We start from the raw sequence: 55,327 nt of genomic DNA on the forward strand, positions 1-55,327 counted from the left end.
CTGCACCCGGCGCCTGGGTCAGGACCTGGTCCTGCGTGCCACCCACACCAGCACGTACCCGGTGCTGGGTGACGCGTGGGCGGCCGGTCGGATCGAGGCGCGCAAGATCGACGTGATCCTGGCCGAGATCCACACCGGGGGCGCCGGTCTGGGCCGTGAGGTCCTGGACGAGGTGGTCGCGGATGCGGTGGTGCGGGCCGGGGACCTGACCGCCCCTCAGCTCACTCGGCACGTGCGCGCGATGCTGCTGGCCGCCAACCCGGACGTGCCGGAGAAGCGGCGCCGGGCCGAACGCGAACGGCGCGGAGTGTTCCTCGAGCTCGCCCCGGACGCGATGGCCCGCCTGATCGCCTACCTGCCCGCCGCCGAGGCCACCGCGGCGTTCACCGCGATCGACGCCCTGGCCGGCAACGCCGCCGTGGACGGTGACCAGCGGAGCGTGGATCAGCGGCGCGCGGACGCATTCAGTGACATCTTCACCGGGATCCTGGACCGGCAGGCCACCCCCGACGGCACCCCACTACCCACCCGGCACGGGCAACGGGCCGCCTTGCAGGTCTCTGTGGCCGCGTCCACCCTGCTGGGTCTGGACGACCAGCCCGGGGTTCCTGGGGTCCTACGGGCCGATCCCCGCCCAGGTCGCCCGCGAGCTCGCCCAGGACGCGACCTGGCGCCGGGTGCTGACCGACCCGGCCACCGGGCAGGTCTGCTCCGTGGGCACCCAGTCCTACCGGCCCGGGGCGGACCTGACCCGCACCGTCCAGGCGCGCGATGTCACCTGCACGTTCCCCGGGTGCCGGCAACCGGCCACCCGGTGCGAGCTCGACCACCGCATCCCGTTCGACCACGACCGCACCGGCACCACCCGTACAACCACCGGCACGCGCAGTGGCGCGGGCACGGGCGCGGGTGGTGGCGCGGGCACGGGCAGTGGCGCGAGCACGGGCAGTGGCGCGAGCACGGGCAGTGGCGCGGGCGCCGGGAACGGTCACGACGTGCAAACGTGCGAGGCGAACCTGCACGCGCTGTGCAAGCACCACCACCAAGCCAAGACGAAGGGCTGGTGGCAGGTCACCTACGACCCGACCACCGGGGTGTCCACCTGGACCGACCGGCACGGGCTGACGTACGCGCGCAGCCCGGTCCTGGTCCTGGTCCCACCCGACGCACTCATCCACCGGCCACCACCGCCGGACCTCGGAGACCCACCCTTCTGACGCCGCACGACGGAGCATCTGGCGGGCATGCCCTGATCCGTCATGCTTCGACCGCCCACTCCGCGACCGTCTCGCTCGGTCCGTGCTGGTCGCTCTCGCTCCGTCAGGCTCGCTCCGTCCGCCGGGCTCGGTCCCTGATGGCTCGGTTCGTCGGCTGACCGGCCCGTCGTGCTCAGGTGCTCGGCCCCGGCCCATCGTCGGTCCTGTCGGCTCCCGACGCTGGTGCGTCGCTCGCGGTGCCGGCGGCGCGGGCGTGGGAGCTCATCGCTAGCGTGCGGGAATGATCAGCGAAGGAACATTCACGGTCAGCGGGTTCACCCCGGTCCCGATCGAGACGGAGAACCCGGTCACCACGGCTCTCGGCGTCGGTGTGGCCACGATGGTCAAGGAGTATGTGGGCGGCGTCGAGGGGCGGTCGACCACCTTGTTCACCTCGGCGTTCGACCCGGAACGCGGCGTCGGTACCTACGTCGCCATGGAGTCGTTCGAGGGCAGCCTCAACGGTCGTGCCGGGGCGTTCAACTACGCGCACGTCGCGTCGACCCACGGGTCCGACCGGTTCGACGAGTACGCGGTGATCGTGCCGTCGAGCGGCACGGGCGAGCTCACGGGCATCCGCGGCACTGCCGTTATGGCGGTCGACGAGGACGGCACGCATCGCATCCGGTTCGACTACACGCTCGGCGACGCCTGAGCCCGAGCCCGGCTACGCAGCGGAGCGGGCGTCGTACTCCGCCTCGGCCAGGCTCGCGAACGTGCGGAGCTGCTTGCGCATCATGACCAGGTCGCCCCACGCGAGCAGGGCCGCTCGCAGCGCACCGAGTCGGGTGGGCGGCTGTTCCACGCGGAGGACGGCCACGAGTCGCGTGCGCGCCGGAGCCGTGGCGGACAGGGCGTAGGTGAGGGCGACGTCGCCGAACAGCCGGGTGCCGGCGCCGGGCGTCATGCGGACGGTCAGGTGCTCGTCGGTGACGAACGAGTCGAGGGTGAAGATCCGGGAGAACGTCTGCCCGACCTCGAGCTCCCAGCACCACGGCAGCGGCGTCCGTGGGCTCCGGCGGCCGCCGTTGTCGATCCAGTCGTAGCTGTACGGCGCGACGCGGAACTGGCAGAGCCAGCGGTACACGACGTCGGGCGGCGCGAGGACGTCGACGCCGCGCAGGAGCCGACCCGCCAGGGCCGGCATGAGCGCGTCGCACGGGTACTCCCGCCGCTGCTCCTCGGCCGTCACGCCCCAGGTGGTCGCGATGCTCATGAGTCCCCCGTCGCCGGACTCCGACGCTAGGCCGGACTGTGCTGCCCGGCCATGGTCCCTCAGCGGGTCCTCAGCGCGACGAGGCAGGGGCTCCGCGACGAGGCGTCGAGACGGGACGCGTGTGCGGGTTCACCGGTGACCAGGTCGGCGCACCCAAGGCTCGCCCCCTGCGTGCGCTGGCCGCCGGTGGTGCAGTGGGCGGTCGTTGTCAGGGGCGAGTCGCGCGGACGGTGTTGTTGCGGGCGTCGTGCGTGAGTTCGACGAGCCCGAGGGCCTCGAGCAGCGGCGGCAGGTACATCCCGAATCGACCGCGGTAACCCTTGCGGAGCCCGTACCACCCGCCGACGGGGTTGCCTTCGTCCCGACCCCACGCCTCGACGCTCCCGGCGGCGGCCGGCTTCTGCTCGTCGGCGGCGCCCAGCGGAACCCAGTCGCCCTGCGCGACCAGCCACGCGTGCAGGTCGTCGATCGCGCTGAGGTGGTACTTCAGGGTGGTCGACCCGACCTGGCAGACGAGCGCGGGAGGGTCGGCGGACTCGTCCCGGTACATCGTGTACGCCGACGAGCCGGGCGCGGTCGTCAGCTGCCACGGGTCGTCCTTGGTACCGCTGCCTGCCATCGGGCTCTCCTTCGAGCATCGCGCCGGACTGCAGGTCCACTATCGCCCCGCCCACAGCCCGACCGACAGTCCCGCCGCAACAGGGCGGCGGACGCACTCGGGGGGACGGGACACCGCATGTCTGTCGCGGCCCGATTGACCGGTAGGAATTCCCCTACGTATAGTGCCGGAGGTCGGCAGGAGGAGCCCTGGCCGCGTGACGCTGCTGCGAGGAGGGGCCAGCCGTGCCGAGACGACTGAAGGAGTCGCCGCTCGACCGTCTGCTCTCTGCCCTGGCCAACCCGACCCGCCGGGACATCCTCGACGCGCTGCTGTCCGGGGAGAAGAGCGTGGGCGAGCTCGCGGCGACGTTCGACATGGCGCGACCGAGCGTCTCCGAGCACCTGGCGGCGCTCCGCGCCAACGGTCTCGTGACCGAGCGGGCCGACGGCCGCCACCGGTACTACTCCGTGACGGCGGCTCCACTGGCGGACCTCGCCAGCTGGATGACCCCGTACGAGCGGTTCTGGCGCGGTCGGCTCACCGCACTCGGCGGTGTGCTGGACCGGCTGGAGCACGACGAACGACCCGAGACGAGAGGGAGCCACGAATGACTGACCCCGGGACGGCGAGCTGGGAGCTGCCGGCCGACGACGAGACCACCGACCCGACGACGATCCGTGTGGACCAGTACCTCCCGCACCCGCCCGAGCGCGTGTGGCGGGCGCTCTCCACGCCCGAGCTGGTGTCGCAGTGGCTCATGACCGACGACTTCCTGCCCGAGGTGGGCCACCGGTTCACGATGGCCGGCCGTCGGGTCGAGGCGACCGGCTTCTCCGGGACCGTCGCGAGCACGGTCCTCGCGCTCGAGCCGGAGCGCATGCTCAAGGTCACCTGGACGGACGCCGCCAAGCCTGACCTCGTGCCGACCACCGTGACGTGGACGCTCGAGCCCGAGGGGCGCGGCACCCGGATCTTCCTCGAGCACGCCGGCTTCGACCCCGACGACCCGATCGCCCAGCTGTCCCGCCGGATCATGGGCGGCGGCTGGCGCAGCAGCGTGTTCCGACGCCTGTCCGAGGTGCTCTCCCGGGTCGAGTGACCCGGGGCCCCGTCGGACCCTCCCGCTACGCTCGCGACCGGCATCGACGAAGGGTGTGGGATGACGGTGACCTCAGGTCTGGTGAGCGTGCTGGGCACCGCGGTGTCCGACGAGCCCTGGTACGTGGTCGTCGCCACGCTGGGACCCCTGCTGGCAGCGTTCGGAGCGATCGGCGCGCTCATCGTCGGCATCCTGACCGTCCGGCAGCGTGCCGCGGCCGACGCGCGGGCGCAGTGGTGGGCCCGCGTGCAGTGGGCGGTCGACCTGGCGTTCGACGACGACGACACCAAGCGCTCGGTCGGGCTCGACGCGCTCGCGCTGCTGGCCTCGTCGCCGCTGGCGAGTGCCGACGACGACGCGTTCCTCGCGGGCCTCTCGCTCGACGTGATCCGCGCGCTCGAGGACCGGGGCGCCAACGACGGTGCCGACTTCGTGCACGCGGACCAGGAGCCGGGGCAGGTTCGGCCGTCCACGGCCAGGCCAGTCGTCAGGGTGACGCGCGCCGAGGTCGCGGCGGCGCGGCTGCGCGTCGTGACCGACCGCGGTCGCGGGCGCGAGACCCCCACGTGGATCGAGAGGCTCGCCGCGATCGAGCCCGCGCGCGGCTGACGCGGGCTAACGGGACCGCGCGAACACTTACAGAACTGTCAGGGTTGACACGAGTCACCAGACCTGTACCTTTTGTCCTGGCCGGCAACAAAAAGTCCGGTGCACGGCGCCAACGACGGTGCCTCCTCGTGCGCGAGGGCCCGTCCTGGACGTGCCCTGTGTGCGGAGAAAGGTCCCAACCCCCATGCTCCTTCGTAGGCGTCAGCATGCTCGGAACCGACGAGCGACAGCGGCTCCCCACCGCGGGAGGACGACGGCGGTGCTCGTCGCAGCCCTGAGCCTCGCGCTCGTGCCGCTGCTCGCGGCGCCGGCACAGGCGTCGGCACCCGTCGACCTCGGCCCCAACGTCATCGTGTTCGACCCCAGCCAGCCGATCGCGGAGATCCAGGCGAAGGTCGACGCGATCGCGGCCCAGCAGGTCCCGGCGCAGTTCGGCGACGGCCGCTACGCGCTGCTGTTCAAGCCCGGCACGTACGGCACCGCGGAGCAGCCGCTGCGCTTCCAGGTGGGCTACTTCACCGAGGTCGCCGGCCTGGGGCAGAACCCCGGCGACGTCGTCATCAACGGCGCGATCGAGGTCTACAACCAGTGCTTCCCGACGGCGCCCGGCGCCCCGACGGACTGCACCGCGCTGGTCAACTTCTGGCGCTCGCTGTCCAACCTGAGCATCCACTACCAGGTGGGCAGCGCCGACGGCTGCCGCGGCTCGGCCAACTTCTGGGCGGTCTCGCAGGCCGCGCCGATGCGCCGCGTGAGCGTCACCGGGGCCAACGTCAGCCTCATGGACTACTGCACGGCCGGCCCGCAGTACGCGTCGGGCGGCTTCATCGCCGACTCGGCCCTGCCGTTCGTCGTGAGCGGGAGCCAGCAGCAGTTCCTGGTCCGCAACGGCTCGGTGGGCGGGTGGAGCAACAGCGTCTGGAACCAGGTGTTCGCCGGCGTCCAGGGCGCTCCCGCCACGGACTTCGTGACGAACAAGTACACGACGCTGGACACCAACCCGGCCTCGCGCGAGAAGCCGTACCTCTACGTCGACGCCAAGGGGCGGTACAACGTCTTCGTCCCGTCGGCCGCGACCAACAGCACCGGGACCACCTGGGCCGCCGGCAGCACGCCGGGCAGGTCGCTGCCGCTGAGCAGCTTCTTCGTCGCCAAGCCCGGTGACAGCGCGTCGAGGATCAACGCGGCGCTCGCCGTCGGCAAGAACGTCCTGTTCGCGCCCGGCGTCTACCACGTCAACAGGACGCTCAACGTGCTGTGGCCGAACGCGGTCGTGCTCGGTCTCGGCCTCGCGACGATCGTCCCCGACAACGGCGTCGTCGCCATGCAGACCCTCGACGTCCCCGGCATCGACATCGCCGGGATCATGTTCGACGCGGGCCCGGTGAGCTCGCCTGCTCTGCTCCAGCTGGGCACCAAGATCTCGGCGCTGGACGGCAAGCTCAAGAAGCCGCTGCTGAGCTCCGCGAGCAACCCGACCGCCGTGCAGGACGTGTTCTTCCGGATCGGTGGCGAGCACGTCGGCAAGGCGACCCAGAGCCTGGTGGTCAACACCAACCAGACGATCATCGACCACACGTGGGCCTGGCGGGCCGACCACGGCACCGGCGTCGGCTGGACCGTGAACACGGCGGACACGGGCGTGCTGGTCAACGGCAACGACGTCACCGCGACGGGCCTGTTCTCCGAGCACTACCAGAAGTACAACGTCGTCTGGAACGGCGAGCGGGGCAAGACGATCATGTTCCAGAACGAGCTGCCGTACGACGCTCCCGACCAGGCCTCCTGGCAGCACGACGGGGTCGACGGGTGGGCCGCCTACAAGGTGGGCGACAAGGTCACGACCCACGAGGCGTGGGGCATGGGCAGCTACATCTACACCAACGTGAACCCGACCCTGCACGCCACCCGGGCGTACGAGGTGCCGGTCACGCCGGGCGTGCGGCTGCACGACATCCTGACGGTCTCGCTGAACGCGGCGGGCACCATCGACCACGTGGTCAACGACACGGGCGACCCCGTGACGCCGACCATCCAGGGCCCGAGCGTGGTGCTGGAGTTCCCGGCACCGTGATCTGACCGGACAGACAGACGAGGGCCCGGCCGACGGTCGGGCCCTCGTCGCGTCTCAGACCCGCGCGACCAGCGCGTAGCGCTCGTCGTGGACCGGCCCGCCCCACAGGGCCTCGTCGTCGCCGAGCTGCTCGACCCGCAGTCCCGAGACGAGCGGGCGGACGGCGTCGACCAGGTCAGCGGCGGTGACCCCGCCGTCCCAGGGCAGCGGCGGGGCATCGGGGGTGTACGGGGTCCCGCCGGCGGTCGACCAGCGTCCCTCGACCAGGACCAGCGTGCCGCCAGGGCGGACCAGCGAGACCCAGCGGGCGAGCGCGGCCGGCGGGTCGGGCAGGGTCCAGAGCAGGTGGCGGGCGAGCACGACGTCGACCTCGGCACCCTGGGGCCGGGCGGCGTCGCCGACGACGAACGACGCGGCCACGCCTGCTGCCGCGGCCTTGGCTCTGGCCGCGTCGATCATCTGCGGCGCGACGTCCACGCCGGTGACCCGGTGCCCCGCCTCCGCCAGCAGCACGGCGAGCGACCCCGTGCCGCAGCCGAGGTCGAGCACGTCCCACGGCCCGGCGGGGATCCAGCCGGTGAGCCGGGCGGACCACGCCGCGCGGGTGCGCGGGTCGCGCAGACCGTGGTCGGGCTCGTCGTCGAAGCCCGCCGCCGCGTCGTCCCAGAACCGGGCGATACCGGAGAGATCCTCTGGTGCGGTCATCCGGCCACCGTAGGACGGCACCGCGAAACTCGTCGTGGAGCCGTGTCGAAAACGACCGGTGCCCGTTCGACGACCTGGTGAAGGCCCCGGCTCGGCACTAGCGTCGGGCGGGCACCCGAGTCGAAGGAGACAGCCATGAAGGTCCTGGTCATGATCAAGGGGGACGGCGCGGACGAGGGCAAGGTCGCACCCACCGACGAGATGTTCCGCGTCATGAACGCCTACAACGAGCAGCTGGTCAACGCCGGGATCATGCTCGGCGGCGAGGGCCTGCAGCCCAGCGCGGCCGGCGCGAAGGTGGTCTGGGAGCCGTCCGGCGAGACCTCGGTGGTCGACGGTCCGTTCGCCGAGGCCAAGGAGATCGTCGCCGGCTACTGGATCTGGCAGGTGAGCTCCCTCGACGAGGCCATCGAGTGGGCCAAGCGCTGCCCGTCGACGCCAGAGCTGCGCTCGGTGCTCGAGATCCGCCCGTTCTTCGAGATGGAGGACTTCGCGAAGATGGTCTCGCCCGAGGTGCTCGAGAAGGAGCAGGCGATCGTCGACCGCCTGAAGGCGCAGGAGGCCTGAGGAGGAGCGGGGCGATGGCCGACGCGCGACGCACCGTCGAGGTCATCTGGCGGATCGAGTCGCCGCGGCTCATCGCCTCGCTCACCCGACTGGTCCGGGACGTCGGCCTGGCCGAGGAGCTCGCGCAGGACGCGTTCGTCGCGGCGCTCGAGCAGTGGCCCGCGACGGGTGTCCCGGACCAGCCCGGCGCGTGGCTGATGGTGACCGCGCGGCACCGCGCGATCGACATGATCCGGCGCGAGCAGAACCGAAGCACCAAGTACGCCGTCCTGGCCGGCTCGCTCGCCGACGAGGAGGCGGCGGACCGGGTGGTCGACGAGCCCATCGGCGACGACCTGCTCTCGCTCGTCTTCCTCACCTGCCACCCGGTGCTCCCGCGGGAGTCGCGGATCGCCCTGACGCTGCGGCTCTTCTGCGGCCTCACCACGGACGAGATCGCGCGGGCGTACCTGGTTCCGTCGCCCACGATCGGCCAGCGGATCTCGCGCGCCAAGCGGACGCTGGCGGAGGCGCAGGTGCCGTTCGAGGTGCCGCAGGCCGACCAGATGGCGGCGCGGCTGGGCTCGGTGCTCGAGGTGATCTACCTGATCTTCACCGAGGGGCACTCCGCGACGTCGGGCACCCGGTGGGTCCGCCGGGACCTGGCCGACGAGGCGATGCGCCTGGGCCGCGTGCTCGCCGCGCTGCTGCCGCGCGAGCCCGAGGTGCACGGCCTGGTCGCGCTCATGGAGCTGCAGGCCTCCCGGTTCGACGCCCGCGGCGACGGCGTGCTGCTCCAGGACCAGGACCGCAAGCGGTGGGACAGCGCGCTCATCGAGCACGGGCTCCGGTCGCTCGAGCGCGCCACGACCCTGGGCCGACCGCTCGGGCCGTACACCGTGCAGGCGGCCATCGCGGCGTGCCACAGCCGGGCCCGGACCTTCCAGGACACCGACTGGGAGGCGATCGTCGCGCTCTACGACGCCCTGGCCCAGCTGGCGCCGTCGCCCGTCGTCGAGCTCAACCGCGCCGTCGCGGTCCTGCACGCCGACGGCCCGGAGGCGGCCCTGGCGGCCCTCGAGCTGATCCGCCACGACCCGCGCCTCGCCCGGTACCACCTGCTCGGCGCCGTGCGCGCGGACGTCCTGGTCTGGCTCGGGCGTGCCGACGAGGCCGCCGTCGAGCTCGAGCGTGCGGCCGCCCTGGCCCCCACACAACGGGAACGGAACCTGCTCATGGCGCGTTCGGCAGCCGTCGCGGAATCTCCCGTGCGGGGTGTCGGAGGGGGCTGACAGCATGGCGGACGTGACGGAGCCGACGGAGACCGAGGTCGAGACGCCCGCGCCCGCGCGGCCCGGCTGGCGTCGCGACGTCACGATCTTCCTGTCCGGGCAGACCATCTCGCTGTTCGGCTCGATGCTCGTGCAGTACGCCGTGATGTGGCACCTGACGCTCGAGACCAAGTCCGGCGGCGTCATGGCCCTGTACGCGGTGTTCGGGTTCCTGCCGCAGGCGGTGATCTCGATCTTCGGCGGCGTCTGGGCGGACCGGCTCGACCGCAAGAAGCTCATCATCGGGGCCGACGCCACCATCGCGGTCGTCACGCTGGCCCTGGCGATGTTCATGATGGCGGGCGCCACCGACCTCTGGCTGATCTTCGTCGCGATCGCCATCCGGTCCGCGGGCGCGGGAATCCAGATGCCTGCGGTCGCCGCGCTGCTGCCGCAGATCGTGCCGGGCGACAAGCTCATGCGGGTCAACGGCATCAACGGCACGATCCAGTCGGCCATGATGCTGATCGCGCCCGCGGCCGCCGCCGGGGTCTACGCGAGCATGTCGATCGTCGCGGTGTTCTACATCGACGTCGTCACCGCGGTCATCGGCATCGGGCTGCTCCTGCTGGTCACGGTGCCGCGGCTCGTGCGCTCCGACGCCGGACAGGTGGGCTACTTCGACGACCTCGTCGGCGGGGTGAAGTACGTGGTGACCCACGCGTTCGTGCGCTGGATCCTCGTGCTCTACGCGGTGGTGTTCCTGCTCATCGTGGCGCCCTCGTTCCTGACCCCGCTGATGATCGTGCGGACGTTCGGCGAGGAGGTCTGGAAGCTCACCGCCAACGAGCTCGCGTTCAGCATCGGCATGGTGCTCGGCGGCGCGGCCGTGGCGGCGTGGGCCGGGAAGTGGAACCGGGTCCGCATGATCCTGGGCTCCACGCTGGTCTTCGGTGGCCTCTCCGTCGGGCTCGGGCTGTCGACCAACCTCTGGGTCTTCTTCTCGTTCATGTTCCTGCTCGGCCTGTCGGTGCCGGCCTTCTCGACGCCGTCGTTCACGGTGCTGCAGGAGACCGTGGAGCCGGAGATGCAGGGGCGGGTGTTCGGCTTCGTCGGCATCGTCATGGCCCTGTCGATGCCGATCGGGATGGCGATCTTCGGGCCGCTGGCCGACCGGTTCTCGGTCGAGTCGCTGCTGATCTGGGCGGGGGTGGCGCTGCTGCTGGTCGTCGCTCTGGCGCTCGCCGTCCCGGGTGGTCGGCGGGCGATGCGCGCCGCGAACGAGCACGCCACCGCCTGACGGACGTCAGGCGAGGTGCGCGCCGGACCCCACGGCCGCCGCCTCCCGGACCCAGCCGGCGAACGTCTCGTCGAGGTCCGCGAGCGAGCGGATCCGGAAGCGGTTGACGTGCAGGTTCCGCTGGTACGGGGACGACCGGAGGATCCGGGGGTCCCCGTCCAGCGGTCGCAGCGTGTCGAGGTAGCCCTCGACGCCCTGCCGGGTCGGGCGGGCGCCGGCGAACCCGCGCCGGGGACCCTTGAACGTGATCGTCGTCTTCGCCACGGCGTAGGTCACCGGCCCCGTCGACTCCACCAGGGCGGCGAACGCCCGCCACAGCTCGACGTGCGCCGGGTCGGCGTCGCGCAGGTGGTCGTCCACGGTCCAGACTCGGTCGTCCATGGCCCCCATGCTGCGCCAGGATGACCGCATGATCGAGCCCTTCACGCTCACCGGCCGGCACGTCCGGCTGGAACCACTGGACCCGTCGCACGTGCCAGGGCTCGCCGCGGCCGCCGCCGAGGAGCGCGGGAGCTACGGGTACACCTGGGTGCCCGACGGGCCGGTCGACACGGCCGCCTACGTCGACGCCGCCCTCGAGCACGCGGCATCCGGCCGGGCGGTGCCGTTCGCGGTGCGGCGGCTGGCCGACGACGCGATCGTCGGCAGCACCCGGTTCCTCGACCTCGAGGTGTTCGAGAACCCGGCGACGTGGCCGCCCGGCAGCCTCGGTCCGGCGCCGAGCGACGAGCACCCGCCGTCCGTCGCCGAGATCGGCAGCACCTGGTACGCGGCGTCGGCCCAGCGGACGGCGATCAACACCGAGGCCAAGCTGCTGCTGCTCACGCACGCGTTCGAGACGTGGCGGACCCTGCGGGTGACCCTCAAGACCGACGCCCGCAACGCCGCGTCGCGCAGGGCGATCGAGCGGATCGGCGGCCGGTTCGAGGGGGTGCGCCGCGTGCACACCGTCGCCACGGACGGCGGCCTGCGCGACACGGCCTACTTCTCGATCGTCGCGGCCGAGTGGTTCACCGTGCGGGCGGGGCTGGTGGCGCGCCTGGGGTGACGGCGTCGCGGCTGCGCTGCAAGAACGCGCGTTCGGCGTCGTGGGGCGTGAGGGCGAGCGCCTGGTCGTACGCGGCGGCGGCGTCCGAGGGTCGATGGAGCCGCCTCAAGAGGTCGGCGCGGACCGCGTGGAAGAGGTAGAAGCGCTCGAGCGGCAGGCCGTCCACCAGCGCGAGCCCCGCGGCCGGTCCCTCGAGCTCCGCGACAGCGACCGCGCGGTTCAGCTCGACGACCGGGCTGGGCGCGATCGACATGAGCTGGTCGTACAGGATCACGATCTGCCGCCAGTCCGTCCCGGCCGGCTCGCTGTGCACCGCCTGCATCGCGGCCTGCAGCTGGTACGGACCGAGGTGGTCCCGACGAAGACAGCGGCGCACCAGGGCGCGACCCTCGTCGAGCTCGCGCTCGTCCCATCGCGACCGGTCCTGGTTCCGCAGCAGGACGAGCGACCCGTCGGCGGAGACCCGGGCGTCCCGCCGGGCGTCCGTGAGCAGCATGAGCGCGAGCAGCCCGAGCGCCTCGGGCTCGTCCGGCATCAGCTCGACCAGCACGCGGCCCAGCCGGACGGCCTCGGCGCACAGGTCCTCGCGCACGAGCGCGGCCGAGCCCGTGGTGAACACGAGGTAGACCACGGCGAGGACGGCGCGCAGGCGGTCGGGCAGGTCGGCGTCGCGCGGGATCCGGTAGGGGATCCGGGCGTCGCGGATCTTGCCCTTGGCGCGCACCAGCCGCTGCGCCATCGTCGGCTCCGGCACCAGGAACGCGCGCGCGATCTCGTCGGTGGTCAGGCCGCCGAGCAGCCGGAGAGTGAGCGCCACCTGCGCCTCGACCGACAGCGCCGGGTGGCAGCACGTGAACACGAGCCGGAGCCGGTCGTCACGCACGGGCCCCACCTCCACGGGTTCCTCGCGCTCGTGCAGGAGAGCGGCCTGAGCGTGCCGGTCGTCGCGCGAGGCCTCCCGCCGCAGCCGGTCGATGGCCTTGCGCTTGGCCGTGGTGATGATCCAGCCGGCGGGGCTCGGCGGGAGCCCGTCGACGGGCCAGCGCTGCACGGCCGCGACGAACGCCTCCTGCACGGCCTCCTCGGCGATGTCGAGGTCGCCGAAGGTCCGGGTCAGGACGGCGACGGCGCGGCCGTGCTCGGCGCGGAAGACCCGCGCGACCGCGTCGTCGGCGGCCGTCGTCACTGGTGGTCCGTCGTCACTGGTAGCGGAACGGCCGCACCTCGATGGGCAGGGTCGTGGCGACGGCCAGCTGGCCGCCCCAGTCGAGGGCCGCGTCGAGGTCGTCGACGTCGACGATCGTGAAGCCGCCCAGGTGCTCCTTGGCCTCGACGAACGGGCCGTCGGTGGTCACGACGTCGCCGTCCTGGGCGCGCAGCACGGTCGCCGTGCTCGGGTCGTGCAGGCCGCCCGCGTAGACCCAGATGCCGGCGTCCTTCATCGCCTGGTCGACCTTGCCGACGGCGTTCATGATCGGTTCCAGGAACTCGGGGTCGGGCATCGGCCCGGCGGGCTCCATCACGCTCAGCAGGTAGTGGCTCATCACGTCCTCCTCGGTGGGTGCGGCGCCGGCGTCGGGCCGGCTGCTCACCGTCTGTACGAACGGGGAGCAGCCGGATCGACAGCCCAACCGCAAAACTACCGAGGCACGTAGTCGAACGTGTCCGGGTTCGGGCCGGTGCGCTCGTCGCGGTTGAGCCCGGAGATGTCCGCGAGGTCGACGTCGCTCAGCTCGAAGTCGAAGAGCGCGAAGTTCTCCTCGATGCGGCTGCGGGTCACCGACTTGGGGAACACGATGTCGCCGCGCTGGAGGTGCCACCGCAGCGTGACCTGCGCGGGCGTCCTGCCCAGCGACTCCGCGATCCGCACGATCGTGGGGTCGTCCAGCACCTTGCCCTGCGCGATCGGGCTCCACGCCTCGGTCGCGATGCCGTGCTCGGCGTCGAACGCGCGCACCTCCTCCTGCGTGAGGTACGGGTGCACCTCGACCTGGTTCACCGCGGGCGTGATCGTGGTCTCGGCGTTCAGGCGTCGCAGGTGGTGCGGCTGGAAGTTGGAGACGCCGATCGCCTTCGCGCGGCCGGACCGGTAGAAGTCCTCCATCGCCTTCCAGGTCTCGACGAAGTCGCTCACCATCGCCAGCGGCCAGTGGACGAGGAAGAGGTCGACGTGGTCGAGCCCGAGGGTGTCGAGCGTCAGGTCGAACGCGATCGCCGCGTCCTCGGGGTCGTGCGCGTCGTTGTTCAGCTTGCTGGTGATGAAGACCTCGTCGCGGGCGAGCCCGGACTCCGCGAACGCCTCGCCGACGCCCTTCTCGTTCTTGTACATCTGCGCCGTGTCGATGTGCCGGTAGCCCACCTCGAAGGCCTGCAGGACCGCGTCCTTGGTCTCCGCCGGGTCGATCTGGAAGACGCCGAAGCCCAGCTGGGGGATCTCGACGCCGTTGTTCAGGGTGATGTTCGGGACGGTGCTCATGCGTCCTATTCGACCCTGTTGCGGCGGCGGCTGCCTCTTGACCGAGCGCGGCGCAGGTGACAGAGTCCCAACTAACTAGTTGGTTTCTCGTCGGCAAGGAGCCCCGCATGTACAACGTCCCCGACCAGACCGGTCGCACGGTCGTCGTCACCGGCGCCAACAGCGGCACGGGACGGGAGGCGGCGGAGCGCCTGGCCGCGGCCGGTGCCCACGTGGTGCTGGCGGTCCGCAACCCCGAGAAGGGCGAGAAGGCGCTCGCGGAGATCCGGGCCGCGCACCCCGCCGCCTCCGCCGAGGTGCGGCTGGTCGACCTCGCGTCCCTCGCGTCGGTGCGGGCGTTCGCCGACGCCCTGGAGCGCGACCTCCCGCACCTCGACACCCTGATCAACAACGCCGGGGTCATGGCGCCGCCGACGCGGTTCGAGACCGAGGACGGCTTCGAGCTGCAGCTGGGCACCAACTACCTCGGCCCGTTCGCGCTGACCAACCGGCTCCTGCCGCTGCTGCTCGCGGCGCCGGCGGGGCGGGTCACCACCATGAGCAGCGGCATGGCGAACGTGGGCCGGATCCGGTTCGACGACCTGCAGTGGACCCGGCGCCGGTACAGCCCGAGCCGGACGTACGCGCAGTCCAAGCTCGCGGACCTGCTCCTCGCCCGCCGGCTGGCCCGCGTCTCGATGCAGCGCGGCTGGGACCTGCGGAGCAACGCGGCCCACCCCGGCTTCACCGAGACGAACCTGCAGACCGCCGGGGCGTCGCTCGGTCGCGAGCGGACCCACCGCTCGCCCATCGCCAGCATGCCCTTCGTCCCGTCGCAGCTCCCGCCGGAGGGCGCCGAGCCGATGCTGTTCGCGGCGGCCGACCCGCTCGCGGCCGAGGGCGGGTACTACGGCCCGTCGGGGCGGTTCGGCCTCGTCGGCCCGACCGGTCCGGCCCGGCTCAACCGGCGGATGCGCGACGACGGCACGGCGGCGCGGCTGTGGGCCGTCGCCCAGGACCTCACGGGGACGGCCCTGCCCGCATGATGGCCGCCGACACCCCGCGCCGGATCCTCGACGCGGCCGCCGACGAGTTCGCCGAGCGCGGTCTGGCCGGCGCGCGAGTGGACCGGATCGCCGAGCGGGCCGAGGCGAACAAGCAGCGGATCTACGCGTACTTCGGCAGCAAGGACCAGCTGTTCGACGCGGTGATCGAGGACCGCATCGAGCAGCTCCTCGACGCCGTCCCGTTCGACGCCGCGGACCTGCCCGCCTACGCCGTGCGGCTGCTCGACTTCAACGCGGCGCACCCGTCGCTGGTCCGGCTGCTGCTGTGGCACAACCTCGAGCGCCCGGGGGTGCTGGCGCAGCTCCCGCAGTCGGTGTCGTCGCACGCCCGGAAGGTGGCCGCCCTGCGCGCCGTCCGCGGCGACGGCGGCTGGGCCGCGGACCGGCTGCTCGGGCAGGTGCTCGGGCTGGTGCACGGCGTGACGCTCGCCCCGCTGGCCGAGCCGGAGCACGTCCGTGCGGACCTGCACCGGGCGGTCAGCCTGCTGGTCGGCTGATCTCCTCGACACCCGCGCTCGCTTGTCAGTGGTGAGTGGAAAGGTCGTGCTGCGGCGGGCGCCCTCGTGGCAGCCTGCACTGACCCCGATCCGCAAGGAGCTGTCGGCATGTCCCATCCCCTCGCTTCCCGAGTCACCGGTCCCGTCCTGCTCCCGGACGACGACGGCTTCGCCGACGAGGTCGCCGCGCACAACCGCGCGGTGGTCCACAGCCCGGACGTGGCGGTCGGGGCGTCGAGCGCGCAGGACGTCGTCGAGACGGTCCGCTGGGCTGCCGAGAGCGGCGTCCCGGTCACGGTGCTCGCCACCGGTCACGGGGCCAGGACGCCCGTCACCTCCGGGGTCGTGCTCACCACGCACCGGCTCGGCGGAGTCACGGTGGACCCCGCGACCGGGATCGCGACGATCGGCGCCGGCTCCCACTGGACCGACGTCGTGACGGTCGCCGATGCCCACGGGCTCACGCCGATCGCCGGCTCGTCCACGCACGTCGGCGTGATCGGGTACCTGCTCGGCGGCGGCCTCGGTCCGTTCGCGCGCAGCCACGGGTTCAGCTCCGACCGGCTCGAGTCGCTCACGGTCGTCACCGGGGCGGGCGAGCTGGTGGAGGCGTCGGCCGACCGGCACCCGGACCTGTTCTGGGCGCTCCGCGGCGGACAGCACGGGCTCGGCGTGGTGACGGAGGTCCGGCTGCGGCTCGCCGCGGTGCCGTCGCTCTACGCCGGCTCCCTGTTCTTCGACTCCGAGCACATCGAGACCGCGCTGCGCGGCTGGCTGGCGTGGACGGCCTCGGCGGACCCCGACACGACCACCAGCGCGGCGATCATCGGCTTCCCGCCGTTCGACGCCGTGCCCCCGTTCCTGCGCGGGAAGACCGTGCTGGTGCTCCGGTTCGCCCGGCCCGGCGACGAGGCCGCCGGTGAGGCGGTCGCCGCGCCCCTGCGCGCCCTTGCGCCGACGCTCGCGGACACGGTCGGTCTGCTGCCCGTGGCCCGCGCCGCCGAGATCCACAACGATCCCGTCGACCCCGGTCCCAGCTGGGTCCGCGGCCTCCTGCTCAGCCACGCCGACGACGAGCTCGCGACGGCCTGGCTCGGACTCGTCGGGCCCGGCGCCGAGCACCCGTTCGTGGCCGCCGAGCTGCGGCACGTCGAGGGCGCGACAGCCGTGGACGTCCCAGGCGGCTCCGCCGTCTCCGGACGCGGGGCGGCGTTCACGCTCGGGCTGATCGGCGTCGACCCGGGGCAGTTCCGGACGACCATGCCCTCCGCGGCCTCGGCCGTCGCGGAGGCTGTCGCGCCCTGGACGGCAGCCGAGGTCAACCCCAACTTCGCCGGTACGGCGACCCCGGTGTGGGCGCCTGCGACGGCCGAGAGGTTGGCCCGGGTCCGCCAGACGTATGACCCCGCCGGCGTGTTCGCCTGAGGCAACTGGGGAGGATCGGTGAAGGCTGCGTCGTTCGCCCACGCGGCGGCACCGGGTGATGACACGCTCTCGGAGCGTTGGTCGAGCAGAGGGCGGCGCGGTTGCCGCACGACGAGGGGACAGCATGACGTTCGCGGGTGAACGGACGGTGGCGTGGCGCCGCCTGGCAGGCGGAGGGATCGCGCTGCTGCTGGTGGCGGCCGGGCTCACGGCGTGCTCGGCCGAGCCGCCCGGACCCGAGGCGGCCACGAAGGCCCTCGCGGCGGCGCTCACGTCCGGCGACTTCTCCAAGGCTCCCTTCGAGGGCGGGAACGTCGACGTCACCGCGGCGACCGCTCTGCGCGAGGCCGCGTACGAGGGGCTCGCGCCGTGGCAGCCCACGGTCGCGGTCGTGTCGACCACCGTGGACGAGAAGGACAAGGACGTCGCGACGGCGACCCTCGGGTACACGTGGGACGTCGACGAGAGCGACGCCGACTGGACGTACGAGACGCACGCCCGTCTGACCCGCGACGACGAGGACGTCTGGCACGTCGCCTGGGCACCGACCCTCCTGGCGCCGGACCTCGCGGCCGGCGAGGTGCTCACCGTGCACCGCACGCGCGCGGACCGCGCGAACGTGCTGGGCGCGAACGGCGCCGTGATCGTCGAGCCGCGCACGGTGCACCGGCTCGGCATCGACAAGACGCGCATCGCTGCGGCGGACCAGGACGGCGCGGCGCGGGCCTTCGCCGGCGCGCTGGGTCTCGACGTCGACGCCTACGCCGCCAAGGTCGCCGCAGCGGGCGAGAAGGCGTTCGTCGAGGCCATCACCATCCGGGAGGGCGACCCCGGCTACGACGTGGCCACGCTCGCCGCCATGCCGGGCGTCAACGACGTCGTCGGCACGCTGCCGCTCGCGCCCAGTCGCCGGTTCGCCCGGCCGATCCTCGGGTCGGTCGGCGAGGCCACCGCGGAGATCGTCGAGAAGTCCGACGGCGCCGTCGCGGCCGGGGACCTGGCCGGCCTGTCCGGGCTCCAGCGCCAGTACGACGCGCAGCTCCGCGGGCTCCCGGGCCTGACGATCACGGCCGCGCTGGCCGACGGCTCGGCGCCCCGCCAGCTCTACGACGTCCCGCCCACGCCCGGCACGCCGCTGACGACCACGCTCGACGTGGCACTGCAGAACACGGCCGAGGACGTCCTCGCCGGCGTCGGCCCCGCCAGCGCCATCGTCGCGATCCGCCCGTCGACCGGCGACGTGCTCGCCGCGGCGAGCGGCGCGGGCGGCGAGGGGATGTCGACCGCGACGCTCGGCCAGTTCGCGCCGGGGTCGACGTTCAAGGTGGCCACCGCGCTCGCGCTGCTGCGGTCCGGGCTCACGCCCGACAGCGACGTCACGTGCCCCGCGACGGTCTCCGTCGACGGGCGCAGCTTCTCCAACTTCCCCGAGTACCCGACCGACAAGCTGGGCACCATCTCGCTGCGGACCGCGTTCGCCAACTCGTGCAACACGGCCTTCATCTCGGCGCGCGACTCCGCCGACCAGGACGCCCTCATCGACGCCGCGGGCTCGCTGGGCCTCGTCTCGCAGGCGGCGCTCGGGTTTCCCGCGTTCCTGGGCGACGTGCCGGGGGACTCGGACGGCACCGACCACGCCGCCTCGATGATCGGGCAGGGCCGGGTGCTGGCGTCGCCGCTCGGCATGGCGACGGTCGCGGCGTCCGTCGCGCACGGCGGGACCGTGGTGCCGCGGCTGGTGGTGCCCGCCGAGGGGGTGGCGACGCCCGAGCCGACCGACGACGGGACGGCGGCGAGCGCGGCCCCGACCGAGACGCCTCGTCCGGTGGTGCCGCTCACCGCGGCCGAGGCCGCGACGCTCCACGACCTCATGCGCGGGGTGGTCACCGAGGGTGGCGCGGCGTTCCTGCAGGACGTGCCGGGCGACGAGGTGGCGGCCAAGACGGGCACCGCCCAGTTCGGTGACGCGGGGAACCTGCAGAACCACGTGTGGATGATCGCGATCCACGGCGACCTGGCCGTCGCCGTGTTCGTCGACGTCGGCGACTACGGCTCGACGACCGCGGGCCCGCTGCTCGAGCAGTTCCTGTGGGCGGCGCAGGGGTGACCGCCGGTTAAAGCGGCGCCCCGGGGCACGCAGGTCGACACAATGGCCCGGTGTTCCTGACCCTGACGTCGACGGCCGACTCCGCGAGCGACCTGGGCTTCCTGCTGCACAAGCACCCCGACCGCGTGCAGACGTTCGACCTGTCCGTCGGTCGGGCGCACGTGTTCTACCCGGAGGCCGACGACCGGCGGTGCACGGTCGCGCTGCTGCTCGAGGTGGATCCGGTGGAGCTGGTGCGCGGCGGGCGGTTCGGGGACGGGTCGGCGCTCGCCGACTACGTCAACGACCGGCCGTACGCGGCGAGCTCGCTGCTGGCCGTGGCGCTCGGCCGGGTGTTCCGGTCCGCGATGGCCGGCTCGTGCGCCACCCGACCGGACCTCGTCGGCGTCCCGCTGCCGCTGGAGCTCCACGTGCCGGCCGTGCCCGACGACGGGGACCCCGCGCTGGTCGCGCGCCTGTTCGAGCCGCTCGGGTGGACGGTGTCCGTCGGGGTCGGTCCTCTGGACCCGCAGGTGCCGTCCTGGGGGGACTCGCCGTACGCCGACGTGCGGCTGACCGGCACGTTCACGGTCGCGGACGCGCTGCGGCACCTGTACGTGCTGCTGCCCGCGCTGGACGGGGGCAAGCACTACTGGGTCGGTCCCGAGGAGGTGGACAAGCTGGTCCGCAGCGCCGGCGACTGGCTGGGCGAGCACCCGGAGCGCGACTGGATCCTGCAGCGTTCGCTCGCGCACCGGCGCGAGTACGTGGCCGACGCGGTGGAGCGGCTCGGGGTCGTCGAGGAGGTCGTCGCCGGCGCCGAGGGAGAAGCGACCCCGTCTGCCGCGGTGATCGTGCCGCCGCCGCTCGCGGCGATCCGGCGGGAGGTGGTGCTCGCGGAGCTGCGGGCCGCGCGGGCGGCGTCGGTGGTCGACCTCGGGTGCGGGGAGGGTGCGCTGCTGCGGGAGCTGCTGGCCGACCCGGCGTTCACGCGGGTGGTCGGCGCCGACGTGTCGCACCGCGCCCTCCGGAAGGCGGCCGAGCGGTTGGGGCTGGACCGGATGCCCGACACCGTGCGCGCCCGGCTCACGCTCGTGCAGTCGTCGGTGACGTACCGGGACGCGCGGCTGGCGGGGGCGGACGCGGTGGTGCTGATGGAGGTGATCGAGCACGTCGACCTCGACCGGCTGCCGGCGCTGGAGCGGACGGTGTTCGGCGAGGCGCGCCCGCGGACGGTGATCGTGACCACGCCGAACGAGGAGTTCAACGTGCGGTACCCGACGCTGCACGCCGGGACCATGCGGCACACGGACCACCGGTTCGAGTGGACGCGCGGGCAGGGCGAGGCGTGGGCGGCGGGGGTGTGCGAGGCGTACGGGTACACGTTCCGCGCGGGGGCGGTCGGGGACGTCGACCCGGAGGTCGGGCCGCCGACCCAGCTGCTGGTGTTCACTCTGGGGGCCGCCGCATGAGCGCGCTGGAGATCCCGGAGCTGGCGCTGGTCGCGCTGGTCGGGGCGTCGGGGTCGGGAAAGTCGACGTTCGCGGCCGACCGCTTCGGGCGGTACGAGGTGGTGTCCAGCGACGCCTGCCGGGGGATGGTGTCCGACGACGAGACCGACCAGGACGCCACCAAGGACGCGTTCGAGGTGCTGTCGTTCGTCGTCGGGAAGCGCCTGGACCGTGGCCGGCTGACGGTGGTCGACGCGACGAACGCGCAGCGGGACGCTCGCAAGCACGTGGTCGAGCTGGCCCGCGCGCACGACGTGCTGCCGGTCGCGATCGTGCTGGACCTGCCCGAGGACGTGTGCCTCGAGCGCAACCGGGGGCGCGGCGACCGGCAGCTGCCGGAGCGCGTGGTGAAGCGGCAGCGCGACCTGGTGCGGCGCGCGGTCGGGGGCCTGGCGCGCGAGGGGTTCCGGCAGGTGCACGTGCTGCGCACGCCTCTGGAGGTCGAGCAGGCCACGATCGTGCGCGCGCGGCTGCACAACGACCTGCGCGACGAGCACGGGCCGTTCGACGTCATCGGCGACGTGCACGGCTGCCGGTCGGAGCTGGAGGCGCTGCTGCAGACGCTCGGCTACGCGCTGGTGCGGGACGACGCGGGCCGACCGGTCGACGCGGCGCACCCGGAGGGCCGCAAGGTCGTGTTCCTCGGCGACCTGGTGGACCGCGGGCCGGACACGCCCGGCGTCCTGCGGCTGGCCATGGGGATGACCGCGGCCGGTCACGCGCTCGCGGTGCCGGGCAACCACGAGCACAAGCTGGTCCGCGCGCTGGACGGCCGGAACGTCACGGTCAGCCACGGGCTCGAGACGTCGCTCGAGCAGCTGGCCGCCGAGGGGCCGGACTTCTCGTCCCGCGTGCGCGAGTGGGCCGACGGGCTCGTCTCGCACCTGGTCATGGACGACGGGAGGCTCGTCGTCGCGCATGCCGGGCTCAAGGAGGCGTACCACGGCCGGACGTCGGGCCGGGTGCGCAGCTTCGCGCTGTACGGCGACACCACCGGGGAGACCGACGAGTTCGGCCTGCCGGTCCGCTACCCATGGGCCGACGAGTACCGCGGCCGCGCGATGGTCCTGTACGGCCACACCCCGACGCCGGTCCCGCAGTGGGTCAACCACACGATGTGCCTGGACACCGGCGTGGTGTTCGGCGGGCACCTGACCGCGCTGCGGTACCCGAGCAAGGAGCTCGTGCAGGTGCCTGCCGAGCAGGTCTGGTACGAGCCGGCGAAGCCGTTCCTCGTGCCGGCGGCGACGCGGCCCGACGACGTGCTCGACCTCGAGGACGTGCTGGGGCGGCGGTCGGTGGAGACGCGTCACCACGGGCGGGTCACGATCGAGGAGGAGAACGCCGTCGCCGCACTCGAGGTGATGAGCAGGTTCGCGCTGCACCCGCGCTGGGTGCCGTACCTGCCGCCGACGATGGCGCCCGTGGCGACGTCGCCGCTGCCTGGGGTCCTCGAGCACCCGGCCGAGGCGTTCTCGGCGTTCGCCGCGAACGGTGTCACGCGCGTGATCTGCGAGGAGAAGCACATGGGGTCGCGCGCGACCGTGCTCGTGTGCCGCGACGCCGAGACCGCCCAGCGCAGGTTCGGCGCTCCGGTCGGCGAGACGGGCGCCGCCTGGACGCGGACCGGGCGGGCGTTCTTCGACCGGCCGCTCACGGAGGTCTTCCTCGCGGGCGTCCGCGACGCGGTCAGCGCCGCCGGGCTGTGGGACGAGCTGGGCACCGACTGGCTGCTGCTGGACGGCGAGCTGCTCCCGTGGTCGCTCAAGGCCGGGCCGCTGCTGCGGGAGCAGTACGCGGCGACGGGTGCCGCCGCGCGGGCGATGCTGCCTGCGGCCGTGTCGGCGCTGGTCACCGCCGCGTCCAGGGGGCTCGACGTCGGGGACCTGCTCGACCGGACCCGGCGGCGGGCAGGAGATGCGGACGCCTTCGTGGAGGCCTACCGCCGCTACGTCTGGCCGACCGACGGCCTCGACGGCGTCCAGCTCGCGCCGTTCCAGGTGCTCGCCGCGGAGGGTGCGACGTTCCACGACCGCGACCACGGCTGGCACCTGGGGCTGGTCGACCGGCTGGTCGACGCGGACCCGGTGCTGGTCCGGCGCACGGGACGTCTGGAGCTCGACGTCCACGAGCCGCAGGCGGGGATCGACTGGTGGGAGGAGCTCACCGCGGCCGGCGGCGAGGGGATGGTGGTGAAGCCGTTCGCGAATCTGGTGCACGGCCGCCGCGGCCTGGTGCAGCCGGGCCTCAAGGTCCGCGGCCGCGAGTACCTGCGGATCATCTACGGGCCCGAGTACCCGCAGCACCTCGACCGGCTGAAGGTCCGGTCGCTGGGGCGCAAGCGCGGCCTGGCGCTGCGCGAGTACGCCCTCGGCCTGGAGTCGCTGGAGCGGCTGGCCGCGGGCGAGCCGCTCTGGCGCGTGCACGAGCCGGTGTTCGCGGTGCTGGCGCTCGAGTCGGAGCCGGTGGACCCGCGGCTGTGAGAGCGTCGGACGCATGACCGACGAGGACACCCGCACGCAGTACGAACGCATGGTCGCCGGCGACTGGTACGAGGCCGACGCCGAGACCCACGCGCTGACCAGCGCGGCGCAGGCCCGCGCGGAGCGCTTCGCGCAGGCGGTGCGCGAGGGTGCCGACGACGCCGGCGACCGGCTCCGCGAGCTGCTCGGCTCGCTGGGCGAGGACACCTGGATCCGCCCGCCGCTGTACGTCGACTACGGGGTCCACCTGCACGTCGGCGCGCGGACCTTCGCCAACTTCGGGCTGGTCGCGCTGGACGTCGCGCCCATCCACATCGGCGACGACGTGCAGATCGGCCCGAACGTCCAGCTGCTCACCCCGATCCACCCGGTCGACCCGGAGCCGCGCAGGAACAAGCTCGAGGCGGCCAAGCCGATCACCATCGGGGACAACGTCTGGCTCGGTGGCGGCGTCATCGTCTGCCCCGGCGTGACCATCGGCGACAACACCGTGGTCGGCGCCGGGTCCGTCGTCACCAAGGACCTGCCCGCCAACGTCGTCGCGGTCGGCAACCCCGCGCGCGTGATCAAGGAGATCTGATGAGCGAGCGCGCCGTCGGCGTCATGCTGCCGCGGGACCTGCCGGCGGACCTGTTCCGCTCGTTCGCGCAGCGCGCGGAGGCACTCGGGTTCGACGAGCTCTGGGTGGTCGAGGACTGCTTCTTCCGCGGCGGCGTCGCGCAGGGCGCGGCGGCGCTCGCGATGACCGAGCGCATCCGGGTCGGCATCGGCATCCTGCCCGCCGCCGTGCGCAACGCGGCGTTCACGGCGATGGAGGCCGCGACGCTGGCCGAGCTGTTCCCCGGTCGGGTCGACGTCGGCATCGGGCACGGGATGCCGGGGTGGATGCGGCAGGTGAGCGCCTGGCCGCAGAGCCCGCTGACCATGCTCGGGGAGCACCTCGACGCGGTCCGGGCGGTGCTCCGCGGCGGCTCCGTCGACGCCGACGGCCGGTACGTGACGCTGCACGGGGTCGACCTGAGCTCACCGCCGCCGCACGTCCCGCGGGTCCTGGCAGGGGTCCGCGGACCCAAGTCGCTCGCGCTCGCGGGCCGGTCCGCGGACGGCACGATCCTCGCCGAGCCGGTGACCCCCGAGTACGTCGCGGACGCTCTCCGGCACATCGCCCCCACGCGGGAGCACCGGATCGTGGCGTACTGCGTCGCGGTGGTCGACGACGACGCGGCGGCGGCGCGCGACGTCGCGCGGCCCGCGCTGGAGTGGATCGGCGAGCCCGACTGGGACGTCCACATCGCGCCGCTGCCGTTCGCCGACGAGTTCCGCGCGCTGCGGGCCGCGGCACCCGACCGTCCTGGCTTCGTGGCAGCGATGCCCGACGAGTGGGTGGACCAGCTCGCGGTCGTCGGGACCGTGGACGGCGCGCGGAAGCGGATCGGGGAGCTGCACGACGCCGGCGTCACGACGACGGTCCTCATGCCGGTCGGCGCGGACCCGATGGCGGCGCTGGAGGACCTCGCGCGCGTCCTGTAGGCGGCCAGGGCGCCTCGCCCGGCGTGGCCTAGTAGCCGAGTCGCTCCACGATCTCCTCGGCCGTGGCGGTCGCCGCGCCGGCGTCGTTGACGACCACCAGGTCCTCCACGCCGGCGGCCTCCAGCAGGTCCGCGAGCTCGTCGGTCCGGTCGAGGTGCCAGTCGCGGTCCGGACCCGGCGCGTGGCGGGCGAGCAGCCGCGCGCGGCGGGTGGCGGCGGGGGCGTCGAGGCGCACGACCCGGACGGGAACGCCGAGGGCGTCGGCGTACTCGTCGCGCTGCGCGGCGTCCTCGACGACGCGCGGCAGGATCAGGACCTCGATGCCGGCCGCGCGCCAGTGCTCGCGCATCGAGCGCAGGTGCCGGACGACAGCCGTCTCGTTGAAGGGGTCGTCGTCGGTCGCCGGCATGCGGTGCGCCAGCTCGTCGACGTCGAGGTCGCAGGCCTCGCGCCCGCGGGCGAGGAGCGCCGTGCGGAGCGCCGCCGCGACCGTCGTCTTTCCTACCCCGACCGTTCCCGAGAGCACCACGACGTCCATGTCGGCGATCCTGCCATGTCAAGAACTCTTGACATGATGTCCGGTCTGTCTTACGTTCGCCGTGTCAACAATTCTTTACACGGGAGACTCCGATGGCGCTCGAGACCGAGCCCGGCAGGATGCAGGCGATCGTCCAGAGTGCCTACGGCGCTCCCGGCGACGTGCTGACGTGGGGGACGGTTCCGCGCCCGGTGCCCACGGCTGACGAGGTCCTCGTCCGGGTGCGCGCGTCGTCGCTCAACTTCGCCGACGTCGCCGTGGTGACCGGGCGCCCCTCGCTGATCCGGATGATCACCGGGCTGCTGCGGCCGAAGCACGCGCTCCCCGGCAAGGACGTGGCGGGCACGGTCGAGGCGGTCGGCGCCGGGGTGACCGACCTCGAGGTCGGCGACGAGGTCTACGCGGAGGCCGACCACGGTGGGTGGGCGCAGCTCGTCTGCCTCCCCGCGGCCGTCGTCGCCCGCAAGCCGGCGAACCTCTCCTTCGCCGAGGCGGCCGCCGTGCCGCTCGCGGGTGGGACGGCGCTGCGCTGCGTCGAGACGGTGGAGCCCGGGCAGAAGGTCGTGGTCAACGGTGCGTCGGGCGGCGTCGGCACGTTCGCGGTGCAGCTGGCCAAGGCGCGGGGCGCCGAGGTGACGGCCGTGTGCAGCGGCCGGAACGCGGACGCCGCCCGGGCGCTCGGCGCCGACCACGTCGTCGACTACGACCGGTCCGACTTCACGAGCACCGGGCAGCGCTACGACGGGGTGGTCGACCTCGTCGGCAACCGCACGCTGGGAGCCTGCCGACGCGCGCTCACGGAGACGGGCACCCTGGTCATGTCGTCGGGCGGCGGGGGCCGGGTGATCGGTCCGATGGGCCGGATCCTGCGGGCCGTCGTCGTGAACCCGTTCGTCAGCCAGCACCTACGGCCGCTCGCCGTCACCCGGAGCCGGGCGAGCCTCGACCAGCTGCGCGGGCTGATCGAGGCGGGGCACGTCACGCCGGCCGTCGAGCGCACCTACCCTCTGAGCGACGCCGCTGAGGCGCTGCGTCGCCTGCAGGACGAGCACGCCCGCGGCAAGACCGTCCTCACCGTCGCCTAGGAGCACCGATGTCGTACGAGGAACGCAACGTCTGGGTCTTCGCGATCGTCGCCGTGCTCGCGTACGGCACGTACCTCGCGGTCGTCCTGAGCCGCGCGCGCGACGTGCCGCTGGTCGAGGTCGCCTACGTGGGCCCGTTGCTGTGGTCGATCGGCGGGGCGATCGTCGCCTCCATCGTCGGCACCATCCTGGTCTCCCTGGCCAACCGGCGCGACGGCCACGTCAAGGACCAGCGCGACCGGGAGATCAACCGGCTCGGGGAGTACACCGGGCAGTCGTTCGTCGTGATCGGGGCGCTCGCGGCGATGGTGCTCGCGATGCTCGAGGTCGACTGGTTCTGGATCGCCAACGTCGTCTACCTCTGCTTCGTCCTGTCGGCGATCCTCGGATCCGCCACCAAGCTGGCCGCCTACCGCCGGGACTTCTCCACATGGTGAAGCCCACCCAGGTCACCAACTCCATCCGCACCCTCCGGTTCACGCACGGCGAGATGACCCAGGCCGAGCTGGCGGAGCGCATCGGCGTCACCCGCCAGACCGTCATCGCCATCGAGCAGGGGCGCTACTCGCCGTCGCTCGAGATGGCCTTCCAGATCGCCCGCGTGTTCGGCGTCGCGCTCGACGACGTCTTCCAGTACCCGGGCTGACCCACGCACCACCCCGCACGAGACGGTCGCCGTCTCGCGGTCCCGCACGCCCTGACGAAAGGCACAGCCATGCGCACCGCACGCCTCGCCGGTCTGCTCTACCTCGTCGTCGCCGTCCTCGGCGGGTTCGCCGAGCTGTTCGCCCGGGCGAGGGTCCGGGGTGCCGACGACGTCGCCGACGCCCTCCGGGAGAACGCCGGGCTCATGAAGGTCGCGTTCGCTGCCGACCTCGTCGCGTTCACCTGCTTCCTGCTGGTCGGCATCGCGCTGTACGCGCTGTTCCGGGACGTCGACCGAACTGCCGCCGTCGCGATGCTCACCATGAACGCCGTCAGCGTGGCCATCCAGTGCCTCAACATGGTCAACCAGGCCGGCGCGCTGCTGGCCGCGCAGCGGGGTGCCGACGAGCTCGCCGTGCTGTTCCTCGACCTGCACGGGGTCGGCTACCTGGTGGCGCAGATCTTCTTCGGCGCGTGGCTGGTGCCGCTCGGCTACCTCGTGGTCCGGTCCGGCGTCGTGCCGCGAGGTTTCGGGTACGCGCTCGTGGCGGGCGGCCTCGGGTACGTCGCCGGGTTCGCGGTCGAGCTGGTGGCCCCGGACGCCGACGCCCTCTCGACGACGCTCGGCATGGTGGGCGGGCTCTCCGAGATCGCGTTCCTGGTCCGGCTGCTGGTGAAGGGCGCGCCGAGCCAGGTCCGCGAGCCCGTCCCGGTGCCCTAGTTTGGCGATGTGTCCGACGCCACCGTCAGCCTGCTCGTCCTCGCGGGGTGCGTCGGCCTGTTCATCTGGAACCGGCTGAGCGTCAGCGTCGTCGCCCTGCTGACCGCGCTCGCCCTCTACTTCACGGGCCTGGTCACCGCCGCCGAGGCGGTCGGGGGCTTCGGGGACCCGGTCGTCATCTTCATCGCGACGCTGTTCGTGTTGGCCGAGGGCCTCGAGTCGTCCGGCGTCACCGCGTGGGCCGGGCAGCAGCTCATCGCCCGGGCCGGAACGGGCCGCGGCCGGCTCCTGGTCGCGCTCATGGGCCTGTCGGCGGTCATGGCCGCGCTCGTCACGCCCAACGGCGCCGCCGCGGCGCTGATCCCGATCGTGGTCGTGGCCGCCCGGCGCTCGAAGCAGACGACGTCGCAGATGCTCATGCCGCTGGCGTTCGCCGCGAGCGCCGGTGCGCTCCTGGTGCTCAGCGGCAGCACGGTCAACGTCATCGTCTCCGACGCGCTCGAGCAGGCGACCGGGGAGAAGTTCGGGTTCTTCGAGTTCGGGCTGATGGGCGTCCCTCTCGTGCTCGCGACCATCGGCGTCTCCCTGCTGGTCGGGCGACGGCTGCTGCCGGACCGCACGCCGACGTCCCTGCCGGCCGACTACTCGTCCCACATCGACACCCTGGTCGACCACTACAGCCTCGACGCCGGCTTCTTCCGGCTGGCGGTGGAGGTCGGCTCGGACGTCGTCGGCAGGCGACGCGACCAGGTGTCCGTCCCCGACGGCGTGATGCTCATCGGCGTGCAGCGCGCGTCCGGCCAGCCGGCCGGCGAGGACGACGTGCTCAGCGCGGGGGACGTGGTCGTGGTGACGGGGGACAGCGCCGGCATCGCGGACCTGGTCGAGCGGCACGCGCTCGCGGTCGCGACGACGCCCCTGACCCGCAGCACGCGCGAGGCCCTGCTCAGCCGCGAGGTCGGCGTCGGCGAGGTCGTCGTGCGCCCGCGCTCGCGGCTGATCGGCGAGGTGGTGTTCGCCGGGGTCGTCCGTTCCGGGGTGACCGTGCTCGGCGTGCGCCGGCTGGGCAAGGACCGCGGCGGGGACCACCTCACGCTCGCCGAGGGCGACTCCCTGCTGGTGCACGGGCCGTGGCCGGTGGTCGAGGCGCTCGAGGCGGACGACGACGTGCTCATCGTCGACAACCCCGAGCTCGTCCGCCGGCAGACGGTCGCCCTGGGGCCGAAGGCGTGGCGCGCCATCATCGTGCTGGTCGGCACGGTCGCGCTGCTGGCCACGGGGGTGGTCCCCCCGGCGATCGCCGGGCTGGTCGGTGCCGCCGCCATGGTGATCACGGGCGTCGTGAGCGTCTCGCACGCCTACCGCGCGGTCTCGTGGGAGACGGTCGTCCTGGTGGGCGGGCTCATCCCGCTGTCGGTCGCGATCGCGTCCAGCGGTGCGGCCGACCTGGTCGCCGGCTGGGTCCTCCAGCTCATCGGCGACGGCGGGCCGCGCGTCGTCCTCGCGGCGCTGTTCCTGCTCACGCTCCTGCTCGGCCAGGTGGTCAGCAACACCGCCACGGTGCTGATCGTCGCGCCCATCGCCATCGCCATCGCCGGCGAGTCCGGGGTCGCGCTCGCACCGGTCCTCATGCTCGTCGCGGTGGCCGGGGCCGCGTCGTTCCTGACACCGATCGCGACGCCCGCGAACATGATGGTGATGGGGCCGGGCGGCTACACGTTCTCCGACTACTGGAAGCTCGGCCTGGCGACGACGGCGGCGTGGTTCGTCGTCGCCGTCCTGCTGATCCCCGTCATCTGGCCCACGTGAGGAGTACGACGATGACCTTCGACCCGATCCCGTCCCGTGCGCTGTTCGAGGAGGTGTCCGTCCGCGTCGCGTCGCTCGGGGCCGGCGCCGGGCGCGCGCTCGGCCTGGCCGTGACCGCCACCGGCGAGGTGCCGTCCGGTGTGCCGCTGGACCGCGCCGGCCTGACCGAGTGGGGCTTTCGCGGGGGCGTCGGCGAGACGCTGATCCTGCCGCGCGAGGGCGGCGCGGTGGTGGCGACCGGCGTGGGCGACGACCCGTCCGACGCGGCCCTGCGCGATGCCGGTGCCGCCTTCGCCCGGGCGGCAGGGCGCGACGACGTGCTGACCACCGACCTCGCGAGCGCGGGCGCGTCGGTGGAGAGCGCGGCGCAGGCCGTCGTCGAGGGCATCCTGCTCGGCCGCTACCGCTACGACGCGCTCACGACCGACCCCGGCACCGTCCCCGTGCGCGAGATCGTGCTGCTGGTGGACGACGCGTCGGCCGACGACGCCCGGCTGGGCGCCCAGCGGGGGTGGGTGCTCGCGCGCGCGGCATCCCTGTCGCGGGACCTGGCCAGTGCTCCCGCCGGCCACCTCACGGCCCCGGACCTGGCGGACATCGCCGTGTGGCTGGCCGGCGAGCACGGCCTCGAGATCGAGGTCTTCGACGAGGAGGCGCTGGTCGAGATGGGCTGCGGCGGCTTGCTCGGCGTCAACGCCGGGTCCGTGATCGAGCCCCGCATGATCGTGGTCCGCTACACCCCGGCGGCCGACCCGACGGGGCACCTCGGCCTCGTCGGCAAGGGCATCACGTACGACTCGGGCGGCATCAGCCTCAAGCCGTCGAACGCCATGCACGCGGCGATGAAGATGGACATGAGCGGCGCCGGCGCGGTGCTCGCGGCCATGACGGCGCTCGCGGACCTCGAGGTGCCGGTCGCCGTCAGCGCGTACCTGGCGTGCACGGACAACATGCCGTCCGGTTCGGCGACCAAGCTGGGCGACGTGCTCACCAGCCGGGCCGGCCGCACGATCGAGGTGGTCAACACCGACGCCGAGGGCCGCCTGGTGATGGCCGACGCGATCGCGCTGGCGAACGAGGACGGCGTCGACGCCATCGTCGACATCGCGACGCTCACCGGGGCCGCCCTGGCCGCCCTGGGCATGCTGACCGCGGCCGTCATCGGCAACGATGACGGGATGCTCGACCTGGTCGAGGCGGCCGCCGAGAAGACCGACGAGCAGGTCTGGCGCCTGCCGCTCGACCGCCGCTACCGCAAACAGCTCGACTCCGAGGTCGCGGACATCAAGAACCTCGGCGGCGAGTACGCCGGGGCCATCACCGCGGCGCTGTTCCTGGCCGAGTGGGTGGGCGAGACGCCGTGGGCGCACCTCGACATCGCCGGCACCATGCGGTCCGACGCCGACGACTCGTGGCGGACCAAGGGTGCCACCGGCTTCGGCACGCGCCTGCTGGTGGAGGTCGCGTCGACGTTCGTCGCACCCGGCCGGTGACCTGCTCGGCCGGCGCCGGAGCCCGTCAGGCCGGGTAGCGTCCCCCGTATGGCCCGTCGCGGCGACATGGCGGAGGTCGAGCTCGTCGAGCCCGGCGGTCCGGTCGTGGCCACGAGCGACGACGAGGTCGACCGCGCCCGCTCCGCCGTGCGGGACACCGTTCACCGCGGGCTCGGATGGGTCGGGAGCCACCGCATCCTCGCCGGAGCCACGGTCCTGGCGCTCGCCGTCCTGACGGTCGTCCCGATCGCTCGCTCGGCGCAGGCCGGTCGCGAGCGGGCGGAGGCTGTGGCGGCCCTCCCCTCGGTGCTCGCGCCGCTGGCGGCCCCGCCGGGGGTGGCGTGGACGTCACGATCCGCCCCGGGTGACTACGTGCTGGCAGTCCCCGACCGCGCGTGGGTCCGCGACGGGGTTCTGCTCCTCTGGGACCAGTCGGCGAACCTGCGCCAGTCGCTGCGGGCGCTCGACGCCGACACGGGGGACCAGCTGTGGCGGACGTCGCTGACCACGGCCCCGAACCTGGGTGACCCGCCGTACCTCTCGGTCGACGACCCCACGACCTGCGTCGCACCGGGGGACACGGTCGTCGTGTGCCTGGTGCCGGAGTCGTGGATGCTCGGCACCGGCGAGGACGTCCTGGGCGACGCCACCATGGTGGCGCCGACGGCTCTGCGCCTGAGGACCTTCGACATCGAGACCGGCACGGTCCTGCGGGACGAGACTGTCGCCGACCACGCCTCGATCGTGGCGCTCGGTGGCGACGTCGTGATCGCCGAGACGTCGTCGGCGGTGGCGGCGAGCTCGAGCCTCTCGCGCCTCGACCCGACCACCGGCGCCGAGCGCTGGAGCGCCACCATCCCGCGTGATCCGGGTTCGGTCGGGTCGACGTTCGCGGGCGTCCAGCTGCTCGGTTCCCGGGTCGCCGTCGGGTGGCTCGGCGCGACGCACCTGTTCACAGCCGACGGGACCGCCTCGGTGGACTACGACACCGACCAGGTCTGGCGGCAGCGCGGACACAGCCTGACGCCGGGTCTCGACCACTCCTCGGCGCTGCTCGACCTGGACACCGGCCGCCGTCTCGAGACCGGGGAGTCCTACCTCGCGTGGATCGCCACCGACGACGGCTCGGCGCCCGACCTGCTGCTGCTCCAGACCGACGACGGCCTGCGCGCCCTCGACGTCACGACGAGCCAGACCGCGTGGACGATCCCGATGCGGACGTCGAGTGCGACGACCACGACGCTCATCGCCGACGGCAGGCTCGCCGTGCTCATCGACGGGACGCTCCAGGTGCACGACCTGCGGAGCGGGGTCGAGGCCTGGCACGTCCGGGCGGCCGGCCAGGGCAACCGGAACCTGGTCACCGACGGCCGCCACGCGATCGTCCTCGGGGGCGACCCGCAGCGCACGACCCTGGCGGCCTACGACCTGCGCGACGGCGACCGCGCCTGGACCATGGAGGCGCCCTCGGGCCTCGAGACGATCGCCGTCGTGGACCACCGGCTGTTCGGGGTGAGCTCCGCCGGGATCGTCGCGTTCACGCCGGGTGGCTAGCTCTCCTTGTACGGTCCCCGCATGGGCCGGCGCAGCGAGATGGAGGAGGTCGAGCTCCTCGAGCACGGCGACGACCCGTCCGCGCAGGTCGACGAGGTCGACCGCGCGCGTGGCGTCGTCACACGCGGGGCCCGGGGTGGGCTGGCCTGGATCCGTCGGCACCCGGTGCTCTCGGCCACGACCGTCGTCGTCGCGGCCGTCGCGATCGCCGTCCCCGTCACGCTGACCACGCGGGCGGAGCGCGCACGGACCGCGGCGCTCGCCCTGCTGCCGGGGGTGGTCGCCCCGATGCCCGAGGCGCCGGGGGTCGCGTGGACGGCCCCGCAGGCGCCCGGCATCTTCGCGCTCAGCCTGTTCGACCACGCGTGGGTCCGGGACGGCGCGCTGATCCTGTGGGAGCAGACGGGCGACGCGTCGCAGTCGCTCCGCGCCCTGGACGCCGGGACCGGCGACGAGCTGTGGACGGCCGCGCTCTCGAGCGTCCCGGACCTGGGAGACCCGGGCAGCCGGTCCACCTACGACCCGACCTCCTGCGTGGCGCCGCCGGCCGACCCGGGGCCGGGCGTCGTCGTCTGCGTCGTGCCCGACTCGTGGCAGCTGGGCACCCCCGACGACGTGCAGCTGGAGGAGGACGTCGTCGCCACGACCACGCTGGTCCAGCCCGCGTCGGTGCGGCTGCGGGCGTTCGCGGTGGCGACCGGCGAGACGGTGCTGGACCGACCCGTGACCGACGGGTCGTCCCTCGTCGCGGTCGGTGGCGACGTGGTGGTCGCACAGACGCCGGAGTCCGGCGTCGGGCCGGCCACCCTGCAGCGGCTGGACCCCGCCACCGGCGCGCAGCGCTGGAGCGTGGACTTCCCCCGACCGCGCGGCGACAGCGGGTCGCCGTACGCCTCGGTCCGGCTGTTCGACGACCAGATCGCCGTCGACTGGCTCGAGGCCACCACGGTGCTCCGGGGTGACGGGTCGGTGGCCGACGAGCACGACACCGACTACCTGTGGCGCGCGAGCGGGCACACCTTCGCGATCGAGGGGGACACGTCCACGCAGCTCCGCGACGTCGACTCCGGGCAGGTCATCGACCTGGGCCGGTCGTACTTCGCCTGGGTCGCGACCGACGACGGGTCCATGCCCGACACCCTGCTCGTCCAGGCCGACGAGCGGGTCGGCGCTCTCGACCTGGTCACGGGCGAGCAGAGGTGGCGGGCGGCCTGGCCCTCGACGTCGACCCTCAGCCTCGTCATCGCCGACGGCAGGGTCGTCCGCCTGTCCGACGATGCGCTCACGGTCCTCGACGCCGGCACCGGGCGGCAGCTCTGGCGGCTTCCGATCCCGGCCTACGGCCAGAACGTCGTCACCGACGGCCGGCGTCTCCTCGTGCTGGAGTCCGGCCCCGACACCGGCCGCGTCGTGGCGTCCTACGGCCTGCGCGACGGTCGACGGGAATGGGAGGCCCCGATCCCGGTCGCGGTCCAGAGCCTGGCCGTCGTCGACCATCGGCTGTTCGGCGTGGGCAGCGGCGGCCTCGTCGCGTTCACGAACGAGAGCTGAGAGGGTCCCGGCGACCTGTGTGACGGCCGGTCACCTTCGTAGCTCCGCGAGCTCGTCCGCGAGACGCCGGACCTCGGCCGTGAGCTGCTCGACCTCGGCCCTCGTGACCGATTGCTCCACCTCGGTCGCCTCCGCGACCCGTTCGACGAGCCACGAGGCGAGGGTCGCCGTGACGACACCCAGCAGGGCGATGCCGGCGACCATCAGCGCGGCCGCGATGAATCGGCCAGTCGTCGTCGTCGGGTAGCGGTCGCCGTAGCCGACGGTGGTCATCGTGGTGATGGCCCACCAGAAGCCGTCGCCGAGGTTGGCGATGTTGGTGTTGGGCTGTCCACGTTCGGCATCGGTCGCGGCGAGCGCGCCGACCGTGATGAGCAGTGCTGTCGCGCCGATCACGTACGTCACCACACGCCCGCGCAGGGTGTGGGATCCGATCCTGTTGAGCACCCCGAAGAGAGCAACGAGCCGGAGCAGCCGCAGGGGGCGCAGGATCGGCAGCGCGATGACGGCGAGATCGAGCAGGTGGTGCTTCACGAACGTCCAGCGTCGGTCCGACAGGTACAGCCGGGCGAAGTAGTCCACGGCGAACACGACCCAGGTGGTTCGGACAGCGATCTCGCAGAGCACGCGACCGTCCAGGCTCATCGTCGGGATCGCGATGGGCAGGCCGTAGGCGACGAGGAAGATCACGGCCGCGATCGACAGCGGCCACTCACTGCGGTGCTCCCACCGCTCGACGCGACTCATCGCGTCGTCAGTTGAGGTAGATCGACGCGCCCGGACCGAGCGGCAGGCCCAGCAGGTACCAGACCACCAGCAGCGCGCTCCAGGTGATGAGCAGCACGACGGTGTAGGGGAGCATCAGCGAGATGACCGACCCGACGCCGACCTTCTTGCGGTACCGCTCGGCGAAGATGACGATCAGCGCGAAGTACGGCATGAGCGGGGTGGCCACGTTCACGGGAGAGTCCCCGACGCGGTAGGCGGCCATGGCCAGGTCGGGGGAGATGCCGAGCTGGATGAACAGGGGCACGAACACGGGCGCGAAGATGGCCCACTTGGGCACGACGCCGCCGATGAAGATGTCGATGACGGCGGTCATGGCGATGAGCCCGAGGATCAGCCACACGGTGCTGAGGTTGGCGGCCTCGAGGGCGTCGGCCATGTTCACCGCGGCGATGGTGCCCAGGTTCGAGTAGTTGAAGTAGGCGATGAACTGGCTGATCACCAGTAGCAGGAAGATCAGGCCGGACAGCCCGGAGATGGTCTTGACCATGGGGTTGATGACGTCCATCGAGCCCTTCACGGTGCCGGCGCCCCTGCCGTAGCAGAGCCCCATCACGAAGAAGTACACGAGGATCAGGAAGATGATCGAGTTGAGCAGCGGGGAGTCCTCGATCAGGCTGCCGGTCTCGGGGTTGCGCAGCAGGGCGTTCGGCGGGAGCGAGAGCGCGAGCACGACGGCGGTGGTGCCGAGGAACCCCCAGAACGCCCAGCGCAGACCGTTCTTCTCCTCGGCGCTGAGTTCGCCCGAGGGTGCCTCGTCGGCAGTCTCCGGCCCTTCGGACGGGTGGTAGGCGCCCAGCCGGGGCTCGACGAACTTCTCCGTGAGGAACGTGACGACGACGGTGACCAGCAGCGTCGAGACGATGCCGAAGTAGAGGTTGCCGGTGATCGACACGTGGTTGGCAGGGTCGGCGATCGCCTCGTTGGTGATCTCCGCGAGCATCCCGTCGACGGGGGTGATGAGGATGTTCACGGCGAACCCACCGCCGACGCCGGCGAACGCGGCCGCCAGGCCGGCCAGGGGGTGCCGGCCGAGGGACAGGAACACCGCGGCGGCGAGCGGGATGAGCACGAGGTAGCCGGCGTCGGTCGCGATGGACGACAGGACGCCCAGCAGCACGATGATGAACGTGATCGCGCGGGGCGGGGCGATCTTGACCAGCCGCTTGATGAACGAGGCGATCAGGCCGACCTCCTCGGCCATGCCCACGCCGATCATGGCGACCACGATCACGCCGACGACGCCGAAGTTGTTGAAGTTGGCCACCGGCGACGTGAAGACGAACCGCAGGCCGTCGGCGTCGAGCAGGCTCTGCGCGGCCACCGTCACGGTGACCGGCTCCTCGGCCCCGATCTGCGCCTGCTCGAACGTCACCGTGCTGCCGGCCGCCTGGAAGATCGCGGAGAGCACCATGATGAACGCGATGAGGATCAGGAAGATGATCACCGGGTGCGGGACCTTGTTGCCCACCCGCTCGATCCCGTCGAGGACCCGCTGCAGCGGCGACGGCTTGACGACGACCTCGGCCTCACTCATGCGCGCTCCTTGGCTCGAACCGCTTCCGGACCGACGCTAGCGAACGAGCCGACATCTCGGGCGCACCCGTGGTGGGATGGCGAGATGAAGCAGCCCGACTACGCACCAGGCCAGCCCGGTTGGCTCCGCGACCTCGGCCCGACGGGGCTGCGGGTCTCCGCGGTCTGTCTCGGCGGGGGACCGCTCGGCAGCATGCCGGCCCTGTTCGGCCGCGACGTCTCCGCCGACGAGGGCGTCGCGACGGTCCTGGCCGCGCTGGACAGCCCGATCCGGTTCATCGACACCTCGAACGGCTACAGCGACGGCGAGAGCGAGCGGCGCATCGGCGCGGCGCTGGTCGAGGAGGGCGGAGTGCCCGAGGGCGTCGTCGTCGCCACGAAGGTCGACCCGTCCGGCCGCGACTACTCCGCCGACCGGGTGCGCGCCTCCGTCGCCGAGAGCCGCGAGCGCCTCGGCATCGACCACCTCCCGCTGGTCCACCTGCACGACCCCGAGTCGTTCGACTTCGCCGAGATGTCCGCGCCGGGCGGGCCGGTGGAGGCGCTGGTCCAGCTGAAGCAGGACGGGGTCGTCGGGTCGATCGGCCTCGCGGGCGGCCGCGTGCAGGAGATCGCGAAATACCTGGACCTGGGAGTGTTCGACGTCCTCCTGGTGCACAACCGCTGGACGCTCGTCGACCGCAGCGCCGGCCCGCTGCTCGACGAGGCCGTGCGGCAGGGCATGGGCATCCTCAACGCGGCCATCTACGGCGGCGGGATCCTCGCGTTCCAGTCCGGGGGGCCGACGACGTACGGCTACCGGCCTGCACCGCCGGAGACCCTCGAGGCGGTCGAGGCCATGCGGCGGGTGTGCGCCGACTTCCACACCGACCTGGGCACGGCCGCGCTGCAGTTCTCGCTGCGGGACCCGCGGATCGCCTCGACGATCGTCGGGATGAGCCGCCCGGGCCGCGTCGCCCGCACGCTCGACCTCGCCTCGGAGCCCCTCCCTGACGCGATCTGGCCGGCGCTGGAGGCGCTGCTCCCCCCGCCGCACGCGTGGGTCGACGCGGACTGAACGCGGGAATGCGAACGATCTGGCCGCTTTCGGGCCGGATCCGTTGAATTCCCGCGGTCGGACGGCGCGGGATAGCGTCGCGGCATGAGTCGAGTCGTGGTCACCGGTGGTTCTGGGAAGCTCGGGCGCGCGGTCGTGGAGGACCTCGCCGAGCACGGGTACGACGTGGTGAACGTCGACACGGCGCTCCCACCGGCGGGGCAGAAGGCGGTGTTCAGCCGCGTCGACCTCACCGACCTGGGGCAGGTGACCGAGGCCCTGACCGGCATCGACGACCGGTACGACGGCGTCGACGCGGTGGTGCACCTCGCGGCGATCCCGGCGCCGGGCCTGCGTCCGAGCGGCGCGACGTTCGCCAACAACGTGGTGTCCACCCACCACGTGTTCAGCGCCGCCCGCCGGGCGGGCATCAAGAACGTCGTCTGGGCGTCCAGCGAGACGGTCCTCGGGCTGCCGTTCGAGACGCCCCCGCCGTACGTCCCGGTGGACGAGGAGTACGCGGTCCGCCCGGAGAGCACCTACTCGCTCGGCAAGGCGGTCGAGGAGGAGATGGCCCGCCACTTCACGCGCTGGGACCCGTCACTCAAGCTCATCGGGCTGCGGTTCTCGAACGTCATGGAGGTCGCCGACTACGCCGCGTTCCCGGGGTTCGCCGACGACCCGCGCAGCCGGATCTGGAACCTCTGGGGCTACATCGACGCCCGCGACGGCGCGCTCGCCGTCCGGCTCGCGCTCGAGAGCGACCTCACCGGGTTCGAGGCGTTCATCGTGGCGTCGCCCGACACGGTCCTCGAGACGCCGTCGGCCGACCTGGTCGCGCAGTACTTCCCGGACGTCCCCGTCAAGCGACCGATCGAGGGCCGCGAGACCCTGCTGTCGATCGACAAGGCGCGGCGCCTGCTCGGCTACGACCCGCAGCACTCCTGGCGCACGGAGGTGTGAACCTGCGGGTGAATCCGCCCGCGCGCCATCTGCCCGACACATCCCCCTGCTTGGCTTCCTCCCACGCCACCTCACCCGGCACCGGCGGTATCAGCGTGCTGCGCGCGCGCCCCTTCGGGGCACAGACCCACCTCGACGACGCGGCCGCGACGCCGCGCGGCCACTGGGAGCCACCGATGAGCACCGCCGCACCGTTCGCCTTCCTGGTCCACCCGCGGGCCAGGATCGCCGAGGACCTCGCCCGCATCTGGCGACCCCTCGGCCGCGTGCCGGAAGCCCTCGTCGACACGGCGGTCCGCACGCTCCCGCTTCCCCCGTACGCCATGTCCCGCGTGCTGCTGGACCAGGCGCCGGTGGGTCACGTGGTGCTCGTGCCGTTCGGCGCGAAGCACCTGCTCAGCGAGCCGCACGAGGGCCGCGCGCGCGTCGGTCGGGCGATCGACCACGCCGCGCGGCTCGGCGCGGGGATCGTCGGGCTCGGCGCCCTGACGGCGACGGTCACGGCGGGCGGCGCGACCCTGCGGGGGCGGACCGACATCGGCGTCACCAACGGCAACGCGTACACGGCGGCCATCGTCGAGGACCAGCTGCTGGACCTGCTGGCCACCGCGCCCGAGCGGCGCGTCGCGGTCGTCGGCGCGACGGGGTCCGTCGGCACCACGGTCGTCCGGCTGCTCGCCGAGGGCGGGTCGGTCGACTCGCTCCTGCTGGTGGCGCGCGGCGCGGCCAAGCTGGAGGCGCTCGCCGCGCAGGTGCGGGGACGGGTGCCGACGACGACGTCCACGGACATCCACGACGTGCGCGGCTGCGACGCGGTGGTGCTGCTCACGGCCTCGGCCGACGCGCTGCTCGGCGCCGAGCACCTCGCCCCCGGCGCCCGCGTGCTCGACGCGACCCAGCCCCGCAACACCTCCCCGGACCTCGCGGCGGCGCGGCCCGACGTCACCGTGGTCGACGGCGGGGTCGTCTCGATCCCCGGCATGGAGCTCAAGGGCGGCACCATCGGGCTCCCGCGAGGTCAGGCGTACGCGTGCTTCGCCGAGACGTTCCTGCTCGGGCTCGCCGGCCACCGCGGCCACTTCTCGACGGGCGTCCCGACGCTCGACCACGTGTCCCACGTCCGCGGCCTCGCGCGGCGGTTCGCGCGCCACGGGTTCGGGGCGGCGACGCCGACGAGCTTCGGGCAGCCGCTGCTGGCCGCGGCCGGTGCTCGATGAAGCGTGTCGTGCTCCTCGGCGGCGGGTACGTCACGCTGCACGCGTACGGAGCCCTCGCGCGCCGGCTGCGCGGCGAGCTGAACCGCGGCGCGGTCGAGCTCGTCGTCCTCAGCGCCGACACCATGCACAACTTCCACGGTTTCACCGGCGAGGTCGTCGCCGGCCTGCTGCCGATCGAGCTCACGCAGACGCCGCTGACCGAGGCCATGCCGCGCGCCCGCGTCCTGCACGCGCGGGTCACGCGGGTCGACCTGGCCGCGCGGCGGGTGCACTACCTCGCCGACGACGCCGAGCACCGGATGGGCTACGACGCGCTCGTCGTCGGCACCGGGGCACGCGAGCCGCTGGCCGGTCTGGAGGGCCAGGCCCTCACCTTGCGCGGGCCCGGCGACCTGGCCGAGCTGCTCCAGCACGTGCGCGTGGTCGATGGTCCCGTGGTGGTCGTCGGCGGCGGGCTCGCGGGAGTCGAGCTCGCCGCCGCGCTCGCGGCCCGCGCCCCGGACGTCGTCCTGGTCCAGTCGGGCGACCGGGTCGTCCCGGCGCTCCACGACGAGCAGCCGCGGCTCGCGGCCCGCTGCGTGGCCGAGCTCGCGCGGCTCGGGGTCGACGTCCGGACCGGCCTGCGGGTCGTCGCGGCCGACGACGAGTCGGTGACCCTCTCGGACGGCTCCGTCGTCGGCACCCGCGTGGTCCTGGCGACCACCGGCCAGCGCGCGGTCGCCCTGCCCGGGCTCGAGACGCTCCCGCGCGACGAGCGCGGCCGCCTGGTCACCACCCGGGAGCTGCTCGTCGCGCCCGACGTCTGGTCCGCGGGCGACGCCGCGTCCGTCGCGCACCCGCGCACCGGCGCACCGGTCACGGCCAACGCGCTGTGGGCCATCAAGGCGGGCGACCACGTCGGGCGCAACGTGGCGCGCGCGCTCACGGGCCGGTCCGGCCGACGCTTCCGCTACCTCGGGCTCGGGCAGGCGGCGTCCTTCGGGGTCGGGCGCGGTGTCGCCGACCTGTACGGGCTGCCGCTCACCGGGTGGGTCGCGTGGCTGATGCGGGTCGGGTTCTTCGTGCGGTTCATGCCGTCGCGGTCCCGCGCGCTGCGGATCCCCGGTGAGCTCGTCCGGCGCTCGCGGGCCGCCGCGACCGTACCGCCCCGGCTGGCCGCACGCCGCTGACCCCGGACGCACCCGCACCGGGCTCGATCGTGCGAGTGTGGTCGGCTACGGTCCTGCGTCGTCGGCGACCGGGCGGACAGGACGGCGGGTGGCATGGCGGAGACGGGCGGGGCGGCCTTCCTGGCCAGCGACGAGCCGGTCGACCTCGACAACTGCGCGCGCGAGCCCATCCACATCCCCGGCAGCATCCAGCCGTGGGGCGTCCTGCTCGCGGTCTCGGAGCCGGACCTGGTGGTCCGGCACGCCTCGGAGAACGTCGGCGCGGTGCTCGGGCGGTCGCTCGACGAGGTGCTCGGCGGCACGCTGGCGGACCTGCTCGGGTCGCGCGGCGCGGACGTGGTCGAGCTGCACGTCCGGACCTGGGGGAACCTGCGGGCTCGCAACCCGATCCTGGTCACGGCCGCGACGCCGCACGGCGACCTCGAGCTCGACGCGGTGCTGCACCGCATCGCCGTCGGTGAGGACACGCTCCTCGTCGTCGAGCTCGAGCTGGCGTCGGGCCCGCGGCCGTTCTCGTTCCCGAACACGTACCAGGCGGTGCGCGGCGCGGTCGAGAAGCTCAACCACACCCACGAGCTCGCGCAGCTGTACGACATCACGGCCCGTGAGGTGCGGGCGCTGACCGGGTTCGACCGCGTGATGATCTACCGCTTCGACGCCGAGTACAACGGCGAGGTCGTCGCCGAGGCCATGCGGCCCGACCTCAACCCGTTCCTCGGGCTGCACTACCCGTCCACCGACATCCCGCCCCAGGCCCGGGCGCTGTACGAGAAGAACTGGGTCCGGCTCATCTCGGACGTCTCCTACGTGCCGGCGCGGATCGAGCCGGGTCTCGACGAGGCCTCCGGCCTGCCGCTCGACCTCACGCACTCGATCCTGCGCAGCGTGTCGCCCATCCACCTCGAGTACCTGGGCAACATGGGCGTCGCCGCGTCGATGTCGATCTCGCTGCTGCGGGACGGCCGGCTGTGGGGTCTGATCGCGTGCCATCACTACTCCGGTCCGCACGAGCCCCCCTACGGGGTGCGGGCCGCGGCGGAGTTCCTCGGGTCCAGCCTCTCGCTGCGGCTGGTCGCGCGGGTCGAGGAGGACGAGCTGGAGGACCGGATCCGCGCCGGCCGCACCCAGGCGCGCCTGCTCGCCGCCGGCCGTGACGAGGACCGCGCGCTGGCGACGGCGCTGGTCACCGGGACCGCCCTGCTCGACCTGGTGCCCGCGCAGGGGGCGATCGTCTCGGCCGACGGGGTGGTCGACTCGGTCGGGCGCGTGCCCGCCGACGTGACGGCCCTGCTCGCGTGGGTGGCGGAGCAGCAGGCGGAGGTCGTGGTCCGCGGAGCGCTCGGGTCCGAGGAGCCGGGGCTCGCGGCGGCGCTGCCCGACGTGGCCGGGCTCCTGGCGCTGCGCCTGCCCGACGGCCAGGCGCTCGTGTGGCTGCGGCACGAGGCCGTGCACAACGTGGACTGGGGCGGCGACCCGCACAACAAAGCGATCGCCCGGCGGGAGGGCGACGACGTCCGGCTGAGCCCGCGCAAGTCGTTCGAGCTGTGGCGGGAGACCGTGCGCGGGCAGTGCGAGCCGTGGTCCGACCGGGAGGTGCGCTCGGCGGAGGAGCTGCGCGGGCACCTGCTCGAGGTGCTGCTGGAGCGGGGCCGGCTGCAGCTCCGGGCGGCCGAGCTGGTGCAGCGCAGCCTGCTGCCCGCGTCGCTGCCGGCGCCGGACGGCTGGTCGGTGGACGCGCGCTACGAGCCGGCGGCCGGCGGACGCGTCGGCGGCGACTGGTACGACGCCCTCGTGCTGCCCGACGGGCGGTTGGCGGTCGTCGTCGGCGACGTCGCCGGTCACGGGCTGTCCGCCGCGGCCGCGATGGGCCAGATCCGCAACGGCCTGCGCGCCTACCTGCTGCGCGGCGACTCCCCGTCCGTGACGCTCGCGGCGCTCGACCACGTGGTGCGCTGGACCATGCCGTTCGAGATGGCGACCGTGGCGGTCGCGCTCGTGGACGTGGGGACGGGCGAGGTGACCCTGTCGGTCGCCGGCCACCCGCGCCCGCTGCACCTGCAGGTCGACGGGTCCGCCGTCCTCCTGGATCTCCCCATCGACCGGCCGCTGGGCGTGGGCTCGGGCGCGGTCCCGACGAGCACCCTGCGGCTCGAGCCCGGCGCTGGGCTCCTGCTCTACAGCGACGGCGTCGTCGACTCGCGGCAGACCTCGCTCCGCGACGGGCTGCGGCGGTTGCGGCGGCTGGTCGACCGCAGCGACGACCCCGACCAGGCGATCGACCTCGACCAGGTGCTGCGCGAGTGCCGCGACCCCGCCTCGGTCGACGACGTCACCGTGCTGCTGCTGCGGCGGGACGCCGGCTGACAGGGGTGGCGCGACGACGGACGGCCGGGACCGCACACCGACCGTCCGCCGTCGACCGCCCGGGCCCCTCGGGAGGCCCGGGCGCTCGGGGGGCCTCCTAGTTCCGGTTGATGGTGAACGTGGACGTGGTGTTCTTGATGTCCTGCGCGTTGTTGCTCAGGCGCAGGTTGGTGAAGGTCACCGAGCCGACCGCGGGGCCCTGCCCGGCCTCCGGCATCTCGTTGACCCAGATCCCGAACCCGGACTTGGCGTCCCAGGCGTCGCCGCTCTTGCGGGCACCGCTGATCGACACGTTGGTGAACGTCGTGTCGGTGATCGGGTTCTGCGGCTGGCTGCCCACGTAGTTCGTCTGGAACATGATCCCGGAGTAGGTCGGATCGACGATGTCGACGTCGCTCACCCGGATGCCCTGGAACTTCTTCGAGGCGGAGAACACCCAGATCGCGGGGAACGTCTGGTTGCCCCAGAAGTGCCCGCCGGCCCGCACGATCGAGATGTTCTGGAACACCGTCGGCGCGCCCGAGCCGAACTCGTCCATCGGGTACCCGAAGTCGAGCGAGCTGATCGTGATGCCGGAGTACACGAGCGTGTCCGCGATGTAGATGTTGCGGAACGTGTTCCCGTACCCGCCGTAGACCGCCAGGCCTGCCGCCCGCCAGGTGACCAGCGACGTCAGGTTCTCGTAGACGTTGCCGGTCTGCCCGGTGCCGCCCGCGTCGGTGGCCGCGAACAGGGCGAACGAGTCGTCACCCGTGCCGCGCGCCTCGATGTTGGCCACCCGGTTGTTGGCGCTGCCGTTGGTCATGTTGATGCCGTCGGCGAACGTGTCCCGGATGCGGGAGTTGGTGATGGTGCTGTTGTCCATGTTGGACGCCCAGAACATGCAGATCATGTGCTCGACCCAGAGGTTGTCCACGGTCATGTTCGAGACGTTGGTGAAGTCGAGCACCTTGCCGGGGCCGTCGATGCGCGAGGTGTAGTTGCCGAAGTACGCGAACCCGCGGAACCTCGAGCCGTTGGCCGACGCCTCCGAGCGGAACCCGACGTCCGTGTTCTCCTGACCGGACGGGGCGAAGAAACGCGTGAACCACGGGCCGGCGCCGACGATGTCGACCGCCTTGCCGTACACCTGGAACTTGCTCGACGTGGAGTAGTCGCCGGCGGGCAGGTAGACGCCCTTGATCGCGCCGGTCGTGTCCATGCGGGCCTTGTCCAGGGCGTCCTGCACGGCCTGGTGCGTGAACCCGGTGGGCTGCACGTACTGAGCCGGGTTGGGGTTCGGGTCGGCCGTGGCCAGCTCGGTGTTGATGAAGTCGACCGTCACCGGCAGGGGGTTGCTGGCCGTCCGCTGCAGGCGGATCGCCGCGCCCGCGGGGACCGTGGTGCCCAGCAGCGTGTTCGCCTCGTCGTAGATGTGCCGTGGCCCTCCGGCGCCCGGCTGGTTGTTCGGGTTGGTCTCGTTGCCGTACAGCCAGGCGAACCGCGACGACAGGTCGAGACGCTTGAGGTAGGTGCCGTTGACGAAGACGTCGATGCTGCCCGACTGCCCCGTGCCGGCCGCGTTGTCCGGGATGGAGAACCGCGTGACCAGCGTGTTCGTCGGGTTCTTCGTCGTCCACTCCACGTAGGAGCCCGTGGCGGACAGGGTGGCGGCGCGGCGCCCCGAGGCCTCGCCGGCGAGGTCGCCGACGATGCGGTTGGGGCCGACGAGGGTCGCGCCGCCGCCGGTCCGGCCGTCCTCGGCCTCGTACATGTCGAACGGCAGGCGCGCGCCGCGGCCGACGAAGATCCCGCCGGTCACCACGTTGTTGGCCTGCTTGCCCGGCACCTCGGTCGAGTCCGCGGCGACCGCGCTGGACACGTCGTACGTGCCGTTGCCGGCCGTCCACGTGCCCAGGTTCACGGAGGCGCTGGTGGCGCCCGCCGCGATCGCGCCGCTGACCGAGCCGGTGAAGGTCTTGACCACCGTGCCCGTCGTCGAGTCCTTGACGGTGACGGTCAGGCCGTGGGCCGCCGTCGACGTCGCGATGTTGCCGTTGTTGGCGACCGCGCCCGTGAACGTGACGACCGCACCCGCGGCCGGGTTGCTCGGGCTCCAGCTGACCACGGGCACCAGGTCGGAGCTGGCGACGGGGGTCACGACGAGCTTCGTCGGGTTGGTGTACGCGTTGTTCGACTCGTTCTGCTCGACCACGGTGTTGGCCGGGTCGGCCGTCGCGCCGATCGTGTACGAGCCGGCCGCCTTGGCGCCGATGGACGCCGTCACCGTGGCGGTGGCGCCGGCGCTCAGGGCGCCGACCGAGGCGTTGACGGCGTTCTGGCCGTCCACCTGGAACGCGACCGACGTGGCCGCCGACGCCGAGGTGCCGACGTTCTTCACCGTGGCGGTCAGCGTGACGGGCGTGGACTCCGTGGCGTTCGCCGTGCCGGTGACCGCCGTGACCGTGAGGTCGGGGTTCGGTGCCGGTGTGCCGAACACCTGGAGCTCCGCCACCTGCCCGTTGCCCGCGCCGGTGTTGCCGGTGAACACGAGCCGGACGTCGCTCGCGGTGCCGCTCACCGGGACCGTGACCGTGTTGCCGGTGGAGGGGCTGAACGCGCGGCCCGCCGACGACGCGAGCGTGGCGAACGCCCCGGTCCCGGTCCGGCCCTGCACCTCGAACGTCTGTGTGCGGTTGCCCCACGCCGGGTCCGGGTTGAGCTTGACGGTGACCGCCGAGAGCTGGCTGGCCGACGCGAGCGTGACCGTGAGGTTGCTCGGGTACTGCCCGCCGGCGCCCTCCCAGTAGCTGGTCAGGGATCCGTCGACCGCGTTGGTCGCGGCGTAGGTCCACTCGGTCGACGAGGCGACGATCGGGCGGCTCAGCGCGAGGTTCTGGCCGGTCGGCGGCGTCGTGGGCGTGGGGGTTGTCGGAGTCGGGGTCGGGTCGGCGCTGCCGTGCACCTCGAGCTCGGACAGCTGGCCTGCGGGCCAGCCGGTGTTCGCGGTGACGCTCAGGCGCACGTACCGCACCGACGTGTCCGTGACGTCGACGTTCACGGTGTTGGCGCTCGCCGGGTCGAACGTGTACCCCGCCGACGCCTTGAGCGTCGTGAACGTCGAGCCGTTGGTGGAGCCCTGCACGGTGAGGGTCTCGGTCCGGGCTCCCCACGCGCCCGTCGGCAGCTTGAGCGTGAGGTCCGTGACCGTGGCGGCGCTGCCGAGGTCGACCTGGACCCACTGCGGGAACTGGTTGTTGGCGGACTCCCAGTACGTCGACTGGTTGCCGTCGGTGACATTGCCGGCGCCGTAGACGTCGACGGTGCTGCTGGCGGTGGCGGGCTTGCCCGCGGCGAGGTTCGGCGCCGCGGCCGCGGCACCCTGCGCGACGAGCGCGAGGCCGAGCGGTGCGACGAGCGCCCCCGTGGCGAGTGCCACGACGGCGAGCCTGGCGTTCCTTCTCATGTGTCGTCCTCGTTCTCCCGCCCGGGGGCGGGGTCGGTGCTCGGACCGGCGGACCTGCACGCCCGACGCTGGACGCACGGGTACCGGACCGGCCGCGGGGCGTCGGTGCCCCGCCGGCGCGAGCGCGGCGAACAGCAGCTCCGCTGCCGCGGTGCAGCGGGGACGGGTGACACCGCGTTCTTTTCGAGTCGACACACAACTTTGTGCGTACCTGTGTCAAGTTCTTGCGGCGTCGTGAGCAGACACTACGAACGTCGGACGGGACGAGTCAAGAGGAAGCGGAGAAATGGCACAGACGGGTGTGACTGGGACCGCGCACGGCCGTCGGTCGGAGGTCCGGTACCGTCCAGAGGTGAGCCTCCGACGCACCCTGGCCCGCGCCTACTGGCGCCTCAGCCGCTGGAACCTGCAGACGGAGCGCGTGCCCGTGGACGGCGCCGGCCTGCTCATCGGGGCCCCGCACACGTCGAACTGGGACTTCATCCTCATGCTCGCGATCTCCGGCGAGGCCGACCTGAAGATCCGCTGGCTGGGCAAGCACCAGCTGTTCAAGGGGCCAGCCGGCCCGATCATGCGGGGCCTCGGCGGCATCCCCGTCGACCGTCGCGACCCGGCCGGGCTGGTCGACGAGCTCGTCGCCCGCATCCAGGGCGGCGACCGCTTCTACCTCGTCGTGACTCCCGAGGGCACCCGCAGCGGCTCCGGATGGAAGTCGGGGTTCTACCGGATCGCCCGCGCGACGGACCTGCCCGTGACGCTCGGCTACGTCGACCGCACGACCATGACGACCGGCCTCGGGCCGACGCTGCACCTGACCGGGGACGTCGCCGCCGACATGGACGTCGTCCGCGCGTTCTACGCCGACAAGGCCGGGTTCGCGCCGTACCGCCGCACCGAGCCGCGGCTGCGCGAGGAGACGCCGGAGGCGGAGCGGCCGGCCGCCTGACCGGGCGGGTGTCACAGGACGTGGCTACGGTCGGGGCGTCGGCAGTTCTGCGCCCTCCCGAGGAGTCCGTCCGATGGACGATTTCGACTGGTCGATCCTGAGCGTCCCCACGCCGCGCGCCGTGGTGCGCGGGCAGCTCGAGTTCTCCTGGTGGGAGCTCGCGCAGCGGCTCGAGACCGTCACGCAGGACGAGTTCCTCTGGGAGCCGGCGCCCGGTGCGCTCAGCGTGCGGCGCCGGTCGGAGACGTCCGCTCCCCGGACGTTCGGGACCGGCGAGTGGGTGGTGGAGTGGCCTGAGGGCGTCGACCACCCCGGCCCGCGCACCATCGCCTGGCTGGTCGCCCACCTGACCGAAGTGCTCAGCGAGCGGTACGACTGGACGTTCGGGGACCACGAGGCCAGGCGGGCGACGCTCGCGTACTCGGGCGAGGTCGGGCCGGCGGTCGCCGAGCTGACCAGGGTCGCCGATCTCTGGCGGGCGGGCGTCGCCGACATGTCCGACGACGACATCTTCACCGTCGGGCTCAGCCAGGCCACCGAGATCGACCAGCAGTCGCCGTTCGCCCACCTCGTGGCCCACATCAACCGCGAGATCATCCACCACGGGTCGGAGATCTTCACGCTCACCGACCTCTACCGCGTCCGAGGAGGCGCTCGTGTCTGAGAACCAGAACTCCGAGAACCACGTCGCCCGTGCGACCGTCGACATCCCGGCCGACGCCGAGAGGGTCTGGGACACGCTGGTCGACCCCGAGGCCACCTGGATGATGGGCGCGCGTGTGACCAGCACGTACGTGGTCGGCGTGCCCATCACGTTCGACGGCGAGTGGGACGGCAAGCCCTTCCAGGACCATGGCGAGATCCTCGAGGTCGACCGCCCGAACCGCCTGCGGTACACGCACTTCTCGCCGCTCAGCGGGCAGCCGGACGTCCCCGAGAACTACCACCACCTGACCTTCACGTTCGACGAGCACGGGGGTTCGACGACCGTGACGCTCGAGCAGGACGGCAACGGCTCCGCCGAGGAGGCGTCTCACGCGACGGCGAACTGGGAGCAGGTGCTCGGTGCGCTCAAGGCGGCGGTCGCTCCGGATGCGGAGCCCGCGGGCACGTCCTAACGTCGAGGTGTTGCCAACCCGAGAGGAGTGATTCTGATGGGTCTCGACGACAAGATCAGCAACGCTGCGGAAGAAACCAAGGGCAAGGTCAAGGAAGCGGCCGGCAAGGTTTCCGACGACGAGCGTCTCGAAGCAGAGGGCAAGGCGGATCAGGCCAGCGCGAACATCAAGCAGGCCGGCGAGAACGTGAAGGACGCGTTCAAGTGATCTAGCTCTTCCCGCGCGACAGGGCGAGGGCCCCCACCATGGCGGTGGGGGCCTTCGTCGTTCGCAACATCTCTTTCGCAATAAGTCTTGCGCAACGGTCGTTGCGAGTCTTACAGTCGAGCCATGACCTCGCAGGACGACCTCAGCGCAGACACCCGGAGCAGCCGGAGCGACCCCGAGCGCATCCGCGCGCTGGCCCACCCGCTGCGGCTCGCGCTGCTCGACTACCTGGCCGACGTCGGCGAGGCCACGGCCACGCAGTGCGCCAAGCACACAGGCGAGTCGGTCGCCAACTGCTCGTTCCACCTGCGCCTCCTGGCCCGCTACGGCTTCATCGAGCCCGCCGAGCAGCGCGGCCGCGAGCGGCCGTGGCGGCCGAGCGCCGACCGCACCCAGTTCGTGCCCGACGAGTCCGTGCCGGGGTCCGTGCGGGCGGTCGTCGAGCTGGCCGAGGTGACCGTCCGCCAGGAGACCGAGGGCTTCGTGCGGTTCCTGCGCGAACGCGCGGACCGCGCCGACGAGCTGGCCGGCACCGCGCTGCCGACGTCGATGACCAAGGACACCTTCTGGGCCACCCCGGACGAGACAGAGGGGCTGCTCGACGCCATCGGCGCCCTCCTGATGCCCTTCGTCGACCGGGCCCGCGACGCCGGGTCCCGGCCGGCCGGCGCGCTCCTCATGCGCTGGTTCGCCACCACGCACCCCGATCTCCATGTCGATCCCGCACCAGGTCCGGAGGCGCCCGAGGGTGCCCCCCACCCGAGCTCGCCCATCGCATCCAAGGAGGCGTGACATGGTCGCGCTGACGTACGACGTGCGCACCGTGCGCATCCCCGTCCCCCGCCTCGTCCTGCGCTCGTCCCGCGCGCGCTTCGCCCGACCGGCCGCCGTGCCCGCCGAGGCCTGGCAGCACACCGAGCTGCGGGCGCACGAACAGCGCCGCGACGCGCACCTCGACGCGGCCGTCGCGCTGCGCCGCTGAGCCCGTCGCGCAGGACGCCGTGCACCCCCCGCCCCGCGGTCGTAGCCTCGGGGCGGGAGGCCGATCGGATGAAGCGCACCACCGTGGTCCCGGTGCTCGTGGACCGGCCCGCCGTCCCCTACGTCGGCATCAGCCGGACGGTCACGCCCAGCACGTTCTCGCAGGTGGCGGACAGGTTCGCGGACCTGTTCGCCTGGCTCGCCGACCACAGCCTGACCCCGGCAGGCCCGCCGTTCTTCCGGTACGACGTCATCGACCCGGACCGCGGCATGATCGTCGAGGCCGGGGTGCCGCTGGCCGAGGCGGTGCACTGGGCCGACGGCAACGTCGTCCCGGGCCTGCTGCCCGCCGGCCGGTACGTCGTCACCAGCCACGTCGGGCCGCCCGACGAGCTCGTGCAGGTCATGGCCGACCTGCTGGCGTGGGCCGAGGCCGCGGGACTGCGCGTCGACCGGTGGTCGACCCCCGAGGGCGACGCGTGGGGCTGTCGCCTCGAGCTGCAGCTCTCGGACCCGCGGATCGAGCCAGACATGACCGGCTGGGAGACCCAGCTCGTGGTCCGGCTCGCCGAGGACGACCTCGGTGGGTCGCGCGGCGGCGACCTGGGCGACATCGGTCTGGTCTGAGAGCCATCCGCGGCGCGGTCGGCGACGAACCCTCGCTGACCCATCCGCACACCACTGGACGACGGACCGATGTCTCTGCTGCAGCTGCCGACGCCACCGACGTGCCCGCCCCGGCACCTCGGCGCCGGGCGCGCGCCCGCCGAGCGGCGAGCGGCGGTCCGGTGGGGCACACTGGCCCGCGTGGAGCGAGGAGAGGTCGAGGCCGGTGCGCCCCGCTCCGCCGAGTCCCTCCTCGCCGACGTCGCGCAGGGCGACGACTCCGCGTTCGCGGCGCTGTACGACGCGCTCGGGCGTGGCGTCTTCGGCACCTGCCTCGGCGTCCTGCGGGACCCGGACCACGCCGCCGAGGTCGCGCAGGAGGTCTGGGTCGAGGTCTGGCGCACGGCCGCCCGGTTCGACTCGGTCCGCGGCTCCGCCCGCACCTGGACGCTGACGCTCGCCCACCGCCGGGCCGTCGACCGCGTCCGCGCCGTGCAGGCTCAGCGCGACCGCGACCAGCGGGTTCTCGACGAGAGCACCGAGCGGGAGTTCGACGTGGTGGCCGACGAGGTCGAGTCCGCCCTCGAGCAGGTCCGCGTGCGCGACTGCCTCGGCACCCTGACGCCCACCCAGAAGCAGGCGGTGGTCCTCGCCTACTACGGCGGCCGGACCTACCGTGAGGTGGCCGACGAGCTCGCCGCGCCGCTGCCCACGGTCAAGACGCGGATCCGGGACGGCCTGCTCCGCCTGCGCGACTGCTTGGGGGTGAGCTCATGACCACGTCGGTTCCCGACGACGACGCCCGCTCCCTCCTCGGCGCCTACGCGCTGGACGCGGTCGACCCCGACGAGCGCGCCGCAGTCGAGCAGCTGGTCGCCACCGACCCCTCCGCCGCCGCCGAGCTGGCCCAGCTCACCGCCGTCGCGGCCACCCTCGGCGACGCCGTCGCGGGCGACCCCCCAGCCGCGCTGCGGGCCTCGGTCCTCGCCGCGATCGTCGGCACTCCCCAGCTCGGCCCGCTCAGCGGCCCGCGCCACGTCGCGACGCCCGCAGACGAGCCCCCGGCCGCCCCGCGCTCCGGCCTCACGGTGGTGCCCCCGTCGGCGACCGAGGACGCGCCGTCGTCCGACGCCGGCCCTGCGTTCCCTGCCGCTCCTCCGTCGGGTGCCGGCCCGGAGGCTCTCCCTGTTCCGGATCTCGTGGAGCGCCGCCGCCGTCGTGCTCCCGGGCGCTGGCTCGCCGTCGCGGCGGCGGTCGTCATCGGCGCCGCGGTGCCCACCACGCTCGCGGTCCAGCAGGCGCAGCGGGCCAACCAGCTCGAGCAGCAGCAACAGGCGCTCGCCGACCTGCTCACCGACCCCTCGGCCGTCGTCGTCCACGGCGACATGACCGGCGGCGGCGTCGCGACCGCGATCCTCACCGACGACGCGGCCCTGTTCAGCGCGGCGGGCCTGCCCGACCCGGGAGACGACCACGTCTACCAGCTCTGGGTGGTCAGCGGCGACGAGGCGGCCTCGGCCGGCGTCCTCGCCGACTCCTCCGGCTCCGCCCGCCAGCTCGCCGACGACTTCTCGTCCGGCGACGCCCTGGCGGTCACGGTCGAACCGGCGGGCGGCAGCGACCAGCCGACGACCACCCCCCTGGTCGTCCTCTCCGTCACCTGACCCGCCTCCTGACCCGCCGCGCACCCGACCCGCGCGCCGCCGGCACCGGCACGTCCCGCACGCCAGCTCTCCGCACCTCACCGCGCCACCGGCAGCACCTGCGTCCCCCCGCGTGCCGGTGACACCGGCCGCCCTCCCGCGCCGCCGCCCCCCCGAAGATCCTCGAGAACGTCAGTCCGCCGCGAGAACGTCACTTTGAACTGCCGTTCTCGCGGCGAAGTGACGTTCTCGCGGGCGCGGGCGCGGGCGCGGGCTCGGGTGCCCGCCGTGGTCCGGGGGCCGGGGCGCAGACCTACGGTCGCTGGAGCGGCGAGATGCCGGCGAGGTCGTGAGTCTGGGACGACGTCGTGCGTTGCAACCCACGACTTCGTCCCGAACTGACGACCTCGCGCGGGAGGGCTGCCCGGTTCGCATGACGATGAGCAGCGAGCGGTGAGCGGGCGCCGAGCGGGGCCGGGCCGGCGCCGGGCGGGGAGCGATCAGGTGCACGCTCGCGGGCGCCTCGGGTGAGGGATCCGCGCCCGGACGCCACGGAGCCCCCTCGCCGTACCCTGCGAGGGGGCTCCGCTGCTCACCGGCCGTCAGGGGTGGCCGGGAGCGCAGACGGACCGGCCGCCGGGGCGACCGGTCCGCCGGGTCGTCACATCGTCGGCATCAGCACCGAGTCGATGAGGTAGACGGTCGCGTTGGCGGTGTGGACGCCGCCGCAGATGACCTTGGCGCCGTTGACCATCATGTCGTCGCCGGTGCCGGTGACCTCGACGGTCCCGCCCTCGACGGTGGTCTGCGTGCCGTCGATCATGTCGGGCGACAGCTGGCCGGGCACCACGTGGTACGTGAGGATCTTGGTCAGCGTGGCGCCGTCGGTCTTGAGCGACTCGATGGTGGCCGGGTCGATCTTGGCGAAGGCGTCGTCGACCGGCGCGAACACCGTGAACTCGCTGCCGTTGAGGGTGTCGACCAGGTTGACGTCCGGGTTGAGCTGGCCGGAGACCGCCGCGACGAGCGTGGTCAGCAGCGGGTTGTTCGACGCCGCCACGGCGACGGGATCGGTCGACATGCCGGTCACCGAGCCGGGACCGTCGGGGACGGCGGCGGCGTAGTCGGCACAGCCGGGGCCGACGAGGTCGGCGGCCGGGTCGGCCGTCATCGCATCGTCGCTGGGCATCTCGGACGGCGTCTCCATGGGCGTCTCCATGGCGGCCGACGAGTCGGAACCCGCCGTGTCGTCCGTCGAGCCGGAGCTGCTGCAGGCCGTGAGGGCGAGGCCCGTCACGCCGGCGAGCAGGACGGCGGCGATGCGGGTGCGGTGGGTGGTGCGCATGATGACTCTCCCTTGAACGTGGTCCGGGTGGGTACCCGCCCGGTCGTCTCTTCGGGGGTGGTTCGGGGCGGTCGGCGGTGCGGATGGGTGGGACTGCCGACGAGTTCTCGACGAGCTCTCGACGCGCCCATGACCCATCCATGGGGGTCGTCGCGCCGAACCTGCGCCATGGACCTGCTCACGCTCGCGCTCATCGGGCTCGTCGGTGGCCTCATCACCGGCATCTCGCCGTGCATCCTGCCCGTGCTGCCCGTCGTGTTCTTCGCGGGCGGCGTGGAAGGGGCTCGCGGCCGCCCGACCGTCAAGGTGGCGTCGGGCCCCACGACGAAGGGGGCCGCCGGCTCCGTGGGGGCGATGGCGCAGCCGTCCTTCCTGTCCGGCGCGACGGCGTGGACGCCGGGCGGCGTCGCCACCCTCGAGCCCCCGGCCCCCACCAAGGAGAGCCGCGCCCGCGACAAGGCGTCCGCGCGCCGTCCGTACCTGGTCATCGCCGGCCTGGTCACCAGCTTCACGCTGGTCACGCTCGTCGGCACCGTGCTGCTCAACGTCCTCGGGCTCCCGCAGGACCTGCTGCGCTGGGCGGGCATCGCCGTGCTGGCGCTGCTGGGGATCGGGCTGCTGGTGCCGAAGTTCGAGGAGGTCCTCGAGCGACCGTTCCAGCGCCTGACCCCGAAGCGCGCCCCCGGCGCCGGGCACGGCGGATTCGTGCTGGGCCTCGGGCTCGGCGCCGTCTACGTGCCCTGCGCGGGGCCGGTGCTCGCGGCCATCACCGTGGCGGGCGCGACCGGGACCGTCGGCCTGAGCACGGTCGTGCTGACGGTGAGCTTCGCGCTCGGCGCCGCGATCCCCCTGCTGGTCCTCGCGCTCGCGGGCCGCAAGGTGGCCGAGCGGATCGCGGCGTTCCGCACCCACCAGCGCGGCATCCGCGCGGCGGGCGGCGCGCTGATGATCGCGCTGGCCCTCGCGCTGGCGTTCAACCTGACCGACGCGATCCAGCGGGCGCTGCCGGGCTACACCGACGCGCTGCAGACGAAGGTCGCCGCGAACGAGACGGTCCAGCGCCAGCTCGACCTGGGCGGTCTGGTGACGGACGAGAACCGGCAGCTGGCCGACTGCACCAACAACTCCGCGACCCTCGAGGACTGCGGGCCCGCGCCGGCGATCCGCGGCATCGACGCCTGGCTCAACACCCCGGACGGGGCGGCGGTCGACCTCGCGGACCTCAAGGGCAAGGTCGTGCTGCTCGACTTCTGGGCGTACTCCTGCATCAACTGCCAGCGCTCGGTCCCGCACGTGACCGCCTGGGACGAGGCGTACCAGGACGACGGGCTCGTGGTCATCGGCGTGCACACGCCGGAGTACGCGTTCGAGCGCGAGACCCGCAACGTCGTCGACGGGGCGCAGCGGCTCGGCATCACCTACCCGGTGGCCCAGGACAACTCGTACGCCACGTGGACCGCGTACCGGAACCGGTTCTGGCCGGCGCACTACCTCATCGACGCCGACGGCCAGATCCGCCAGGTCTCGCAGGGGGAGGGTGGCTACGCGCAGACCGAGACGCTGATCCGCGAGCTGCTCACCCAGGCCGACCCGGGCGTGGCGCTGCCCGCGCGGACGCAGGTGGACGACACGACGCCGCAGGGTGACGTGACCCCGGAGACGTTCCTGTCCGTCAGCAAGCACACCAACGTGTCCGGCGACTACCGAGAGGGGCAGGCGACCTACGCGCTGCCCGACGAGCAAGCGGCCGACACGGTCGCGTTCGGCGGGACCTGGACCACGGACTACCA

Annotated in this window: 53 protein-coding genes and 1 pseudogene (1 of these 54 cut by a window edge); 42 read left to right on the forward strand and 12 right to left on the reverse strand. The window is 73.0% G+C overall.

Features of this window, described 5'->3' with window-relative positions:
* Window positions 1-61 precede the first annotated feature (61 nt).
* The 3 genes and pseudogenes from AC1DT4_RS13775 to AC1DT4_RS13785 form a co-directional block, all read left to right on the forward strand.
* Window positions 62-520, forward strand: a pseudogene (locus AC1DT4_RS13775) (DUF222 domain-containing protein); the annotation flags it as partial.
* 193 nt (window positions 521-713) lie between these two features.
* Window positions 714-1,217 (forward strand): hypothetical protein, encoded by a 504-nt coding sequence (locus tag AC1DT4_RS13780; RefSeq protein ID WP_477090431.1) that lies wholly within the window; start codon window positions 714-716, stop codon window positions 1,215-1,217.
* Window positions 1,218-1,497: 280 nt separating this feature from the next.
* Complete coding sequence (locus AC1DT4_RS13785; RefSeq protein ID WP_477090361.1) at window positions 1,498-1,911, forward strand: DUF3224 domain-containing protein; 414 nt, start codon at window positions 1,498-1,500, stop codon at window positions 1,909-1,911.
* Window positions 1,912-1,923: 12 nt separating this feature from the next.
* On the opposite strand, the gene AC1DT4_RS13790 is transcribed toward AC1DT4_RS13785, so the two are convergent.
* Window positions 1,924-2,472: an SRPBCC family protein gene (locus tag AC1DT4_RS13790; RefSeq protein WP_477090362.1), complete on the reverse strand. Its 549-nt coding sequence runs from the start codon at window positions 2,470-2,472 to the stop codon at window positions 1,924-1,926.
* A gap of 208 nt (window positions 2,473-2,680) precedes the next feature.
* Window positions 2,681-3,091, reverse strand: coding sequence for a DUF6855 family protein (locus AC1DT4_RS13795; RefSeq protein ID WP_477090363.1), 411 nt, complete (start codon window positions 3,089-3,091; stop codon window positions 2,681-2,683).
* Window positions 3,092-3,315: 224 nt separating this feature from the next.
* On the opposite strand from AC1DT4_RS13795, the gene AC1DT4_RS13800 reads away from it, so the two are divergent.
* The 4 genes from AC1DT4_RS13800 to AC1DT4_RS13815 all read left to right on the forward strand — a co-directional run bounded on the left by AC1DT4_RS13800 (window position 3,316) and on the right by AC1DT4_RS13815 (window position 6,855).
* Window positions 3,316-3,684, forward strand: a complete 369-nt coding sequence (locus AC1DT4_RS13800; protein WP_477090364.1) for an ArsR/SmtB family transcription factor — start codon at window positions 3,316-3,318, stop codon at window positions 3,682-3,684.
* Entirely contained in the window at window positions 3,681-4,172 is a 492-nt protein-coding gene (locus AC1DT4_RS13805) for an SRPBCC family protein (RefSeq protein ID WP_477090365.1), read from the forward strand. Before AC1DT4_RS13800 ends, AC1DT4_RS13805 begins: the two co-directional genes overlap by 4 nt.
* Before the next feature lie 60 nt (window positions 4,173-4,232).
* Window positions 4,233-4,781, forward strand: a complete 549-nt coding sequence (locus tag AC1DT4_RS13810; RefSeq protein ID WP_477090366.1) for a hypothetical protein — start codon at window positions 4,233-4,235, stop codon at window positions 4,779-4,781.
* 259 nt (window positions 4,782-5,040) lie between these two features.
* Complete coding sequence (locus AC1DT4_RS13815; RefSeq protein WP_477090367.1) at window positions 5,041-6,855, forward strand: adenylyl cyclase; 1,815 nt, start codon at window positions 5,041-5,043, stop codon at window positions 6,853-6,855.
* A gap of 54 nt (window positions 6,856-6,909) precedes the next feature.
* On the opposite strand, the gene AC1DT4_RS13820 is transcribed toward AC1DT4_RS13815, so the two are convergent.
* On the reverse strand, window positions 6,910-7,560 hold the full coding sequence (locus AC1DT4_RS13820; RefSeq protein ID WP_477090368.1) for a class I SAM-dependent methyltransferase: 651 nt from the start codon (window positions 7,558-7,560) through the stop codon (window positions 6,910-6,912).
* A gap of 135 nt (window positions 7,561-7,695) precedes the next feature.
* Between AC1DT4_RS13820 and AC1DT4_RS13825 the strand changes: the two genes are divergently transcribed.
* From AC1DT4_RS13825 to AC1DT4_RS13835, 3 genes are read left to right on the forward strand one after another with little or no spacing between them, the layout of a single operon-like run.
* Window positions 7,696-8,127, forward strand: a complete 432-nt coding sequence (locus AC1DT4_RS13825) for a YciI family protein (RefSeq protein ID WP_477090369.1) — start codon at window positions 7,696-7,698, stop codon at window positions 8,125-8,127.
* Between the two features lie 14 nt (window positions 8,128-8,141).
* Entirely contained in the window at window positions 8,142-9,398 is a 1,257-nt protein-coding gene (locus AC1DT4_RS13830; protein WP_477090370.1) for an RNA polymerase sigma factor, read from the forward strand.
* A 4-nt stretch (window positions 9,399-9,402) separates the two neighbouring features.
* Window positions 9,403-10,677 carry an MFS transporter gene (locus tag AC1DT4_RS13835; protein WP_477090371.1) on the forward strand — a complete coding sequence of 425 codons (1,275 nt, stop codon included), beginning with the start codon at window positions 9,403-9,405 and terminating at the stop codon, window positions 10,675-10,677.
* Window positions 10,678-10,683: 6 nt separating this feature from the next.
* Here the strand turns inward: AC1DT4_RS13835 and AC1DT4_RS13840 are convergent, their stop codons facing one another.
* Complete coding sequence (locus tag AC1DT4_RS13840) at window positions 10,684-11,058, reverse strand: DUF5655 domain-containing protein (RefSeq protein ID WP_477090372.1); 375 nt, start codon at window positions 11,056-11,058, stop codon at window positions 10,684-10,686.
* A gap of 28 nt (window positions 11,059-11,086) precedes the next feature.
* On the opposite strand from AC1DT4_RS13840, the gene AC1DT4_RS13845 reads away from it, so the two are divergent.
* Window positions 11,087-11,725: a GNAT family N-acetyltransferase gene (locus AC1DT4_RS13845; protein WP_477090373.1), complete on the forward strand. Its 639-nt coding sequence runs from the start codon at window positions 11,087-11,089 to the stop codon at window positions 11,723-11,725.
* On the opposite strand, the gene AC1DT4_RS13850 is transcribed toward AC1DT4_RS13845, so the two are convergent.
* Genes AC1DT4_RS13850 through AC1DT4_RS13860 form a run of 3 tightly spaced genes read right to left on the reverse strand, consistent with a single transcriptional unit; the run spans window position 11,688 to window position 14,201 of the window.
* Window positions 11,688-12,911, reverse strand: coding sequence for an RNA polymerase sigma factor (locus AC1DT4_RS13850; RefSeq protein WP_477090374.1), 1,224 nt, complete (start codon window positions 12,909-12,911; stop codon window positions 11,688-11,690). The genes AC1DT4_RS13845 and AC1DT4_RS13850 overlap by 38 nt on opposite strands.
* Before the next feature lie 13 nt (window positions 12,912-12,924).
* Window positions 12,925-13,317: a YciI family protein gene (locus AC1DT4_RS13855; RefSeq protein ID WP_477090375.1), complete on the reverse strand. Its 393-nt coding sequence runs from the start codon at window positions 13,315-13,317 to the stop codon at window positions 12,925-12,927.
* 47 nt (window positions 13,318-13,364) lie between these two features.
* Entirely contained in the window at window positions 13,365-14,201 is an 837-nt protein-coding gene (locus AC1DT4_RS13860) for an aldo/keto reductase (protein WP_477090376.1), read from the reverse strand.
* Between the two features lie 107 nt (window positions 14,202-14,308).
* On the opposite strand from AC1DT4_RS13860, the gene AC1DT4_RS13865 reads away from it, so the two are divergent.
* From AC1DT4_RS13865 to AC1DT4_RS13900, 8 genes are all read left to right on the forward strand, one after another.
* Window positions 14,309-15,226: an SDR family oxidoreductase gene (locus tag AC1DT4_RS13865; RefSeq protein ID WP_477090377.1), complete on the forward strand. Its 918-nt coding sequence runs from the start codon at window positions 14,309-14,311 to the stop codon at window positions 15,224-15,226.
* Complete coding sequence (locus tag AC1DT4_RS13870; protein ID WP_477090378.1) at window positions 15,223-15,744, forward strand: TetR/AcrR family transcriptional regulator; 522 nt, start codon at window positions 15,223-15,225, stop codon at window positions 15,742-15,744. Before AC1DT4_RS13865 ends, AC1DT4_RS13870 begins: the two co-directional genes overlap by 4 nt.
* Window positions 15,745-15,852: 108 nt before the next feature.
* Window positions 15,853-17,169, forward strand: a complete 1,317-nt coding sequence (locus tag AC1DT4_RS13875) for an FAD-binding oxidoreductase (RefSeq protein WP_477090379.1) — start codon at window positions 15,853-15,855, stop codon at window positions 17,167-17,169.
* Window positions 17,170-17,293: 124 nt separating this feature from the next.
* Window positions 17,294-19,276: a penicillin-binding transpeptidase domain-containing protein gene (locus AC1DT4_RS13880; protein WP_477090380.1), complete on the forward strand. Its 1,983-nt coding sequence runs from the start codon at window positions 17,294-17,296 to the stop codon at window positions 19,274-19,276.
* A gap of 50 nt (window positions 19,277-19,326) precedes the next feature.
* Window positions 19,327-20,727, forward strand: a complete 1,401-nt coding sequence (locus AC1DT4_RS13885; protein ID WP_477090381.1) for a 3' terminal RNA ribose 2'-O-methyltransferase Hen1 — start codon at window positions 19,327-19,329, stop codon at window positions 20,725-20,727.
* Window positions 20,724-23,249, forward strand: a complete 2,526-nt coding sequence (locus AC1DT4_RS13890) for a polynucleotide kinase-phosphatase (protein WP_477090382.1) — start codon at window positions 20,724-20,726, stop codon at window positions 23,247-23,249. The genes AC1DT4_RS13885 and AC1DT4_RS13890 overlap by 4 nt, the downstream gene beginning before the upstream one ends.
* A gap of 13 nt (window positions 23,250-23,262) precedes the next feature.
* The gene (locus AC1DT4_RS13895; RefSeq protein WP_477090383.1) at window positions 23,263-23,829 is read left to right on the forward strand and encodes a sugar O-acetyltransferase; all 567 of its coding nucleotides are present in this window, start codon (window positions 23,263-23,265) and stop codon (window positions 23,827-23,829) included.
* A complete protein-coding gene (locus AC1DT4_RS13900) occupies window positions 23,829-24,779 on the forward strand; it encodes an LLM class flavin-dependent oxidoreductase (protein ID WP_477090384.1) in 951 nt (316 codons plus the stop codon). The genes AC1DT4_RS13895 and AC1DT4_RS13900 overlap by 1 nt, the downstream gene beginning before the upstream one ends.
* Window positions 24,780-24,807: 28 nt before the next feature.
* Here AC1DT4_RS13900 and AC1DT4_RS13905 read toward each other — a convergent pair whose 3' ends face one another.
* Window positions 24,808-25,317 carry an AAA family ATPase gene (locus AC1DT4_RS13905; RefSeq protein ID WP_477090385.1) on the reverse strand — a complete coding sequence of 170 codons (510 nt, stop codon included), beginning with the start codon at window positions 25,315-25,317 and terminating at the stop codon, window positions 24,808-24,810.
* Between the two features lie 92 nt (window positions 25,318-25,409).
* Here AC1DT4_RS13905 and AC1DT4_RS13910 point away from each other — a divergent pair, with 92 nt between their 5' ends.
* The 8 genes from AC1DT4_RS13910 to AC1DT4_RS13945 all read left to right on the forward strand — a co-directional run bounded on the left by AC1DT4_RS13910 (window position 25,410) and on the right by AC1DT4_RS13945 (window position 34,175).
* Complete coding sequence (locus AC1DT4_RS13910) at window positions 25,410-26,402, forward strand: NAD(P)-dependent alcohol dehydrogenase (RefSeq protein WP_477090386.1); 993 nt, start codon at window positions 25,410-25,412, stop codon at window positions 26,400-26,402.
* 8 nt (window positions 26,403-26,410) lie between these two features.
* The gene (locus tag AC1DT4_RS13915; RefSeq protein ID WP_477090387.1) at window positions 26,411-26,839 is read left to right on the forward strand and encodes a hypothetical protein; all 429 of its coding nucleotides are present in this window, start codon (window positions 26,411-26,413) and stop codon (window positions 26,837-26,839) included.
* Entirely contained in the window at window positions 26,833-27,048 is a 216-nt protein-coding gene (locus AC1DT4_RS13920) for a helix-turn-helix transcriptional regulator (protein ID WP_477090388.1), read from the forward strand. The genes AC1DT4_RS13915 and AC1DT4_RS13920 overlap by 7 nt, the downstream gene beginning before the upstream one ends.
* Window positions 27,049-27,117: 69 nt before the next feature.
* Entirely contained in the window at window positions 27,118-27,768 is a 651-nt protein-coding gene (locus tag AC1DT4_RS13925) for a DUF4386 domain-containing protein (RefSeq protein WP_477090389.1), read from the forward strand.
* Between the two features lie 9 nt (window positions 27,769-27,777).
* Window positions 27,778-29,577 carry an SLC13 family permease gene (locus AC1DT4_RS13930; RefSeq protein ID WP_477090390.1) on the forward strand — a complete coding sequence of 600 codons (1,800 nt, stop codon included), beginning with the start codon at window positions 27,778-27,780 and terminating at the stop codon, window positions 29,575-29,577.
* A gap of 11 nt (window positions 29,578-29,588) precedes the next feature.
* Window positions 29,589-31,070, forward strand: coding sequence for a leucyl aminopeptidase (locus AC1DT4_RS13935; protein WP_477090391.1), 1,482 nt, complete (start codon window positions 29,589-29,591; stop codon window positions 31,068-31,070).
* 48 nt (window positions 31,071-31,118) lie between these two features.
* Window positions 31,119-32,624, forward strand: coding sequence for an outer membrane protein assembly factor BamB family protein (locus tag AC1DT4_RS13940; RefSeq protein WP_477090392.1), 1,506 nt, complete (start codon window positions 31,119-31,121; stop codon window positions 32,622-32,624).
* Window positions 32,625-32,645: 21 nt separating this feature from the next.
* Window positions 32,646-34,175: an outer membrane protein assembly factor BamB family protein gene (locus AC1DT4_RS13945; RefSeq protein ID WP_477090393.1), complete on the forward strand. Its 1,530-nt coding sequence runs from the start codon at window positions 32,646-32,648 to the stop codon at window positions 34,173-34,175.
* A 30-nt stretch (window positions 34,176-34,205) separates the two neighbouring features.
* Here AC1DT4_RS13945 and AC1DT4_RS13950 read toward each other — a convergent pair whose 3' ends face one another.
* Complete coding sequence (locus tag AC1DT4_RS13950; RefSeq protein WP_477090394.1) at window positions 34,206-34,922, reverse strand: potassium channel family protein; 717 nt, start codon at window positions 34,920-34,922, stop codon at window positions 34,206-34,208.
* A 7-nt stretch (window positions 34,923-34,929) separates the two neighbouring features.
* On the reverse strand, window positions 34,930-36,498 hold the full coding sequence (locus tag AC1DT4_RS13955) for an AbgT family transporter (RefSeq protein WP_477090395.1): 1,569 nt from the start codon (window positions 36,496-36,498) through the stop codon (window positions 34,930-34,932).
* Window positions 36,499-36,582: 84 nt separating this feature from the next.
* On the opposite strand from AC1DT4_RS13955, the gene AC1DT4_RS13960 reads away from it, so the two are divergent.
* From AC1DT4_RS13960 to AC1DT4_RS13980, 5 genes are all read left to right on the forward strand, one after another.
* The gene (locus AC1DT4_RS13960) at window positions 36,583-37,554 is read left to right on the forward strand and encodes an aldo/keto reductase (RefSeq protein ID WP_477090396.1); all 972 of its coding nucleotides are present in this window, start codon (window positions 36,583-36,585) and stop codon (window positions 37,552-37,554) included.
* An 84-nt stretch (window positions 37,555-37,638) separates the two neighbouring features.
* Entirely contained in the window at window positions 37,639-38,496 is an 858-nt protein-coding gene (locus AC1DT4_RS13965; RefSeq protein WP_477090397.1) for an NAD-dependent epimerase/dehydratase family protein, read from the forward strand.
* Between the two features lie 176 nt (window positions 38,497-38,672).
* Window positions 38,673-39,713: a semialdehyde dehydrogenase gene (locus AC1DT4_RS13970; protein ID WP_477090398.1), complete on the forward strand. Its 1,041-nt coding sequence runs from the start codon at window positions 38,673-38,675 to the stop codon at window positions 39,711-39,713.
* Window positions 39,710-40,882, forward strand: coding sequence for an NAD(P)/FAD-dependent oxidoreductase (locus AC1DT4_RS13975; protein WP_477090399.1), 1,173 nt, complete (start codon window positions 39,710-39,712; stop codon window positions 40,880-40,882). The genes AC1DT4_RS13970 and AC1DT4_RS13975 overlap by 4 nt, the downstream gene beginning before the upstream one ends.
* 93 nt (window positions 40,883-40,975) lie before the next feature.
* Entirely contained in the window at window positions 40,976-43,246 is a 2,271-nt protein-coding gene (locus AC1DT4_RS13980; RefSeq protein WP_477090400.1) for a SpoIIE family protein phosphatase, read from the forward strand.
* A 97-nt stretch (window positions 43,247-43,343) separates the two neighbouring features.
* Here the strand turns inward: AC1DT4_RS13980 and AC1DT4_RS13985 are convergent, their stop codons facing one another.
* Window positions 43,344-46,664 carry a discoidin domain-containing protein gene (locus tag AC1DT4_RS13985; RefSeq protein ID WP_477090401.1) on the reverse strand — a complete coding sequence of 1,107 codons (3,321 nt, stop codon included), beginning with the start codon at window positions 46,662-46,664 and terminating at the stop codon, window positions 43,344-43,346.
* Window positions 46,665-47,043: 379 nt separating this feature from the next.
* On the opposite strand from AC1DT4_RS13985, the gene AC1DT4_RS13990 reads away from it, so the two are divergent.
* The 9 genes from AC1DT4_RS13990 (at window position 47,044) to AC1DT4_RS14030 (ending at window position 52,213) form a co-directional block, all read left to right on the forward strand.
* Window positions 47,044-47,637 carry a 1-acyl-sn-glycerol-3-phosphate acyltransferase gene (locus AC1DT4_RS13990; protein ID WP_477090402.1) on the forward strand — a complete coding sequence of 198 codons (594 nt, stop codon included), beginning with the start codon at window positions 47,044-47,046 and terminating at the stop codon, window positions 47,635-47,637.
* 73 nt (window positions 47,638-47,710) lie between these two features.
* The gene (locus AC1DT4_RS13995; RefSeq protein WP_477090403.1) at window positions 47,711-48,301 is read left to right on the forward strand and encodes a DinB family protein; all 591 of its coding nucleotides are present in this window, start codon (window positions 47,711-47,713) and stop codon (window positions 48,299-48,301) included.
* Window positions 48,294-48,755 (forward strand): SRPBCC family protein, encoded by a 462-nt coding sequence (locus AC1DT4_RS14000; protein ID WP_477090404.1) that lies wholly within the window; start codon window positions 48,294-48,296, stop codon window positions 48,753-48,755. The genes AC1DT4_RS13995 and AC1DT4_RS14000 overlap by 8 nt, the downstream gene beginning before the upstream one ends.
* Before the next feature lie 36 nt (window positions 48,756-48,791).
* Window positions 48,792-48,962 (forward strand): CsbD family protein, encoded by a 171-nt coding sequence (locus AC1DT4_RS14005; RefSeq protein WP_456843855.1) that lies wholly within the window; start codon window positions 48,792-48,794, stop codon window positions 48,960-48,962.
* Between the two features lie 123 nt (window positions 48,963-49,085).
* Complete coding sequence (locus AC1DT4_RS14010) at window positions 49,086-49,754, forward strand: ArsR/SmtB family transcription factor (protein WP_477090405.1); 669 nt, start codon at window positions 49,086-49,088, stop codon at window positions 49,752-49,754.
* A gap of 1 nt (window position 49,755) precedes the next feature.
* Window positions 49,756-49,944: a hypothetical protein gene (locus AC1DT4_RS14015; RefSeq protein ID WP_477090406.1), complete on the forward strand. Its 189-nt coding sequence runs from the start codon at window positions 49,756-49,758 to the stop codon at window positions 49,942-49,944.
* Window positions 49,945-50,012: 68 nt separating this feature from the next.
* On the forward strand, window positions 50,013-50,570 hold the full coding sequence (locus AC1DT4_RS14020) for a GyrI-like domain-containing protein (protein ID WP_477090407.1): 558 nt from the start codon (window positions 50,013-50,015) through the stop codon (window positions 50,568-50,570).
* Window positions 50,571-50,639: 69 nt separating this feature from the next.
* Window positions 50,640-51,326, forward strand: a complete 687-nt coding sequence (sigK, locus tag AC1DT4_RS14025) for an ECF RNA polymerase sigma factor SigK (RefSeq protein WP_477090408.1) — start codon at window positions 50,640-50,642, stop codon at window positions 51,324-51,326.
* The gene (locus tag AC1DT4_RS14030; RefSeq protein ID WP_477090409.1) at window positions 51,323-52,213 is read left to right on the forward strand and encodes an anti-sigma factor; all 891 of its coding nucleotides are present in this window, start codon (window positions 51,323-51,325) and stop codon (window positions 52,211-52,213) included. The genes sigK and AC1DT4_RS14030 overlap by 4 nt, the downstream gene beginning before the upstream one ends.
* Window positions 52,214-52,853: 640 nt before the next feature.
* Here the strand turns inward: AC1DT4_RS14030 and AC1DT4_RS14035 are convergent.
* Entirely contained in the window at window positions 52,854-53,537 is a 684-nt protein-coding gene (locus tag AC1DT4_RS14035; RefSeq protein WP_477090410.1) for a fasciclin domain-containing protein, read from the reverse strand.
* 168 nt (window positions 53,538-53,705) lie between these two features.
* Here AC1DT4_RS14035 and AC1DT4_RS14040 point away from each other — a divergent pair, with 168 nt between their 5' ends.
* Window positions 53,706-55,327, forward strand: the 5' portion of a protein-coding gene (locus AC1DT4_RS14040) for a cytochrome c biogenesis protein DipZ (protein WP_477090411.1). 256 nt of this gene lie beyond the right edge of the window; only the first 1,622 of its 1,878 coding nucleotides appear in the window; it begins with the start codon at window positions 53,706-53,708; the stop codon falls past the right edge of the window.

The organism is Cellulomonas sp. P4_D11 (assembly GCF_056401915.1).

Excerpts from the sequence above, each read along its gene's own strand:
- AC1DT4_RS13785 (WP_477090361.1), top strand. The coding sequence starts at position 1,498 with ATGATCAGCGAAGGAACATTCACGGTCAGCGGGTTCACCCCGGTCCCG.
- AC1DT4_RS13790 (WP_477090362.1), bottom strand. The coding sequence starts at position 2,472 with ATGAGCATCGCGACCACCTGGGGCGTGACGGCCGAGGAGCAGCGGCGG.
- AC1DT4_RS13795 (WP_477090363.1), bottom strand. The coding sequence starts at position 3,091 with ATGGCAGGCAGCGGTACCAAGGACGACCCGTGGCAGCTGACGACCGCG.
- AC1DT4_RS13805 (WP_477090365.1), top strand. The coding sequence starts at position 3,681 with ATGACTGACCCCGGGACGGCGAGCTGGGAGCTGCCGGCCGACGACGAG.
- AC1DT4_RS13810 (WP_477090366.1), top strand. The coding sequence starts at position 4,233 with ATGACGGTGACCTCAGGTCTGGTGAGCGTGCTGGGCACCGCGGTGTCC.
- AC1DT4_RS13820 (WP_477090368.1), bottom strand. The coding sequence starts at position 7,560 with ATGACCGCACCAGAGGATCTCTCCGGTATCGCCCGGTTCTGGGACGAC.
- AC1DT4_RS13825 (WP_477090369.1), top strand. The coding sequence starts at position 7,696 with ATGAAGGTCCTGGTCATGATCAAGGGGGACGGCGCGGACGAGGGCAAG.
- AC1DT4_RS13830 (WP_477090370.1), top strand. The coding sequence starts at position 8,142 with ATGGCCGACGCGCGACGCACCGTCGAGGTCATCTGGCGGATCGAGTCG.
- AC1DT4_RS13835 (WP_477090371.1), top strand. The coding sequence starts at position 9,403 with ATGGCGGACGTGACGGAGCCGACGGAGACCGAGGTCGAGACGCCCGCG.
- AC1DT4_RS13840 (WP_477090372.1), bottom strand. The coding sequence starts at position 11,058 with ATGGACGACCGAGTCTGGACCGTGGACGACCACCTGCGCGACGCCGAC.
- AC1DT4_RS13845 (WP_477090373.1), top strand. The coding sequence starts at position 11,087 with ATGATCGAGCCCTTCACGCTCACCGGCCGGCACGTCCGGCTGGAACCA.
- AC1DT4_RS13860 (WP_477090376.1), bottom strand. The coding sequence starts at position 14,201 with ATGAGCACCGTCCCGAACATCACCCTGAACAACGGCGTCGAGATCCCC.
- AC1DT4_RS13865 (WP_477090377.1), top strand. The coding sequence starts at position 14,309 with ATGTACAACGTCCCCGACCAGACCGGTCGCACGGTCGTCGTCACCGGC.
- AC1DT4_RS13870 (WP_477090378.1), top strand. The coding sequence starts at position 15,223 with ATGATGGCCGCCGACACCCCGCGCCGGATCCTCGACGCGGCCGCCGAC.
- AC1DT4_RS13875 (WP_477090379.1), top strand. The coding sequence starts at position 15,853 with ATGTCCCATCCCCTCGCTTCCCGAGTCACCGGTCCCGTCCTGCTCCCG.
- AC1DT4_RS13880 (WP_477090380.1), top strand. The coding sequence starts at position 17,294 with ATGACGTTCGCGGGTGAACGGACGGTGGCGTGGCGCCGCCTGGCAGGC.
- AC1DT4_RS13890 (WP_477090382.1), top strand. The coding sequence starts at position 20,724 with ATGAGCGCGCTGGAGATCCCGGAGCTGGCGCTGGTCGCGCTGGTCGGG.
- AC1DT4_RS13895 (WP_477090383.1), top strand. The coding sequence starts at position 23,263 with ATGACCGACGAGGACACCCGCACGCAGTACGAACGCATGGTCGCCGGC.
- AC1DT4_RS13900 (WP_477090384.1), top strand. The coding sequence starts at position 23,829 with ATGAGCGAGCGCGCCGTCGGCGTCATGCTGCCGCGGGACCTGCCGGCG.
- AC1DT4_RS13905 (WP_477090385.1), bottom strand. The coding sequence starts at position 25,317 with ATGGACGTCGTGGTGCTCTCGGGAACGGTCGGGGTAGGAAAGACGACG.
- AC1DT4_RS13910 (WP_477090386.1), top strand. The coding sequence starts at position 25,410 with ATGGCGCTCGAGACCGAGCCCGGCAGGATGCAGGCGATCGTCCAGAGT.
- AC1DT4_RS13915 (WP_477090387.1), top strand. The coding sequence starts at position 26,411 with ATGTCGTACGAGGAACGCAACGTCTGGGTCTTCGCGATCGTCGCCGTG.
- AC1DT4_RS13920 (WP_477090388.1), top strand. The coding sequence starts at position 26,833 with ATGGTGAAGCCCACCCAGGTCACCAACTCCATCCGCACCCTCCGGTTC.
- AC1DT4_RS13925 (WP_477090389.1), top strand. The coding sequence starts at position 27,118 with ATGCGCACCGCACGCCTCGCCGGTCTGCTCTACCTCGTCGTCGCCGTC.
- AC1DT4_RS13935 (WP_477090391.1), top strand. The coding sequence starts at position 29,589 with ATGACCTTCGACCCGATCCCGTCCCGTGCGCTGTTCGAGGAGGTGTCC.
- AC1DT4_RS13940 (WP_477090392.1), top strand. The coding sequence starts at position 31,119 with ATGGCCCGTCGCGGCGACATGGCGGAGGTCGAGCTCGTCGAGCCCGGC.
- AC1DT4_RS13945 (WP_477090393.1), top strand. The coding sequence starts at position 32,646 with ATGGGCCGGCGCAGCGAGATGGAGGAGGTCGAGCTCCTCGAGCACGGC.
- AC1DT4_RS13950 (WP_477090394.1), bottom strand. The coding sequence starts at position 34,922 with ATGAGTCGCGTCGAGCGGTGGGAGCACCGCAGTGAGTGGCCGCTGTCG.
- AC1DT4_RS13955 (WP_477090395.1), bottom strand. The coding sequence starts at position 36,498 with ATGAGTGAGGCCGAGGTCGTCGTCAAGCCGTCGCCGCTGCAGCGGGTC.
- AC1DT4_RS13960 (WP_477090396.1), top strand. The coding sequence starts at position 36,583 with ATGAAGCAGCCCGACTACGCACCAGGCCAGCCCGGTTGGCTCCGCGAC.
- AC1DT4_RS13965 (WP_477090397.1), top strand. The coding sequence starts at position 37,639 with ATGAGTCGAGTCGTGGTCACCGGTGGTTCTGGGAAGCTCGGGCGCGCG.
- AC1DT4_RS13970 (WP_477090398.1), top strand. The coding sequence starts at position 38,673 with ATGAGCACCGCCGCACCGTTCGCCTTCCTGGTCCACCCGCGGGCCAGG.
- AC1DT4_RS13975 (WP_477090399.1), top strand. The coding sequence starts at position 39,710 with ATGAAGCGTGTCGTGCTCCTCGGCGGCGGGTACGTCACGCTGCACGCG.
- AC1DT4_RS13980 (WP_477090400.1), top strand. The coding sequence starts at position 40,976 with ATGGCGGAGACGGGCGGGGCGGCCTTCCTGGCCAGCGACGAGCCGGTC.
- AC1DT4_RS13995 (WP_477090403.1), top strand. The coding sequence starts at position 47,711 with ATGGACGATTTCGACTGGTCGATCCTGAGCGTCCCCACGCCGCGCGCC.
- AC1DT4_RS14005 (WP_456843855.1), top strand. The coding sequence starts at position 48,792 with ATGGGTCTCGACGACAAGATCAGCAACGCTGCGGAAGAAACCAAGGGC.
- AC1DT4_RS14010 (WP_477090405.1), top strand. The coding sequence starts at position 49,086 with ATGACCTCGCAGGACGACCTCAGCGCAGACACCCGGAGCAGCCGGAGC.
- AC1DT4_RS14015 (WP_477090406.1), top strand. The coding sequence starts at position 49,756 with ATGGTCGCGCTGACGTACGACGTGCGCACCGTGCGCATCCCCGTCCCC.
- AC1DT4_RS14020 (WP_477090407.1), top strand. The coding sequence starts at position 50,013 with ATGAAGCGCACCACCGTGGTCCCGGTGCTCGTGGACCGGCCCGCCGTC.
- sigK (WP_477090408.1), top strand. The coding sequence starts at position 50,640 with ATGTCTCTGCTGCAGCTGCCGACGCCACCGACGTGCCCGCCCCGGCAC.
- AC1DT4_RS14030 (WP_477090409.1), top strand. The coding sequence starts at position 51,323 with ATGACCACGTCGGTTCCCGACGACGACGCCCGCTCCCTCCTCGGCGCC.
- AC1DT4_RS14035 (WP_477090410.1), bottom strand. The coding sequence starts at position 53,537 with ATGCGCACCACCCACCGCACCCGCATCGCCGCCGTCCTGCTCGCCGGC.